Annotated in this window: 54 protein-coding genes and 1 riboswitch (2 of these 55 cut by a window edge); of the genes, 38 read left to right on the top strand and 16 right to left on the bottom strand. The window is 67.5% G+C overall.

Features of this window, described 5'->3' with window-relative positions:
- From ACLMAL_RS09110 to ACLMAL_RS09085, 6 genes are all read right to left on the bottom strand, one after another.
- On the bottom strand, positions 1-1,796 hold the 5' portion of the coding sequence (locus ACLMAL_RS09110; RefSeq protein WP_411998660.1) for a peptidoglycan D,D-transpeptidase FtsI family protein. Its footprint begins 10 nt before the window's first position; only the first 1,796 of its 1,806 coding nucleotides appear in the window; the start codon lies at positions 1,794-1,796; its stop codon lies off the left edge, out of view.
- 80 nt (positions 1,797-1,876) lie between these two features.
- Positions 1,877-2,755: a hypothetical protein gene (locus ACLMAL_RS09105; RefSeq protein WP_411998659.1), complete on the bottom strand. Its 879-nt coding sequence runs from the start codon at positions 2,753-2,755 to the stop codon at positions 1,877-1,879.
- Positions 2,752-3,729 (bottom strand): 16S rRNA (cytosine(1402)-N(4))-methyltransferase RsmH, encoded by a 978-nt coding sequence (gene rsmH / locus ACLMAL_RS09100; protein WP_411998658.1) that lies wholly within the window; start codon positions 3,727-3,729, stop codon positions 2,752-2,754. Before rsmH ends, ACLMAL_RS09105 begins: the two co-directional genes overlap by 4 nt.
- A 213-nt stretch (positions 3,730-3,942) precedes the next feature.
- Complete coding sequence (gene mraZ, locus ACLMAL_RS09095) at positions 3,943-4,374, bottom strand: division/cell wall cluster transcriptional repressor MraZ (RefSeq protein WP_328411392.1); 432 nt, start codon at positions 4,372-4,374, stop codon at positions 3,943-3,945.
- A 437-nt stretch (positions 4,375-4,811) separates the two neighbouring features.
- Positions 4,812-5,234 (bottom strand): DUF3040 domain-containing protein, encoded by a 423-nt coding sequence (locus tag ACLMAL_RS09090; protein WP_366529499.1) that lies wholly within the window; start codon positions 5,232-5,234, stop codon positions 4,812-4,814.
- A gap of 192 nt (positions 5,235-5,426) precedes the next feature.
- Complete coding sequence (locus ACLMAL_RS09085) at positions 5,427-5,867, bottom strand: SAV_6107 family HEPN domain-containing protein (RefSeq protein WP_406237850.1); 441 nt, start codon at positions 5,865-5,867, stop codon at positions 5,427-5,429.
- A gap of 159 nt (positions 5,868-6,026) precedes the next feature.
- Here ACLMAL_RS09085 and ACLMAL_RS09080 point away from each other — a divergent pair, with 159 nt between their 5' ends.
- The 5 genes from ACLMAL_RS09080 to ACLMAL_RS09060 all read left to right on the top strand — a co-directional run bounded on the left by ACLMAL_RS09080 (position 6,027) and on the right by ACLMAL_RS09060 (position 11,174).
- Positions 6,027-6,638, top strand: a complete 612-nt coding sequence (locus ACLMAL_RS09080; RefSeq protein ID WP_328411386.1) for a GNAT family N-acetyltransferase — start codon at positions 6,027-6,029, stop codon at positions 6,636-6,638.
- Positions 6,639-6,678: 40 nt separating this feature from the next.
- The gene (locus ACLMAL_RS09075; protein WP_411998657.1) at positions 6,679-8,247 is read left to right on the top strand and encodes a phytoene desaturase family protein; all 1,569 of its coding nucleotides are present in this window, start codon (positions 6,679-6,681) and stop codon (positions 8,245-8,247) included.
- A gap of 170 nt (positions 8,248-8,417) precedes the next feature.
- Entirely contained in the window at positions 8,418-9,191 is a 774-nt protein-coding gene (locus ACLMAL_RS09070) for a carotenoid biosynthesis protein (protein WP_411998714.1), read from the top strand.
- 26 nt (positions 9,192-9,217) lie between these two features.
- Positions 9,218-9,985 (top strand): LppM family (lipo)protein, encoded by a 768-nt coding sequence (locus ACLMAL_RS09065; protein WP_411998656.1) that lies wholly within the window; start codon positions 9,218-9,220, stop codon positions 9,983-9,985.
- 4 nt (positions 9,986-9,989) lie between these two features.
- Positions 9,990-11,174 (top strand): glycosyltransferase, encoded by a 1,185-nt coding sequence (locus ACLMAL_RS09060; RefSeq protein WP_411998655.1) that lies wholly within the window; start codon positions 9,990-9,992, stop codon positions 11,172-11,174.
- A 137-nt stretch (positions 11,175-11,311) separates the two neighbouring features.
- Here the strand turns inward: ACLMAL_RS09060 and ACLMAL_RS09055 are convergent, their stop codons facing one another.
- Positions 11,312-12,040: a hypothetical protein gene (locus ACLMAL_RS09055; RefSeq protein ID WP_411998654.1), complete on the bottom strand. Its 729-nt coding sequence runs from the start codon at positions 12,038-12,040 to the stop codon at positions 11,312-11,314.
- A gap of 283 nt (positions 12,041-12,323) precedes the next feature.
- Positions 12,324-12,417: riboswitch (SAM riboswitch) on the top strand.
- A 411-nt stretch (positions 12,418-12,828) separates the two neighbouring features.
- Here ACLMAL_RS09055 and ACLMAL_RS09050 point away from each other — a divergent pair.
- The 14 genes from ACLMAL_RS09050 (at position 12,829) to ACLMAL_RS08985 (ending at position 27,428) form a co-directional block, all read left to right on the top strand.
- Entirely contained in the window at positions 12,829-13,791 is a 963-nt protein-coding gene (locus ACLMAL_RS09050) for an amino acid ABC transporter permease (RefSeq protein WP_411998713.1), read from the top strand.
- A complete protein-coding gene (locus ACLMAL_RS09045; RefSeq protein ID WP_411998653.1) occupies positions 13,788-14,591 on the top strand; it encodes an amino acid ABC transporter ATP-binding protein in 804 nt (267 codons plus the stop codon). Before ACLMAL_RS09050 ends, ACLMAL_RS09045 begins: the two co-directional genes overlap by 4 nt.
- Positions 14,592-14,613: 22 nt before the next feature.
- Complete coding sequence (locus ACLMAL_RS09040; RefSeq protein WP_411998652.1) at positions 14,614-15,588, top strand: ABC transporter substrate-binding protein; 975 nt, start codon at positions 14,614-14,616, stop codon at positions 15,586-15,588.
- A gap of 7 nt (positions 15,589-15,595) precedes the next feature.
- Complete coding sequence (locus ACLMAL_RS09035; protein WP_411998651.1) at positions 15,596-16,159, top strand: GNAT family N-acetyltransferase; 564 nt, start codon at positions 15,596-15,598, stop codon at positions 16,157-16,159.
- Complete coding sequence (locus tag ACLMAL_RS09030) at positions 16,156-17,295, top strand: LLM class flavin-dependent oxidoreductase (protein WP_411998650.1); 1,140 nt, start codon at positions 16,156-16,158, stop codon at positions 17,293-17,295. Before ACLMAL_RS09035 ends, ACLMAL_RS09030 begins: the two co-directional genes overlap by 4 nt.
- Complete coding sequence (locus ACLMAL_RS09025; protein ID WP_411998649.1) at positions 17,292-18,911, top strand: ABC transporter substrate-binding protein; 1,620 nt, start codon at positions 17,292-17,294, stop codon at positions 18,909-18,911. The genes ACLMAL_RS09030 and ACLMAL_RS09025 overlap by 4 nt, the downstream gene beginning before the upstream one ends.
- Positions 18,912-18,913: 2 nt before the next feature.
- Positions 18,914-19,915, top strand: a complete 1,002-nt coding sequence (locus ACLMAL_RS09020) for an ABC transporter permease (RefSeq protein WP_411998648.1) — start codon at positions 18,914-18,916, stop codon at positions 19,913-19,915.
- Positions 19,908-20,150, top strand: coding sequence for a hypothetical protein (locus tag ACLMAL_RS09015; protein ID WP_411998647.1), 243 nt, complete (start codon positions 19,908-19,910; stop codon positions 20,148-20,150). The genes ACLMAL_RS09020 and ACLMAL_RS09015 overlap by 8 nt, the downstream gene beginning before the upstream one ends.
- Positions 20,143-21,015, top strand: a complete 873-nt coding sequence (locus ACLMAL_RS09010) for an ABC transporter permease (RefSeq protein WP_328411369.1) — start codon at positions 20,143-20,145, stop codon at positions 21,013-21,015. Before ACLMAL_RS09015 ends, ACLMAL_RS09010 begins: the two co-directional genes overlap by 8 nt.
- Entirely contained in the window at positions 21,012-22,799 is a 1,788-nt protein-coding gene (locus ACLMAL_RS09005; protein ID WP_411998646.1) for a dipeptide ABC transporter ATP-binding protein, read from the top strand. Before ACLMAL_RS09010 ends, ACLMAL_RS09005 begins: the two co-directional genes overlap by 4 nt.
- Positions 22,800-22,892: 93 nt before the next feature.
- Positions 22,893-24,101 carry an LLM class flavin-dependent oxidoreductase gene (locus tag ACLMAL_RS09000; protein ID WP_411998645.1) on the top strand — a complete coding sequence of 403 codons (1,209 nt, stop codon included), beginning with the start codon at positions 22,893-22,895 and terminating at the stop codon, positions 24,099-24,101.
- Positions 24,101-25,477: an NtaA/DmoA family FMN-dependent monooxygenase gene (locus ACLMAL_RS08995; protein ID WP_411998644.1), complete on the top strand. Its 1,377-nt coding sequence runs from the start codon at positions 24,101-24,103 to the stop codon at positions 25,475-25,477. The genes ACLMAL_RS09000 and ACLMAL_RS08995 overlap by 1 nt, the downstream gene beginning before the upstream one ends.
- On the top strand, positions 25,474-26,280 hold the full coding sequence (locus tag ACLMAL_RS08990) for a DUF1684 domain-containing protein (RefSeq protein ID WP_411998643.1): 807 nt from the start codon (positions 25,474-25,476) through the stop codon (positions 26,278-26,280). The genes ACLMAL_RS08995 and ACLMAL_RS08990 overlap by 4 nt, the downstream gene beginning before the upstream one ends.
- Positions 26,277-27,428 carry an LLM class flavin-dependent oxidoreductase gene (locus tag ACLMAL_RS08985; protein WP_411998642.1) on the top strand — a complete coding sequence of 384 codons (1,152 nt, stop codon included), beginning with the start codon at positions 26,277-26,279 and terminating at the stop codon, positions 27,426-27,428. The genes ACLMAL_RS08990 and ACLMAL_RS08985 overlap by 4 nt, the downstream gene beginning before the upstream one ends.
- Before the next feature lie 198 nt (positions 27,429-27,626).
- On the opposite strand, the gene ACLMAL_RS08980 is transcribed toward ACLMAL_RS08985, so the two are convergent.
- Positions 27,627-28,628 carry a methylenetetrahydrofolate reductase gene (locus ACLMAL_RS08980; protein ID WP_411998641.1) on the bottom strand — a complete coding sequence of 334 codons (1,002 nt, stop codon included), beginning with the start codon at positions 28,626-28,628 and terminating at the stop codon, positions 27,627-27,629.
- Between the two features lie 302 nt (positions 28,629-28,930).
- Here ACLMAL_RS08980 and ACLMAL_RS08975 point away from each other — a divergent pair, with 302 nt between their 5' ends.
- From ACLMAL_RS08975 to ACLMAL_RS08960, 4 genes are all read left to right on the top strand, one after another.
- Positions 28,931-30,010, top strand: coding sequence for a polyprenyl synthetase family protein (locus tag ACLMAL_RS08975; RefSeq protein ID WP_411998640.1), 1,080 nt, complete (start codon positions 28,931-28,933; stop codon positions 30,008-30,010).
- Complete coding sequence (crtI, locus tag ACLMAL_RS08970) at positions 30,007-31,590, top strand: phytoene desaturase family protein (protein WP_411998639.1); 1,584 nt, start codon at positions 30,007-30,009, stop codon at positions 31,588-31,590. The genes ACLMAL_RS08975 and crtI overlap by 4 nt, the downstream gene beginning before the upstream one ends.
- 65 nt (positions 31,591-31,655) lie before the next feature.
- On the top strand, positions 31,656-33,407 hold the full coding sequence (locus ACLMAL_RS08965; protein ID WP_411998638.1) for an alpha-(1->6)-mannopyranosyltransferase A: 1,752 nt from the start codon (positions 31,656-31,658) through the stop codon (positions 33,405-33,407).
- Positions 33,404-34,414 (top strand): phytoene/squalene synthase family protein, encoded by a 1,011-nt coding sequence (locus ACLMAL_RS08960; protein WP_411998637.1) that lies wholly within the window; start codon positions 33,404-33,406, stop codon positions 34,412-34,414. Before ACLMAL_RS08965 ends, ACLMAL_RS08960 begins: the two co-directional genes overlap by 4 nt.
- Before the next feature lie 39 nt (positions 34,415-34,453).
- Here the strand turns inward: ACLMAL_RS08960 and ACLMAL_RS08955 are convergent, their stop codons facing one another.
- The gene (locus ACLMAL_RS08955) at positions 34,454-34,822 is read right to left on the bottom strand and encodes an Rv2175c family DNA-binding protein (protein WP_411998636.1); all 369 of its coding nucleotides are present in this window, start codon (positions 34,820-34,822) and stop codon (positions 34,454-34,456) included.
- Between the two features lie 149 nt (positions 34,823-34,971).
- Here ACLMAL_RS08955 and pknB point away from each other — a divergent pair, with 149 nt between their 5' ends.
- Entirely contained in the window at positions 34,972-36,924 is a 1,953-nt protein-coding gene (gene pknB, locus ACLMAL_RS08950) for a Stk1 family PASTA domain-containing Ser/Thr kinase (RefSeq protein WP_411998635.1), read from the top strand.
- 59 nt (positions 36,925-36,983) lie between these two features.
- Here pknB and ACLMAL_RS08945 read toward each other — a convergent pair whose 3' ends face one another.
- Positions 36,984-38,369 carry a class II 3-deoxy-7-phosphoheptulonate synthase gene (locus ACLMAL_RS08945; protein WP_328411346.1) on the bottom strand — a complete coding sequence of 462 codons (1,386 nt, stop codon included), beginning with the start codon at positions 38,367-38,369 and terminating at the stop codon, positions 36,984-36,986.
- A 182-nt stretch (positions 38,370-38,551) separates the two neighbouring features.
- Here ACLMAL_RS08945 and ACLMAL_RS08940 point away from each other — a divergent pair, with 182 nt between their 5' ends.
- The gene (locus ACLMAL_RS08940) at positions 38,552-39,052 is read left to right on the top strand and encodes a polyadenylate-specific 3'-exoribonuclease AS (protein ID WP_328412872.1); all 501 of its coding nucleotides are present in this window, start codon (positions 38,552-38,554) and stop codon (positions 39,050-39,052) included.
- A 66-nt stretch (positions 39,053-39,118) separates the two neighbouring features.
- Here ACLMAL_RS08940 and ACLMAL_RS08935 read toward each other — a convergent pair whose 3' ends face one another.
- The 4 genes from ACLMAL_RS08935 to ACLMAL_RS08920 are packed head-to-tail and all read right to left on the bottom strand — an operon-like array spanning position 39,119 to position 43,526.
- Positions 39,119-40,756 carry a cytochrome b gene (locus ACLMAL_RS08935; RefSeq protein WP_411998634.1) on the bottom strand — a complete coding sequence of 546 codons (1,638 nt, stop codon included), beginning with the start codon at positions 40,754-40,756 and terminating at the stop codon, positions 39,119-39,121.
- Positions 40,753-41,970, bottom strand: coding sequence for a ubiquinol-cytochrome c reductase iron-sulfur subunit (locus tag ACLMAL_RS08930; protein ID WP_411998633.1), 1,218 nt, complete (start codon positions 41,968-41,970; stop codon positions 40,753-40,755). Before ACLMAL_RS08930 ends, ACLMAL_RS08935 begins: the two co-directional genes overlap by 4 nt.
- A gap of 20 nt (positions 41,971-41,990) precedes the next feature.
- Positions 41,991-42,854, bottom strand: coding sequence for a cytochrome c (locus tag ACLMAL_RS08925; protein WP_328411342.1), 864 nt, complete (start codon positions 42,852-42,854; stop codon positions 41,991-41,993).
- A gap of 60 nt (positions 42,855-42,914) precedes the next feature.
- Positions 42,915-43,526 (bottom strand): heme-copper oxidase subunit III, encoded by a 612-nt coding sequence (locus ACLMAL_RS08920; protein ID WP_328411340.1) that lies wholly within the window; start codon positions 43,524-43,526, stop codon positions 42,915-42,917.
- A 312-nt stretch (positions 43,527-43,838) separates the two neighbouring features.
- On the opposite strand from ACLMAL_RS08920, the gene ACLMAL_RS08915 reads away from it, so the two are divergent.
- The 3 genes from ACLMAL_RS08915 to ACLMAL_RS08905 all read left to right on the top strand — a co-directional run bounded on the left by ACLMAL_RS08915 (position 43,839) and on the right by ACLMAL_RS08905 (position 45,944).
- Positions 43,839-44,267 (top strand): hypothetical protein, encoded by a 429-nt coding sequence (locus tag ACLMAL_RS08915; RefSeq protein ID WP_411998632.1) that lies wholly within the window; start codon positions 43,839-43,841, stop codon positions 44,265-44,267.
- 152 nt (positions 44,268-44,419) lie between these two features.
- The gene (trpD, locus tag ACLMAL_RS08910; protein ID WP_411998631.1) at positions 44,420-45,481 is read left to right on the top strand and encodes an anthranilate phosphoribosyltransferase; all 1,062 of its coding nucleotides are present in this window, start codon (positions 44,420-44,422) and stop codon (positions 45,479-45,481) included.
- Positions 45,482-45,653: 172 nt separating this feature from the next.
- Positions 45,654-45,944 carry a hypothetical protein gene (locus tag ACLMAL_RS08905; RefSeq protein ID WP_411998630.1) on the top strand — a complete coding sequence of 97 codons (291 nt, stop codon included), beginning with the start codon at positions 45,654-45,656 and terminating at the stop codon, positions 45,942-45,944.
- 17 nt (positions 45,945-45,961) lie between these two features.
- Here ACLMAL_RS08905 and ACLMAL_RS08900 read toward each other — a convergent pair whose 3' ends face one another.
- On the bottom strand, positions 45,962-46,237 hold the full coding sequence (locus ACLMAL_RS08900) for an Lrp/AsnC ligand binding domain-containing protein (protein WP_328411334.1): 276 nt from the start codon (positions 46,235-46,237) through the stop codon (positions 45,962-45,964).
- 74 nt (positions 46,238-46,311) lie between these two features.
- Positions 46,312-48,324 carry a DEDD exonuclease domain-containing protein gene (locus tag ACLMAL_RS08895; protein ID WP_411998629.1) on the bottom strand — a complete coding sequence of 671 codons (2,013 nt, stop codon included), beginning with the start codon at positions 48,322-48,324 and terminating at the stop codon, positions 46,312-46,314.
- Positions 48,325-48,914: 590 nt separating this feature from the next.
- Between ACLMAL_RS08895 and ACLMAL_RS08890 the strand changes: the two genes are divergently transcribed.
- The 10 genes from ACLMAL_RS08890 to ACLMAL_RS08845 all read left to right on the top strand — a co-directional run.
- Positions 48,915-49,487, top strand: a complete 573-nt coding sequence (locus ACLMAL_RS08890) for a C40 family peptidase (protein ID WP_411998628.1) — start codon at positions 48,915-48,917, stop codon at positions 49,485-49,487.
- A gap of 253 nt (positions 49,488-49,740) precedes the next feature.
- On the top strand, positions 49,741-50,766 hold the full coding sequence (locus ACLMAL_RS08885; protein ID WP_411998627.1) for an NlpC/P60 family protein: 1,026 nt from the start codon (positions 49,741-49,743) through the stop codon (positions 50,764-50,766).
- Between the two features lie 6 nt (positions 50,767-50,772).
- Positions 50,773-51,789: a hypothetical protein gene (locus ACLMAL_RS08880; RefSeq protein ID WP_411998626.1), complete on the top strand. Its 1,017-nt coding sequence runs from the start codon at positions 50,773-50,775 to the stop codon at positions 51,787-51,789.
- A gap of 697 nt (positions 51,790-52,486) precedes the next feature.
- Positions 52,487-53,614, top strand: coding sequence for a glycosyltransferase family 4 protein (locus ACLMAL_RS08875; protein ID WP_411998625.1), 1,128 nt, complete (start codon positions 52,487-52,489; stop codon positions 53,612-53,614).
- Between the two features lie 103 nt (positions 53,615-53,717).
- Complete coding sequence (locus ACLMAL_RS08870) at positions 53,718-54,107, top strand: polyketide cyclase / dehydrase and lipid transport (protein WP_328411324.1); 390 nt, start codon at positions 53,718-53,720, stop codon at positions 54,105-54,107.
- An 84-nt stretch (positions 54,108-54,191) separates the two neighbouring features.
- Entirely contained in the window at positions 54,192-54,629 is a 438-nt protein-coding gene (locus ACLMAL_RS08865; protein ID WP_328411322.1) for an SRPBCC family protein, read from the top strand.
- 14 nt (positions 54,630-54,643) lie between these two features.
- Complete coding sequence (locus tag ACLMAL_RS08860; RefSeq protein ID WP_411998624.1) at positions 54,644-55,894, top strand: ArsA family ATPase; 1,251 nt, start codon at positions 54,644-54,646, stop codon at positions 55,892-55,894.
- Positions 55,891-56,451: a hypothetical protein gene (locus ACLMAL_RS08855; RefSeq protein ID WP_411998623.1), complete on the top strand. Its 561-nt coding sequence runs from the start codon at positions 55,891-55,893 to the stop codon at positions 56,449-56,451. The genes ACLMAL_RS08860 and ACLMAL_RS08855 overlap by 4 nt, the downstream gene beginning before the upstream one ends.
- A complete protein-coding gene (locus ACLMAL_RS08850) occupies positions 56,448-57,461 on the top strand; it encodes an ROK family glucokinase (protein ID WP_328411316.1) in 1,014 nt (337 codons plus the stop codon). The genes ACLMAL_RS08855 and ACLMAL_RS08850 overlap by 4 nt, the downstream gene beginning before the upstream one ends.
- Before the next feature lie 134 nt (positions 57,462-57,595).
- A protein-coding gene (locus ACLMAL_RS08845) for a lysophospholipid acyltransferase family protein (protein WP_328411314.1) crosses the window boundary here: on the top strand, positions 57,596-57,671 show its beginning. 647 nt of this gene lie beyond the right edge of the window; 76 of the gene's 723 nt are visible here — the first part of the coding sequence; it begins with the start codon at positions 57,596-57,598; the stop codon falls past the right edge of the window.

The following is a 57,671-nucleotide window of genomic DNA, read 5'->3' as shown; positions in this document are numbered from 1 at the left end:
TGCAGCACGAATCGCTTCGGCGGCTCCGACGGCGGAATGCGGTCGCGCTGGAGTGCCCAGGAGGCGATGTTGTGGAACAGGGGGGCAACAGAACCCCCGCCACTACCATCCGAGCTACGCATGGGCGCGTCGAGCATGAGGCCGACTACGTAGCGGGGGTTGTCGGCCGGCGCGATGCCCGCGAAAGTGATCCAGTAGCTGGAAGTGGAGTAGCACTTGCAGCTGGGGTCGATCGCCTGTGCGGTGCCCGTCTTACCGGCGATCTGGTAGCCCTCGATGGCTGCGGGTGCGCCCGTCCCGGTCTGATTTCCATCCACACGGTCGCGCTGAACAACCGACTGGAACATGGTCCGCAAGGTAGCGGCGGTTTGCGGACTCACGACGCGGACGCCGTCCGGCTGCGGTTCCTCGGTGCGAGTGCCGTCCGGCGCGATCTCGGCCTTCACGATGCGCGGCGGGATGCGGACACCGTCGTTGGCAATGGCCTGATACATGCCGGTCATCTGCAGCGTCGTCATCGAAAGGCCCTGTCCGATGGGCAGGTTGGCGAAGGTGGAACCGGACCACTGGTCACGGGCAGGCACGACGCCGGAGCTCTCGCCGGGCAACCCGACACCGGTGCGCTGCCCGAGCCCGAAACGTTTCAACATGTCGGCGTACCGTTCCTCGCCGATCCGCTGCGCCAGCATCAGCGTGCCCACGTTCGAGGATCGCCCGAAGATTCCAGTGGTGGTGTACGGCGCCACGCCGTGCACCCAAGCGTCATTGACAATGACTCCACCCATGGAGATCGAGCCCGGAACCTGATGCACCTCATCGGGATTCGTCAGCCCGTATTCGATCGCCGCGGCCGCGGTAACGATCTTGTTGACCGATCCCGGCTCATACACATCGGACACCGATGCGTTCTTCGTGGTGGCCGAGTTCCAGTTCTGTGGACCGAGTTCCGGATTAAAGGTGCTGTCGTTGGCCATGGCCATGACCTGGCCGCTCTTGGCGTCCAGCACCACCGCGGACGCGCCCTGGGCGCCGGATATTTCACGGGCCTGCTGGACCTGCTGCTGCACGTAGTACTGCAGATCCGAATCCAGGGTCAGTTCGACACCGTTGCCGTTGACCACGGGCTGCTTATCCCGCCAGCTACCAGGAATGACAGCGCCGTCGGAGCCGCGATCGTAGGTTTGCGAGCCGTCGGTACCCGCCAGCACCGAGTCCATCGACGACTCGAGGCCGATGAGGCCGTGCCCGTCCCAGCCGGTGGAGCCGATCACATTGGCGGCCAGCGAACCACCTGGATACTTCCGCAGTGGCTGCGCTTCGGCACCCACCTCCCGGTACTGCAACCTGATCTCGGAGGCGATCCGCGCATCGACGTCGCGAGCCAGGTACACGAATTCCTCGTCGCTGTTCAACTTGTTCAGCAAGGCCGTCTCCGACGGCGCCTGCTTGCCGAGCTTTTCGTGAATGGTCTTGGCGATGGCTTTGAGCCGTTCCTCCGGATCAGGAGCCTTATCGCTCTTCGAGCGTGCGGCCTCGAGGTCTTTACGAACCTGAACCGGTTGGAAAGTCAGCGCTTTGGCAGGGGTGGTGAAGGCGAGCAACTTGCCGTTGCGATCGGTGATCGGGCCTCGGGTGGCGTATTCGGGCTCGTGGGTGATGCGCTGACTGGCTGCCTGCGCGGACAAGCCGGGCGCGGAAATGCTCTGCACCCAGAGCAATTGGATAGCGACGACCGTCAGCGCAACCAGCATCACGATCCGGCCCACGCCGAGGCGTAGCCGCAATGGCCGCTCCATGGTCGCCGCGGTGGCGGTCCGCGGTCTCGGAGCACGTGATGGTTCAGGCCCGCGGCGCTGCGGCGCGGGCCTGGTCTGTGTCAACGGGTGCCTCCGTCGGAGGCGGGCTGATCCTGCGGCGCCGTGGCCTGGGGCTGGGCTCCGGCGGCCTGCGGTATTTCCGGCTGTGGCTGCGGCGATTCGAGCTGTGGCTGCGGCGACTCCGGCTGCGGCACATCGACAGGCGCCGCGGACGCGGGCGGAGTGGCCTGCTGTGCCGTCGGCGGCGCCGCGACGGGCACCTGGCTCGCGGCGGCAGGGCTCGTCGGTGTCGGGCTCGAACTGGAGGTATGCGCCTGGGCGCCATTGGCCTGCTCGGTATTCGGCTGCCCTGGCACGGTCGGCTGCCGGGGGGTCGAAACCGGCACCACTCGTTCGCCCTGTGCCAGCACATGTCCTGGCTGCGACGCGAGCGGCGCGGTATTCAACGGCGGCACCGGGGGCCCCTGCGCCGGAGTCGGTTTGCCGATCACCGTCACCGTACCGTCCGGGGCAACGACGATGCGGGCCGGATCCTTGGCGGGGATCATGCCGAACTCTCGGGCTCGTGCCGCCAGCGCGGGCGCCGAGTCGGCGGCCTCCACCTCACGCTGCAGTGCGGCCCGCTCTTCCGAGAGCTTCCTGTTGATCTGCCTGGCGTCGCCGAGCTGATAGCTGTCCTCGGCCGCCCTCGTGGTCAGCAGCAGCGTACCGGCGAGACCACAGCCCAGCAGCGCAATGATGGCCGCCACGAATGGGATTCGGGTCGCCATGGCAGACACCCGCCGAGTCGGCAGGTCGGGCGTGTCGGTGAGCTGTTCGGCGCGCAGTCGGCGGCGGGCATAAGCACGTTGCGCCGCACCGGATTTGACCCGCTCGGCGGCCTGAACCCGGCGGGCGACCCGGCCAGGTGCCTCGACGGCACGCGCCCGAACACTCATGAATTCCCCTCCTGGATTCTCTCCGCCGCACGCATCCGTACCGGCGCCGCGCGCGGGTTCTCCTCGATCTCCTGCTCGGTCGCCTTCTCGGCACCACGGGTCAACAGCTTGAATTCCGGTCCCATACCGGGCAATTCGACCGGTAGGTCGACCGGGCTGCGCGATGTCGTGCGCGGCGCGAGCTCCTGCTTGACGACCTTGTCCTCGAGCGACTGATAGGACATCACCACGATCCGTCCGCCGACCCGCAGCGAATCCAGTGCCGCGGGCAGCGCGGCCCGCAGCGAATCGAGCTCGTGGTTGACCTCCACCCGCAACGCCTGGAAGGTCCGTTTGGCGGGATGCCCGCCGGTCCGCCTCGTCGCGGCCGGGATCGAGGCGTAGAGCACCTCGACGAGTTCGGCGCTCGTAGTGAACGGCTTCTGCTGTCGCCGCCGCACCACCTCCGACGCTATGCGGCCCGCGAAGCGTTCCTCCCCATAGGTTTTCAGCACCCGAGCCAGGTCACCGTGGCTGTAGGTATTGAGCACGTCGGCCGCGGTGATACCAGTGGTCGGATCCATCCGCATGTCCAACGGCGCGTCGACGGAATAGGCGAAGCCGCGATCGGCCTCGTCCAGCTGCATCGAGGAAACGCCGAGGTCCATCAGGATCGCGCTCACCGAGCCGGTGCTCGCAAGTCCGGCCTCTTGCAGCGCGTCGGCGATACCGTCATATCGCGTGTGCACCAAGGTGATTCGGTCCTCGAACGGACGTAGTCGCTCAGCGGCCAGCGCCAGCGCCGAGGTGTCACGATCGAGCCCGACCAGCCGGATCTGCGGATAGGTTCGCAGGAAGTGCTCGGCATGTCCGCCGAGTCCGAGAGTGGCGTCTACATAGACGGCGCCCGGCTCACCCAGCGCCGGTCCGAGCAGTTCATCAGCTCGCCCGAGCAGAACCGGAACATGACGGGGACCGTGCTGTTCACGGTTCACCTCGACCTCCCGGGATTTGCCTCGCGTCGTCCTGCACTACTTGGAGCGCCTGGGCGGATAAAAGTCCGACCATCGTACGGGTCGCCTTGATAGACAGCTGCTTTCGAAAATACGAATGCCGCGTGGTCTCTGTCCGAAACACGGCACCTGGCGTCGGGGAAGTACGTCAGGGTCCACGTCCGGGCAGAGGCCGCGTGGCACTCGTTCGCTCGGTTAGAAGATTCCGCCCAGCGACTCGTCTCTCGCTTCCGCGTAGTCCTCCTCGTGCTCGGCGAGGTAGGAATCCCACGCCTGCTTATCCCATATCTCCAGGAAGTCGACCGATCCGATCACGACGCATTCCTTGTCCAGGTTTGCGTAACGACGATGGTCGGCCGACAACACAATCCGGCCTTGGGCATCCGGCCGTTGCTCATCGGTTCCGGCTGCCAGCGCGCGGACGAATGCGCGAGCCTGCGGGTTGCTCCGAGACGCCGCCGCGGCTCGACGAGCGAGCGCGGTGAACTCTTCCTTGGGATACACGGCAAGGCTGTGGTCCTGACCCTTCGTGACCATCAACCCTCCCGCCAGATCGTCTCGAAACTTTGCAGGCAACGTGAGTCGCCCCTTGTCGTCCAGCCGAGGTGTGTACGTACCGAGAAACAACTCGATACCTCCCGGATCAACCCCACCTGCGCGGGGAGCACGATCACCTCGGATGTATGACTTTCCTGTAGTGCGCGCTCCACATTACCCCACTTTCCCCCACTTTCAATCGAAACGCGGGGTGATCTGGCTCCCCGCGTCGGCGATTGCGCAGGTCATCCCAGCTATCACCGCGGTGGAGAACTTTTCGGGTGCTCGCCGACACGCACCGCCCAGCTGGGTGGGCGCCCGACAACAACCAGCAAACGCCCTGGTGTCACCCTATTCACCGGATGATCGGTGCGTGGTGGGGGATCTTCGTGGGGCGATGTGGGGGATCGGACGAAACCTGACCGGAGATCATCTGACCGTTCGGCGTTTCGCACACACGACGGCGACGCCGCACCGAATCGGTGCGGCGTCGCCGTCTGTGCTGTGAAATGTCGGCTAAGCCCGAGCTACTCCTGCTCGAACCGTCGCCGGAATCGATCCTCCATGCGCTCGGAGAAACCGCCGGACTTGCGCTGGCGCCCACGTCCGCTCGATCCGCCGCTCGCGCCACCGGATTGGGCTTCGCCCGACCGGTCGCCCTTGGCAATGCCCTTCGAACTGCCGAGCAGTAGCAGCACGCCTGCGGCGAACATGACAATGAATCCGATCAGGCTGATGATCGGAAAGTCGCCCAGCTTGACCGGAGCGGCAATGCCGGCGACGAGTAGAAACAGACCAAGGACGAACAAAGCTGCGGCCTGGAGTCTGCGACGACTCGAGGTCGAGCGAAGGCGTCCGCCGCGGACGGACGAGGCGAACTTCGGATCCTCAGCATAGAGAGCGCTCTCGATCTGTTCGAGCATGCGCTGCTCGTGCTCGGAGAGTGGCACGGTACCTCCCCCGGCACTAGGACTTGGCTGCCGCCTCCGGGTAGGCGACAGACAGCCGACCTTGGCGGCTATCTGCCACCAATGATACGAGTTCGATCAATGCCGTACCACCTAATGGGCCCAGCCAGCCGAGTCTGTCGCCAAATTGCGGCGGGCGCAGGGCAGACGCGACAGTCGGCGGCGCGCCGCCGACTATGCGGTCATGCCGTTGTTCCAGCCTGGCACCGGACGCAAACGAGCCCCCGCGTCGATGAGATCTTCTACATCGTGCAGGAATGCGCCTACCCGCGAATAGAACTCGTCGGCCTGCTGGTCGTCGACATCACGATCGAGTCCCGCCTCCAGCGCGGCGCGCGTCTCCGAGCGGGCACTGAAGTAGTCCGCCCACATGACGAATTCGGGGGCCGCGCGTTGCAGGAGCACCCAGGCGCTGCGTGACCGTGCCCGCGGCGCGGCGTCAGCACCCGTGAACGCGAGCACCGCGCCCGCGCCGCGCAATGCCGCGAGGTACGCGGTCCGGAATCGTTCTCGCGGATCCTCCTCGCCCGCCGCCTGCATCAGCAGGCCGTCGGCCTTCTTCAGCAGTTTTCCCGCCCGACCGGGTTGTCCCGCATGTTCGATCCGACCAGACATCAGCCGTCCCTCCACAATCGCGCACCTGGCCCATCGTGTGCACGGGAGCCGACTTCCCAGCACCGCGCGGATCGAACAGGTATTCGAACGTTTGAATTGAGATTGAATATAGAGACACCCACCGACAAACTTCCGCGCCAGCGCGGCCCGACGAGAGCCATGACTGCCGTCAAGCCCAACCACACCCCCGCACCCGTCGTCGTCGACCTCTCGGTCGCGGCCCTGCGCTCCCGGCTCCACGATGCGCTGGCCGTGTATGTCGCGGCGATGGATTACCCGCGCGGCACCGAGCAGCACCGCGCGCCGATGTGGACCGAGCACACCACCCGTCCCGGCTGGCAGGCGGTCGCCGCCGTCGTACCCGACGATTCCGGGCACATCGACCTACGATCGTCGCCGATCGTCGCGATCGCCTACGGCTACCGCGGCGCCGCACATCAGTGGTGGCACCAGCAGGTGCACAGCGGCATGCGACGCTCGGGCTGGCCGGAACACTCTGCGCGCGAACTACTCTCGGACTATTTCGAGCTCACCGAGCTACACGTGCACCCGACCGCGCAGGGCCGCGGCATCGGCGCGACCCTCCTCGCCCGGCTACTGCAGGACCGGCCCGAACGGGCGGTGCTGCTGTCCACCCCGGAGGTGGAGAAGGAGAGCAACCGGGCGTGGCGGCTGTATCGCAGACAGGGTTTCACCGATGTGGTCAGGAACTTCGTCTTCGCGGGCGACACCAGACCCTTTGCCATCCTCGGACGACGGCTGCCGCTGTGAGAATCCGCGGCGAGCGGCGGAGTACGCCGGTGAGGGTCACGTGACGGTTGTGGTGGTCGGGTCGGGCCACAACGCGCTCGTCGCGGCCTGCTACCTGGCGCGCGCCGGACACCGGGTCGAGGTGCTCGAGCGCGACGAGGTGCTCGGCGGCGCGGTGTCGACCGTCGAGCGCTTTCCTGGCCATCTGGTCGATCGCGGGTCCTCCGCGCACATCATGGTGCGCCACACCGGGATCATCGAGGAACTCGAGCTGGCCCGGTTCGGGCTGCGGTACATCGATTGCGACCCGTGGGGGTTCACACCGGCAGATCCGGGCGGCGGCGCACCGATTGTGTTCCATCGCGATCTCGATCGAACCTGTGCCTCGATCGCGACGGCCTGCGGTGCGCGCGACGCTGCCGCCTACCGACGTTTCGTGGAGGTCTGGGGGCCGCGCAGCGCACGGGTGATGCGCGCGTTCGGCGGCTCCCCCACGCCGGGCCGGTTACTGCGCTCGTTCTGGGGGCTCGACGCACGTGCCGGCGGCAGTGCGTTGTCGCGGGAGTTTCTACAGACCGGGGATGCCCTGCTGGACAGTTACTTCGACGACGAGCGGCTCAAAGCGTCGCTGGCCTGGTTCGGTGCGCAGTCGGGTCCGCCCATGTCGGAGCCGGGCACCGCGCCCATGGTCGGCTTCGCCGCGCTCATGCACACCGTGCCGCCCGGCCGCGCCGTCGGTGGCAGTGGTGCGCTGTCCGCCGCGCTCGTCGCGCGCTTGCGTGCCGACGGCGGCGACGTGTCTGCGGGCGATGCCGTCACCGCGCTGGAACGCGCGGGCGCCGGCTGGCGCGTGCGCACCGCATCCGGTCGAAACCTGCATGCGGACATCGTGATCGCGGGCGCCCATGTGCTGACCACCCTGGACCTGCTGCGCGAAGGCGGATACGACCCCGCCGTGCTCGAGGACTGGCAGCGCCGCATCCGGGTCGGGCCCGGCATCGGCATGGTGGTGCGGCTGGCGACTCGATCGCTGCCGAAATATCCCGGCAGCTCGACCGAAGAGTCCGCACACGGCCTGCAATTGCTGGTGTCCGATCGGCGACAGCTGCGGCGGGCGCACGGCGCCGCGCTGGCGGGCGACCTGCCACCGCGCCCTGTCGTGCTCGCGATGAGCTTCAGCGCACTCGACCCGACCATCGCCGCCCCCGGGGAACACCAGCTTTCGCTGTGGGCCCAATGGCACCCTTACCAACTTGCCGACGGCACCGACTGGTCCCAGCACGCCGACCACGAGGCCGACCGCATCATCGCCGAAGTCGATTCCTACGCACCGGGTTTCGCCGACTCGGTGCTGCGACGCCATGTGCAGACTCCGGTCGACCTCGAGCGCGAGATGGGCCTGCGCGGCGGCAATGTGATGCACATCGAAATGTCGCTGGATCAAATGATGCTGTGGCGACCACTGCCCGAGCTCTCGGGGCAAAGGGTGCCGGACGCGCCGGGGCTGTATCTGACCGGCGCATCGACCCATCCCGGCGGCGGTGTTTCCGGGGCGAGCGGGCGCAGCGCCGCGCAGCTGGTCCTGCGCGACCAGCGCCGGAATCGATTCCCTCGACTACGTAGACGATGACCGACCCCACTCGGCAGAATGCGGCGCGTCGACCAGTGGCCGATCCAGGCGGTCCGGGCAGAGTGCGGCGTTATGCCGCGACGCTCCTGCGGCAACTCGCGACGACGGGATCCGCTGACGCGACCGCTGTTGCACCACGGCCGCGAGACCTGATACCCGCGCTCTCGGCGATGCTGTTGGTCCTCGCGCAGATCGCCTATCCGCTGACCTCGGGGGTCGGCCGCGATCAGGTGACCGTCGTGGTGGTGTTGCTTTCGGCGGCCACCGCGCTGGTCCATGCCGGGATGACTCGAGGACCGAGATATGCCGCCGGATTTCTGGTCATCGTGTCGGGGTCGGGGCTGGTTGCCGAGATCATCGGCACCGCAACGGGTTTCCCGTTCGGCTGTTACGACTACGCGGACGGCAGGCTCGGTCCTGCCGTGGCCGGGGTGCCGCTGGTGGTGGCGCTGGCGTGGACCGGCGGGCTGTATCCGGTCTGGGTGGTGGCCGGTTTCTTGACGCGCCGGGCGGTCGGCCGGATCGGGTTGACGGCTGTGGGTGCGGTGGGGTGGGACCTGTTTCTGGATCCACAGATGGTCGCCGATGGGCAGTGGAGCTGGTGCGATGGCGATTCGGGGCTGCCAGGGCTCGCCGGGATTCCGTATACCAATTATCTGGGCTGGTTCGCGGTGGCGCTGCTGATGGCCCTGGCGCTGACCGGTTGGGAACGCACCGCGCGCGACCTGCGGCCGTCGCGGTCGACCATCGCGGTCCCGGTCGTTGTTTTCCTGTGGACCTGGCTCGGGTCCGCACTCGCACACGCGGTGTTCTTGGGGCTGCCCACCTCGGCCTGTTACGGCGGGATCGGGCTCGGGATTCTCGGAGTACCGCTGGTAGTGCGGCTGCGTCGGTCCCGAGGGCGACACAACGGGGACGGTTCCGCCCGTCGCGTGGCCATCTGAACCGATGGCCTGGCACGATGTGACCCGTGCAGCCGAGTCCTCTCACCACGCCGCTAGATGCTCAGGTTCTACCGTCGCCGCGCTCGCCCCGCTTAGGGGTCAGGGTCGCGGCGGCAGTTCTGCTGGCGGCATTACTGGTGCCCGTGCTCGCCGGCTGCCTGCGCGTGCAGGTATCGATGGGCGTGTCGTCCAATGACCGGGTATCGGGACGGATCGTCGCCGCGGTCGTCCCGGTCGACCCCAACGACAAGGGCCCGCAGCTGAAGTCGCCCGACTCACTGGCGGCGAAGGTTCGGGTGGAGCCCTACAACCAGGACGGGTATGTAGGCAGCAAGGTGTTCTTCGAGGATCTTTCCTTCGGTGAGGTCTCCCAACTCGGCGGCCTGTCCGAACAGACACAGGGCATGTTCAACCTGCAGTTCCAGCGCACCGGCGACCTGGTCAGTCTCACCGGCAGGGTCGACCTGAAATCCGTTCCGCCGCACGGCTCGGACGTGCAGTTCACGGTGGCGTTCCCGTCGCGCGTCGCCAAGACCAACGGCAACCGCGAAGACGATTCCACCGTGTCGTGGAAACTGCCGCCCGGTGATGTGTCCACGTTGCGCGCCGAGGTCAGCTACGCCGACCCGAACACCCGCTCCTTCGCAGGATGGGCGGGCATCGTCGGCGGCATCACCCTTGCGGTCGCCGCGATCGTCGCCGCGATGGCCTTCATGAACCGCAACCCCGCGCCGCCCGGCGCGCCCGAGGGCTTCTCGTTCAGCAGCTTGTGGCAGCCGCGCCGGCGCCGCTGAGCCAGTGACCGAGCGCGTGACCCGACGGCCCGCCGACGCGGATCTCTGTCCATCGGCACTGGCGCTGACCCGTATCGGCACCGGTATTGCGCTGACCGGCAGTGCGATCGCGCTCTACAACCGGTTGACCGTGCCCAGACTGCCCGAGGTCGCCACCCCTGTCGTCGAACCGATCGCCGTCTGCGTTCCTGCGCGTAACGAGGCGGTGCGGCTACCCGCGCTGATCGGCGATCTGCGGGCGCAGGTCGGGGTCCCCCGATTGCGGGTGCTGATCCTCGATGACGCCTCCATCGATGACACCTATGCCGCGGCCATCGACGCGATAGCAGGCGACGAGCGATTCATGGTGTTGCGCAACGAGATCGAGCCCGGTCCGGGGTGGACGGGCAAGGCCGCGGCTTGCGCACGGTTGGCCGAGCTCGTCGACGCACCCACGGTGATCTTTCTCGATGCCGATGTCCGGCTGGCACCGCATGCGATCGCTTCGGCGTCAGCCGAATTCCACCGTCGCGGTGTCGCACTGCTGTCGCCGTGGCCGAGACAGCGAACCGGATCGGTGCCCGAGGCCGTGGTGCAACCGCTGCTGTGCTGGTCGTGGGCGTCCACGCTGCCGATTTCGATCGCCAACCGCAGCAGCAAACCGTCGACAGTGGTCGCCTGCGGGCAGTTCCTCGTCTTCGATACCGCCGCCTACCGCGCCGTCGGCGGCCATGGCGCGGTGGCGGCCAGTCCCACCGAGGACCTGGATATCGCTCGAGTCTTGCGCCGCAATGGCTTCCGCACCGCGCTGGTCGCCGCGGGACGCCAGGCGGAGACCAGAATGTACTGTGGCGCCGCTGAACTGGAAGCGGGCTACACCCGCTGGCTGTGGTCGGCCTACGGCGGCTCCGCAGCGGCCGGAGCGGCCGTCGGAGCGATTGCTGCGCTGGGCTATTGGATTCCGCCGCTGGCTGCCGTCGTGGGCAGCGGCGCGGTCCGTAAAGCCGGTCTGCTCGGCTACTTCGCCGCCGTGGCAGGACGTTTACTGTCCCGTTCCACCGAACTCCCTTGGCCTATCGCAGCAGCGGATACCCTTGCAGCCCTTGCTCATCCACTGTCCATCGGCGCATACCTGGGTCTATGGATAGAATCCCGCCGCGCTCATCGGCATGGCACGCTCCGTTGGAAAGACCGCGCGGTCACTGCCTGACCAGCCGCGCCCAGTGGATATTCTCCGAGGCTCCTGCATAGCCGGCCGCTGGAACCCACCGAGCCCAGAGAGTTGGCTGCCTCTCGGCTGCATCACTTCCACCCGGCCCGTCCGCCGAAAGGGTCGGGCCGGGCTGGCTATTTGACCGTGGTGATGCCGATGGTCGGGAGGAAGAAGCAGGTGTTGCCGTCGTTTTCGACGGTGCCGAAGACCGCGGCGAGCACCGTTCCCGAGCCTGTGTCCACGGGGACGGCGCGGATGCCGCCGGCCGGGAGGGTGGCGAAGAAGAAGTCCTGGATCGCCCGCTCGACGAGAGGGCGGACTTCCGCGGGGACCTGGTCCGGGACCATAGCCCGGAAAATGTCGGAGAGTGGGCCCATCGAAGTGAGGCCGCTGCGCCCGTTCTTCAGGTTCACCCAGGCGACACGCATGCCCGACTCGGTCGAGGTGTCGGGGGCGACACCATAGGGCACGAAAGTGAACATGACCTCGCCCTTTTCGACGGCGGTGAGGTCCAGGCCGGGGATCTTCATGGCGTTCTTGGGCCACGGGCCCGGGATGGCGCCCGCGACGGCGGGGACCAGGCCGAGAGTAGTGGCGTCGGAGCAGAATGCCGCGGCGGTCGGGTACAGGAACGGGTCCATGCCGAGGGCGCGCAGCGCCTCGACTGCCGACTGGTACGTGCCGGCCAGATCGTTGGGCGCGACCGTCTGGGCAAGACCGGGCTGCTCGGCGGACGCTGCCGGAGCAGCAGGGGCAGCGGGAGCAGGAGCAGCCGGGGCGCCGAAGGCGGTGGCGGCAAGGGCCAGCGCGGCAGCACTGGTCGCGATGGCGGTAAGCGTGGTCAGACGGCGCACAACGGTCACTGTGGACCCTCCTCAACGTCGGCACGATCGAGGTCAGGGTACTTCAGCAAACTCGTACAGCAGGAATTCTTCGAGATAGCAACTTTCCGGCGCGTCGCACACCCGTGATCTGCGCTTCGGGCCAGAACGTAGGCGCTACTCGCGACGACGGGCTCAATGATCGCGGGCACCGGACGCTCGGACAAGGGCTGCGCTCACGCTGATTCGTAACCTTGTTCTGGAGTGCCCTTACTTCGCATGCTATTTCGGCTAGACCTTCGACGGCCCGCGCTCGCCGCGGGTCGCACCATCCAGAGCGACCGAGAGACCTGGCTCGTCGACGTCGCAGCAACCCCCCGCTCGCCGGGTGCGGGTGCTTCCGCCGGGAACGATGGAGGAACCGAAATGATCACCGAGCAATGCGTCAACCGCTGGGCCCGTCGCCATGTCGACCAGTGCCACATCACCGCCGCGAGCTGTCGCGACTGACCGCACCGCCAGATTGAGCACCCGTCACTGGCCGGGTGATGTGACCGCCTGATGAGGGGCCGGTCTCGTTCGTTTCTTCGAAGGACCTCGATATGAGTGCGTCCATCGCATCCGGCGCAGCCGTCTTCGGCCCAGCCGCCGCCGTCGGCGGTGCACCCGGCTCCCCCGACGCGCCCGGCACAACGGCTGCACCCGGCGAGGCCGCCACCCCGGCCTCCGGCGAATCCGCCACTTCCGGCACCGTCGAGTCCCGTGGCATCGCCCATCCGCCCAACGCGGGTGCGACGACCTCCGCTGGACAATCCACCGCCGCCATCGGTGTGCCCGCAACCACCGCGACCGAGAACGTGGCAGCCGCACGCAGCACGCCCGCGCTGAAGGTTGCTCCGACGCGGCATCCGTGGCGGTGGGTGATCAGTGCGGTGGCGCTGGTGCTGCTTGCACAGTTCGTCCATGGTTTGGTGACCAATCCCGGCTGGGATTGGTCCACGTTCGCGAAGTACTTCACCGCGAAGTCGGTGCTGTCGGCGCTGCGGGTCACGCTGGAGCTCACGCTGTGGGGCACGGCGCTCGGGTTCCTGATCGGTACCGTGCTCGCGATCGCACGACTGTCGAACAATCCCGTGCTGCGGGTGATCTCGTGGGTCTATATCTGGGCGTTCCGATCGATTCCGTTGATCGTGCAGCTGCTGTTCTGGTTCAACCTCGCCTACCTGTACAACACCCTGTCCCTCGGAATCCCGTTCGGCCCTTCATTCCTGACCTTCGAGGTGAACGGCGTGATCAGCGGGTTCAGCGCGGCGGTGATCGGGTTGGCACTGCACCAGGCGGCGTACTCGGCCGAGATCATCCGCGCCGGTTTCATCTCGGTCGATCCCGGCCAGCTGGAAGCGGCGGCGGCGCTCGGTATTCCGCGGCTGCGCCAGTTCCGCACCATCGTCGTTCCCCAAGCGATGCGCTCCATCCTGCCGAACGCGACCAATGAGGTCATCAGCCTGTTCAAGGGCACCTCGATCGTGTCGGTGATGGCGATCGCCGAACTCTTCTACCAGGTCCAGGTGGTCTACGGCCGCAATGGCCGAGTGGTGCCGCTGCTGATGGTCGCCACGGTCTGGTACATCATCCTGACCACGATCCTGTCGGTGGCGCAGTTCTACATCGAACGTCACTACGCCAAGGGCGCGCAGCGCACACCGCCGCCGACACCGTGGCAGCGGGCCTGGCAGCGGCTGCGCGAGGTTGCCGACATCGGTTCGGCCGCACCGCGTGGAGCGACCCGATGAGCGCCGGGGCACTCGACACAGTGGAGCAGCGCACCGAAGCGGCTCCCGCCGTCGAGGTTCGTGGCGTGCGCAAATCGTACGGCGCACACGAGGTGCTTCGCGGCATCGATCTGACCGTCGCCAGGGGCGAAGTGGTCGCCGTGATCGGCCCCTCCGGTTCCGGCAAATCGACGCTGCTGCGGGTGATCAACCATCTGGAGCCGCTAGTGGCGGGCACCGTACACATCGACGGCGAGCTGATCGGATATCGGCAGCGCCGCAACACTCTGCACGCACTGTCCGACCGCGAGGTCCGCAAGCAGCGCTCGCACATCGGTTTCGTGTTCCAGCAATTCAATCTCTTCCCGCATCTGACAGTGCTCGACAACGTCACGCTCGCGCCGATTTCCGCGCAGGGCCGCCCGCGTCAGGAGGTCGAGCGCGAGGCGAAGGCGCTGCTGGACCGCGTCGGCATCGGCGAGCTCGCCGATGTCTACCCGCGGCGGCTGTCCGGCGGACAGCAGCAACGGGTGGCGATCGCACGGGCGTTGGCGCTGCGACCGCCGGTGATCCTCTTCGACGAACCCACCTCCGCGCTGGACCCCGAGCTGGTCGGCGAGGTTCTCGACGTGATCCGCGGACTTGCCGACGGCGGCACCGCGCTGGTCATCGTCACCCACGAGATCGGTTTCGCCCGCGAGGTAGCCGACACTGTCGTGTTCCTCGATGCGGGCGCGATCGTCGAGCAGGGCGCACCCGCCGCGGTTCTCGACAACCCCGAACATCCGCGCACCCGCGCATTTCTGTCCCGAGTCCGCTGAGCGCACGATGCGCGCTCCCCTGATGAACAGGTATTCGATGAAGTTCTCCGCCCTGGTCGGCGTCGCCGCCACGGTTGCAGTGCTGGTCTCCGGCTGCGGCACCGATCCCGACGAGGATACCGTCGTCGCGCCTGCGGGCACGGTCGCCTTCGACCTCTCCCCCGCCCAGTCGGGCCGGGTGCACACAGCCAAGGTCGACGCCATTGCCGCCGAGGTGCCCCGATCCATTCGCGACCGCGGCACCCTGGTGGTGACCGGCGCGTCCGGCACCGCACCTCCACTGCGCTTCTACGCCACCGACGACAAGACCGTGGTGGGTTCCGAGATCGACTTCGCCACCCTGATCGCCGACATCCTCGGACTGAAACTCGAAGCGACGGTGGCAGATTGGACACAGAACTTCGTCCGGGTGGATTCCGGCGAGGTGGACGCGTTCATCGGCAATGTCACCGTCACCGAGGAACGCAAAGAGAAGTACGACTTCGCCACCTACCGCACCGACAACGTCGCACTCGAGATCCCCAAGGACAGCACGCTCGACTACCGGGACCGTAAGAGCCTGGCAGGCAAGCGCATCGGCGTCGGCACCGGCACCAACCAGGAACAGCTGCTGGTGAAGTGGAACGAGCAGAACGCCGCCGACAAACTACCCGCCATCGACATCGCCTACTTCGACAAGACCAGCGACTACTATCTGGCGCTCGCCTCGCATCGCCTCGACGGCTACATCGGACCCAACCCCACCGCGATCTACCACGCGGCAACCGCGGATCAGACCAAGATTGTGGCCACCTTCTCCGGCGCGGGCGAGGCACTCCAGGGCGAGATCGGCGTGCTCACCAAGAAGGACAACGGGCTGATCGGCGCGGTGCACAAGGCCATCGACCACGCCATCCGGTCGGGCACCTACCAGCAGGTCATCGACCGGTGGGGGCTGAAGACCGAAACGGTGACCAGCTCGCGGATCAACCCGCCCGGCCTGCCGAAGAAGTCGTGACAGCCCGATGACACAGCGACTTTCCTCGAATCGGCGACTTTCCCCGGCAACACGACCCGAGCTGTGCGTGCACGCGGTCGCCCAGGACGATCCGTTGGCCACGCCCCTGCTCGCAGAGCTCGCCGTCGAATACAGCAGGCGCTACGGCCGGACCGTCGGTGCGGTGCACGACTCGCTGCGCGACTATCCGGCCGCGGAGTTCGCGGCGCCGGACGGTGCGCTGCTGGTCGTCACCCGCGACGGCGAACCCGTGGCAGGTGGCGCTTTCCGACGCTACGACGACGACACCGCCGAGCTGAAACGCATCTGGACCGCACGTGAGCACCGCAGGCAGGGACTCGGGCTCTTCGTGCTCGAACAGCTGGAGACCGAGATCGCACGGCGTAGCTACCGCCGCATCTACCTGACCACGGGTCCGCGCCAGCCCGAGGCCGTCGCCCTGTATCTGGCCCACGGTTACACCGCGCTCTACGACCCGGACATCCCGTCGGAAGAGATCGGCCCGCATCCCTTCGAGAAGTACCTGCCCGCCCCACATCCCGCCTCCGACCCGGTAGGAGCCCACGCATGAAGTTCCTGCTTTTCACCCTGGTCACCCGGGTTCCGGACCCGATAACCGGACGGCTGCCCGGCACCAGGGAGCGCCTGCGCAATGTCATCGAGCAGGCGGGCATCGCCGAAGAGCTCGGCTACGACGGGTTCGCCGTCGGTGAGCGGCACGAGGATCCGTTCCTGTCGGCCGCACCGCCGGTGATCCTGAGCCACATCGCCGCGGTCACCTCGCGCATCTCGTTGTTCACCGCGGTCACCACGCTGAGCCTGCTGGATCCGGTGCGCGCCTTCGAGGACTACTCGACGCTGGACAATCTCTCCGGCGGCAGACTCGAACTGATCATCGGCAAGGGCAACGGCAGTGCGCAGGCGGAGCTGTTCCACGTCACCACCGACGATCAGTGGGACCGCAATCGTGAAGGCTACGAGCTGTTCCGGGAGCTCTGGGCCAGCGACAGCGTGACATGGTCCGGCCGGTTCCGGCCCGAACTCCGCGCGGCCAAGGCGCTGCCACGGCCATGGCAGCCGCGCATCCGCATCTGGCACGGCAGCGCGACGAGTCGCGACTCGGTGGAACTGGCCGCGCGCCACGGTGATCCGCTGTTCTCGGCGAACGTCACCAATCCCATCGAGCCGTATGCCGAGCTGGTGCGCCACTACCGGGAGCGGTGGGAGTTCTACGGGCACGACCCCGCCGATGCCATGGTCGGCGCGGGTACCGCCGGATTCCACGTGGCCAGGACCTCGCAGGAGGCCGCGGAGGTGTTCCGGCCGATCTTCGAGGCGCGACTCGCGCTGGCCCGCAAGCTCGGGTTGCCGGTGGTGTTCGAGACCCTCGACGACTTCCTCGCCCGCAGCTCGGCGTTGGTCGGCAGCCCGGAGCAGGTGATCGACAAGGTCAGCCGTCAGCATGAGCACTTCGGCCACGAGGTGACCCACTTGGCCGCGGATCGCGACGGACGCACCGCAATTGCGCACCGCGACAGCCTCGAGTTGTTCCAGTCCGCAGTTGCCCCGGAACTGCGCAGGCGGATTCAGAGCAGGCCATTGGCCGTGCACTCGGCCACCGACCATCCCGTTCGACCCACCACCGACTACGACCTCGATTCCCAGGGCGACCTCGTCCGCACCGAAACATCTGGAGTACCACAGTGATCCGACCCCGCTATCGAATCGCGGCCGTGGCCGCAGCCGTCACTGCGGCCGCGAGCCTCGCCGCCTGCGGCAGTGATTCGGCAGGGACCGGCGCGGACGCGGGCCCGCCCAAGCCGGGTGGCACGCTGCGCTACGGCCTGTCGGTGGCGCCGACCTGCTCGGACCCCGCACAGTCGGGCACCAATCAGACGCTGTATGTCAGCCGTCAGATCGTGGATTCGCTGACCGATCAGGATCCGAAGACCGGTGAACTGAAGCCCTGGCTTGCGCAGAGCTGGGAGGTCACCCCCGACGCGAAGGTCTTCACCTTCCACCTCTTCGACGGCGTCACCTTCAGCGACGGCACGCCGCTGACCGCGGAATCGGTGCAGAAGACCTTCGACTCGGTCCTCGAGCTGGGCGCGGCGAAGGCGCCGCTCGGCGCGAGCTATCTCACCAACTATGTTGCGACCACTCCGGTGGACAAGCTGACCGCCCGCGTGGAGTTCAGCAAACCGAATGCCCAATTCCTGCAGGCCACCTCGACCGCGCAGCTCGGCATCCTCGCCGACGTCACCACCGCGAAACCCGCCGAACAACGCTGCGCGGGCGACAACGTCGGCAGCGGCCCGTTCACCTACGCGAACTACCGGCAGGATGCCTCGGCGACGCTGGCCAAACGCGCCGGATACCACTGGGGTTCGGCGGTGTTCGCGCACCGCGGCGAGGCCTACCTCGACAAGATCGAGTTCACCGTCGTCCCCGAGTCCGGAGTCCGCACCGGAAGTCTCGGCTCCAATCAACTCGATGCCATCAGCGACGCCCTGCCGCAGGACGCACCCCAGATCGAGGCGACCGGCGGGCGGGTGCTGAGCACCGCGAACCCGGGCGTGCCGTTCGGCTTCCAGCCCAATGTCACCCGCGGGCCACTGCGCGATCCCGCGGTCCGCCAGGCGCTGCTGCCTGCCATCGACCGCAAGCAGCTCATCGACACCGTGCTCGGCCCGCAATTCAAGACCGCGACGAGCTCGCTGGCCAGCACCACGCCGGGCTATCAGGATCTGTCGGCCACACTGCCCTTCGACCAAGCCAAGGCACGCAGCATCCTCGAGCAGGCGGGCTGGACACCGGGCGGCGACGGCATTCGCGTGAAGAACGGTGAGCGGCTGACCTTCTCGGTCCTGTTCAGCCAGGTGTTCGCGGGCAATCAGGCGATCCTCGAACTGGTGCAGCAACAGCTGCGCCAGATCGGCGTCGAACTGCGGCTGGATCTGGTTGCGGTCGCGGAGTACACCGCGCGGCAGAACGCCAAGGACTACGACAGTGTCTATTACAACAGCACCCGCGCCGACGGCGACATCCTGCGCACCGCATTCAGCGTGGACAGTCGCAATCTCAATGTGCGCGAGCGTATCCCGACGCTGGACGACGCACTCGACGGACAGTTGAGCACCGGCGACGCCGCCGCACGCAACGCCCTCATCCGCACCGCGCAGCAGGCGGTACTGGATTCGGGTCTGTGGATTCCGACGGTCGAACTGTCGCAGGCCATCGGTGCCGGCGGCAACGTGCAGGATCTGAAGTTCGAGGCCTCGGCGCGACTGCAGTTCTTCGACACCTGGCTGAGTGGGCGGTAGCGATGGCGCGCTACGTGACGCTGCGAGCACTGCAGGCGGTGGGAGTGCTGTGGGCGGCCTTCAGCATCTCGTTCGTGGTGCTCTACCTCCTGCCCGCCGACCCGGTGTCCATCGCCGCCGACGCGGGCGGTTCGGGCACGGCGGTGGACAAGGCCGCGGTCGCGGAACTGCAGGCCAGATATGGGCTGGATCGCCCATTGCGGGAGCAGTACTGGACGGCGCTGACGCACGCGGTGCGCGGCGACCTCGGCCATTCCATCTCGACCGGCCAACCGGTCACCGACGCGATCGGCGACGCGCTGCCCTCGACGCTCGGATTGGCATCGCTGGCATTGCTTTTCGCGACCGTCGGCGGTGTGTCGGTGGCCTTCGCCGCGACGTACTCGCGGCGCCGCTGGCTGCGCAACGCGCTGCGGTCGCTGCCCTCGCTCGGCGTTTCGGTGCCGACCTTCTGGACCGGACTGCTTCTGCTGCAACTGTTCTCGTTCCAGTTCCGGCTTGTGCCGGCATTCGGTGGCCACGGCTTCGCAGGAACCATTCTGCCCGCCATTACCCTCGCCATCCCGATCGGCGCGGTGATCGCCCAGGTGCTCGCGACCGGACTGGAATCGACGTGGCGGCAGCCGTTCGTCGATGTGGCCGTGGCCAAGGGCGGTTCGCGCTGGTGGGTGCAGCGCAAGCACGTGCTGCGCTCGGCGGCGCTGCCCACCTTCACCATCGCGGGTGTGCTGGTCGGCAACATGCTGGCCGGATCGGTGGTGGTGGAGACCGTGTTCGCCCGCACCGGCGTCGGACGTCTCACCCAGACGTCCGTGCTCGCTCAGGACATTCCGGTCGTGCAAGGCATCGTGCTGCTGACCTCGGCTGTCTTCGTCACGGTCAATCTCGCGGTGGACCTGCTCTATCCGCTGCTGGATCCGCGCATCGCGGGGCGCACCCGTCGTGCGCCGAACCGGACCACCGCCGACATCACCACCGGCGAGGAGGTGGGTGCCCGTGCCTGATCTACCCGCGGCATCGCTGCCGAAACGACTGGGGCTCTCGTGGCGCCGCACTACCCCATCGACGCCGGCTCCACACACCTTTCCGGCCGACCGCAGATCAGCGCAGTGGCGCGATGCACCCGTCGTGCGTGACAACACTGTGCTGGCTCTGCTGCCGGAATGGCCTTCCCTCGGCTTCGCCTTCGCGCCGTGGCTGCGCATCGACAACATTGCGGAGGTGAACGTCCATGGTTGACGTACTCGACGAGCGGCGCAGCGTGGCAGCGCCGTGGTTGCGGCGGCCAGTATTGCGAGGGAAGACCTTGCGTGGCAATGCGGCGCAGATCATCGCCGTCCTGGTCGTGCTGATCGCGCTGGGGTGGGCGTTATCGCCGTCGGTGTTCGCCAGTGGCGATCCGCTGACCGGCGTGCCCGCCGAGAAGTTCCGTGGGCCGAGCGCTCAGCACTGGTTCGGCACCGACAATCTCGGCCGCGATCTCTACACACGGATGGTGCACGGTGCGGGACTTTCGCTGACCGCAACGCTTTCGGCGGTGGCGATCGCGCTGGTCGCCGGGTCGGTGCTCGGCTTGCTGTCCGGGTCGATCGGCGGCGTTGTCGACACCCTCATCATGCGATTCGTCGACGTGCTGCTGTCGATTCCCGCGCTGCTGCTTTCGCTGGCGCTGGTCACCGCGCTCGGGTTCGGCACCCGCAATGTGGCTATTGCCGTGGGTGTTTCGCTGGTCGCCAACTTCGCCAGGGTGATGCGCTCGGAAGTGCTGCGGGTACGTCAAGCACCGTTCGTGGAGGCGGCGCACGCCTCCGGCGTCCGCTGGTACAGCGTGCTCGCCCGGCACGTGCTGCCCAACGCCTACCAGCCGGTGCTCGCTCTTGCCGCCGTCGAGTTCGGCATGGCGGTGCTCTCGGTCTCGGCGTTGAGCTTCCTCGGCTACGGCGCGAAACCGCCTACTCCCGAATGGGGCTCACTGATCTCCGAGGGCCGCAACTACCTCGCCACCGCCTGGTGGATGACCACACTGCCCGGCCTGGTGATCATCGCGGTCGTCCTGGCCGCCCAGCGCCTCGGCCGCACCGTCAGCGGGAGTGAGCACGCATGAGCGACAACGATTTCCGCAGCGTCCATCCGGCCGATCACCACGCGGTACAAACGAGCGAAGGTGACGGGCCGGCTGGCGGCCGGCCGCTGGTGACGGTCGCCGAAGCGCCGGTAGGTACCAGCGCCGACCCGGTCGCCCCCGGCCCGATCGGGGTCGAATCATCGGCACCTGATGCCGCACTCCTTCGCATCGACGGTCTCCATGTTCGCTACCGTTCCGACTCCGGTCCCGTCACCGCGTTGGCCGGTGCCTCGCTCACCGTGGCACGTGGTGAGGTTGTCGCCTTGGTCGGTGAATCCGGTTCCGGTAAGTCGACGCTGGCGCAGGCAGTGATCGGGTTACTCGGGCCGAATGCCGAGATCAACGGCGGGACGGTCACTTTCGACGGGGAGATCGTGGACACCGGGTCCGAACGGGCGGTGCGGCGACTGCGCGGGGCTCGGATCGGATTCGTCCCGCAGGATCCCGGGCTGTCGTTGAATCCGGTACAGCGGGTGGGCGATCAGGTCGCCGAGGCGTTGATCGTGCACGGTCTGGCCGACCGGCGCGATGCCGAGCGGCGGGCCGTGGAGTTGCTCACCGAGGCCGGGCTCGATCGGCCGGAACTGCGGGCCACGCAGTATCCGCACGAGTTGTCCGGCGGACAGCGACAGCGGGTGCTGATCGCGGCGGCGCTGATCTGCGGGCCGGAGCTGGTGATCGCCGACGAGCCGACCAGTGCGCTGGATGCGACGGTGGCGCGCCGGGTGCTCGATGGGCTTGCCGCGCAGATCGCTGCTCGTGGCACGGCCGTCCTGCTGATCACCCACGATCTCGCGGTGGCCGCCGAGCGGGCCGATCGCCTGGTGGTGCTGAACGGCGGCGAGATCGTCGAAACCGGTCCCACCGCAGCCGTGCTCGCCGAACCGCGACACCCCTACACGAGGCGCCTGCTCGCGGCATCGCCGAGCCTGGCTCCGTTCGGCGGGTTCCGGCCGCGCCGCCACCCCGAAGAAAAGCCGCTGCTCTCGGTCCGCGAGGCGCACAAGCGCTTCCGTGCGCACTCCGGCGGATCGGTGACCGCGGTCGCCGGCGTCGGCTTCGACCTCGGACGGGGCGAAACGCTGTCGCTCGTCGGCGAATCCGGCTCCGGCAAGTCCACCACCGCACGCATCGCGCTACGGCTCTGCGAACCCGACAGCGGTGCGGTCACCTTCGACGGACGCGAGCTGACAAAGGTCCAGGGACCCGAGCTGCGGGCGCTGCGCCGGCGCTTCCAGGTGGTGTACCAGAACCCCTACGCCTCCCTCGACCCACGCTGGCGCGTCGGGTCGATCATCGAGGAACCGTTGCGCGCGTATGGAGTCGGCGACCGCAAGGCCCGGCAGACGCGGGTGCGGGAACTACTCGAACAGGTTGCGCTGCCGGAGCAGTTCAGCCGGCGGCGACCCGCCGAACTGTCCGGCGGGCAGCGGCAGCGGGTCGCCATCGCGCGAGCGCTCGCGCTGCACCCCGACCTGCTCGTACTCGACGAACCGGTCTCCGCGCTCGATGCTTCGGTGCAGGCCCAGATCCTGGAACTGCTCGAGCGCCTCCAGGCCGAACTGCGATTGAGCTACCTGTTCATCTCGCACGACCTGGCAGTGGTGCGCCGGATCAGCGACCGGGTCGCGGTGATGCGCAACGGACGCATCGTCGAAACCGGCCACACCGCCGACATTTTCGACAACCCCCAGCACGAGTACACCCGGGAACTGTTGTCGGCCATCCCCGCCCACGCCGCCGTCACGAAAGGGCAGTTCTGATGCACATCCTCGCCGGACCCGGCCGCCACGGCGCACAGATCGCCACCGCAGCGGACTACCCGCCCCTCGAATCGACTGGAAAGGATCGTGCTGATGCCTGATTCGGATTTCTTCCTCGGTGTGGAGCTCACCGGAACCGGTGTGCATCCGGCGTCGTGGCGGCGCGACGATTCACGAGCCGAGGATCTGTTCACCGGCGGCTACTGGGTGGATACGGTCGCGGCCGCCGAAAGCGCCGGGGTGGACGCGGTTTTCGTGCCCGACTCGTTCGGCGTGCAGCAGGGCGGGGCCGGGGTCGCCAGGGGCGTGCTCGATGCGGTCGCGATCGCCGCCAGGGTCGCCGCGCGCACCCACGGCATCGGACTGATCGCACAGGCTGCGGTAACACACACCGAACCGTTCCATCTGTCCAAGGCGATCGCGAGCCTCGATTTCGCCTCGCTCGGCCGCGCAGGCTGGGAGGTCACCGTCTCCGAAGGCGCCGAGCAGGCACAGGTATTCGGCCGCAAGGACGCCCAGGCGGCCGCGGCGCTGTGGCATGAGGCGGACGAGGCGATCGACGTGGTCACGCGGCTGTGGGACAGCTGGGAGGACGACGCGGAGATCCGCGACGAGTCGACCGGCCGCTTCATCGACAGGGACAAGCTGCACTACATCGACTTTGTCGGCGAGAACTTTTCGGTCAAGGGCCCGTCGATCACCCCGCGTGCTCCGCAGGGTCTGCCGATCATCGCGATCCGCGCCGCCGACGCAGCGAGCACGGCGGTAGCGGTCCGCCACGCCGACCTGATCCGCGTCGCCGCCGCCGATCTCGACGCGGCGGCCGCACGACGCGCGGCGCTGCGTGCCGCGCTTGCGGCCGCGGGACGCGATCCGGAGAAGGTCCGAGTACTGCTGGATATCGACATCCACCTGGCCGACACGGTGGCTGCGGCGCACGACGAGGTGGCTCAGCTGGACCGCTGGGCCGACCCGATCGCCACGGCGGACACCAACGCACCGAACACGCTGCGCCACCTCGGCACTCCGGACACACTGCGCGAGCTCATCACCACCCTCCGCGCTTGCGCCACCGACGGCATCATCCTGCGCCCCCTCGCCGCACCTGCCGCCCTCCGCATCCTCGCCATAGCACCCCTGCTCGGGGTCCCCACCCATTCAGGGCACCCAGCAGGCGTGCGAATCCCGACAACAGGTGCGGACAGCAGCAGCCCAGGAATGCTGCGGTCACGCCTCGGGTTGGCGCGGCCGGCCAGCCGCTACGCGCAAACCTCCACCGCTACTTCGGAAGGGACGCTGTGATGAGTGGGAAACCTCGCAAGGCGGTTCATCTTGCCGCGCACTTTCCGGGGGTGAACAACACCACCGTGTGGAGTGATCCGGCATCGAAGAGTCAGATCGATTTCGAGTCGTTCGTGCATCTGGCCCAGACCGCCGAGCGCGGGTTGTTCGACTTCTTCTTTCTTGCCGAGGGGCTGCGGCTGCGCGAACATCTCGGACGGATCCACGATCTCGATGTCGTGGGCAGACCGGATACGTTCACCGTGCTGAATGCACTGGCCGCGGTCACCGACAAGCTCGGGCTGGCGGGCACAATCAACAGCACCTACAACGAGCCCTTCGAGTTGGCCAAGCAGTTCGCGTCGTTGGATCATCTCTCGGGTGGTCGGGCGGCATGGAATGTCGTCACCTCGTCGGATGCCTTCACCGGCGAAAATTTCCGGCGCGGCGGCTATCTCGAGCACAGTCAGCGCTACCGGCGGGCCGCCGAGGTTATCGAAGTCAGCCGCGCGCTGTGGGACAGCTGGCCGGGCGATTCGCTGGTGGTAGATCGCGAGGCGGGCGTTTTCGCCCGCGATGTTCCCGAAATCAGCTATCGCAATACACAATTCGATATCTCGGGCCGGTTCGTGCTGCCACCGAGTCCGCAGGGACACCCCGTGTTGCTGCAGGCAGGCGATTCCGACGAGGGCCGGGAGTTCGGTGCGGCCAGCGCCGACGCCATCTTCACCGGGCACGGCTCGCTGGCAGCCGGGCAGCAGTTCTATGCGGATGTAAAGGGCCGCTTGGCGAAATACGGCCGCACCCCCGACGAGCTGAAGATTCTGCCCGCCGCGACCTTCGTGCTCGGCGACACCGCCGAGGACGCGCAGGAACGGGCCAGGCACATCCGACTCCAGCAGGTCGGCCCGCAGACCGCCATCGCCTTCCTCGAACAGGTGTGGGGCCGTGACCTTTCCGGCTACGACCCGGACGGGCCGCTGCCCGATGTCGAACCATCCGGCGACGCCACCATCACCCGCGGCCGGGTACGCCACGCGAAGGACCCACGCGCCGTGGCCGAGGGATGGCGCGCGAAGGCCGAGGCGGAGCAGCTCAGCATCCGCGAGCTGATCATCGAGGTCACCGCGCGCCAGCAGTTCGTCGGCACGCCGGCCGCGGTCGCCGAACAGATCGACACCTATGTACAGGCCGACGCCGCGGACGGCTTCATCCTCGTCCCGCATCTCACCCCCGCGGGGCTCGATGAATTCGTCGAGCGCGTGGTACCGGAGCTGCAGGAACGCGGCAGTTTCCGCACCGAGTACACCGGCGCCACTCTGCGCGACCATCTCGGCCTGCCCCACCCGCACCAGAACCACCGCAGCACCGCACACGAAGGAGCCCGAGCGTCATGACCACCAGCACCACAACACTTTTCGAGACCGAGTGGGCTTCCTGGCAGCACGCCAGAGAGGATCAGCTGCGCGACCCGCTCGGCTTCCTGAGTCTGACCGGATTGCATTGGCTCACCGACCGACCCGAGCGCCTGCCCGGGGTGCCAGGAACCTGGTGGGTGACCGACGACAAAGTGTTCATCACCGCACAGCCCGCCGATCGGCTGGAGTTCGACGGCACCGGCATCGCGGGCGTGCAGATCCTCACCCCCGCCGAAGGTGCACCCGGACTCACTGTGCTGCACGAGGATCGAGTGCTGGAAGTGATTCGCCGCACCGGACAGTACGCGGTACGAGTACACGATCCGGCCGCGCCGACACTGCTGAGGTTCGACGGCATCCCGGCCTACGCACCCGATCCACACTGGGTGGTCGAGGGCCGATTCGTTCCGTTCGACGCACCGCAGACAGTGACCACCGGCGCCGTTGTCGACGGTCTCGAACATCACCACACTGCCGCGGGCACTATCGAATTCCGCATCGGCGAGGTGACCGAACGGGTCATCGCCTTCGGTGAGCCCGCGAACCTGCGGGTGCTGTTCACCGACGCCACCAGCGGTGTCACCACCTACCCCGCGGCCCGCTCGCTGGCCGTGGACGCACCCGACTCCGACGGCACCGTCCGGCTCGACTTCAACCGAGCGGCGAATCTGCCCTGCGCCTTCACCGATTTCGCGACGTGCCCGCTGGCGCCCGCGGAGAACCGGCTGCGCGTGGCCATCGAAGCGGGAGAGCAGAATCCGCGGCTCGGCAGGTCGGCATGAGTGTCCCACTGTCCATCCTCGACCTCGCGCCGATCAGCGCCGGGTCGACCGCGCAGCAGGCCATCCGCAACACCATCGATCTCGCGCAACACGCCGAAGACTGGGGCTATCACCGGTATTGGCTGGCCGAGCACCATTTCGTTTCGGTGGCCAGTTCCTCGTCGATCACGCTGATCGGTCTGGTCGCCGCGGCCACCTCGCGCATCCGGGTCGGCTCGGGCGCGGTGCAGGTGGGGCACCACACATCCGCGTCGATCGTCGAGGCGTTCGGCACCATCGATGCCCTGCACCCGGGTCGCCTCGATCTCGGCCTGGGCCGGTCCGGGCACCGCCGCGCCCAGTTCGGTGCACAACCAGAGCATCCGAAGAAGAGTCATCCGGTGCTCGACACGGTGACCGGGCGCACCGAGATCAGGGACGGTGTGGTGGTCCCGCCGCCGTTCGATCCCGGCCGGATCGCCGACCGGTCGAAGTTCATCGCTTCGATCGCCGCGCTGCAGCAGGAGGGCGCACAGCCGCTGGACTTCGCCGATCAGGTCGACGAGGTCCGTGCACTGCTCGACGGCACCTACACCAGCGCCGATGGTGTTGCGTTGCACGCGGTTCCCGGCGAGGGCGCGCAGGTGCAGTTGTGGCTGTTCGGCAGCTCGGCAGGCGAAAGTGCCGAACTCGCCGGGCAACTCGGTCTGCCGTTCGCCGCGGCTTACCACGTCGCACCGGGTACCGCGCTGGACGCGGTCGATGCCTATCGGGGGGCCTTCCGGCCGTCGGCCCAGCTGGCCGAGCCCTATGTGGTGATTTCGGCGGATGTGGTCGTCGCGCCGGACGATGCCACCGCACGACACAGGGCCTCCACCTACGGTCACTGGGTGCACAGCATCCGTAGCGGAGCGGGCGCCGCCCGCTATCTCGATCCGGACCAGGCCACTGCGCTGACGCCGGAGCAGCAGCGCCTGGTCGACGACCGCCTGGCCACCCAGTTCGTCGGCGCACCCGCCACCGTCACCGAACGGCTCGCCGCACTGCAACGCGTCACCGGCGCCGACGAACTCCTCGTCACCAGCATCGCCTACGACCACGAGGACCGCCTCGAATCCCATCGCCTGCTCGCTGAGGCATGGGGGCTGCGCGCAGCCCGCGCTGCCTGAACCGCAGCACCCGATCCGGCGGGCTCCACCGAGGAGGCCGCCGGATCGCCTGTCTGTCCTACTTCGGGCTCGAATCTCCCGGTGACCGTCGATCGGCTATCACAGGGAGCTGTTGCGCCGGTATTGCGTCACCGCAGCAGACACCCGGATGCGGCGCGGCCACTGGTGGACCCGACCGACTGATCCAGGCTCGACCGATCAGGCGCTGATCGGCGCGGCCGTCACCCCGTAGCCGAGGTTGGTGAGGACCTCGCTGGTCGCCTTCGCGAAGTTGAGGGTGATGAAGTGCAGGCAGGGGGCGCCTTCGTTGATGAGGCGCCGGCCCATTTCGGTGGCGATCTCGATGCCGACCTCACGGACCGCGGCCTGGTTGGCTTCCGGGTTGTCGCCCGCGGCCCGGTGCAGCCGCTCTTTAACCGCACTGGGCAGCGGGCGGCCGCACAGTTCCTCGGCGCGCGCGACGGTGCGCAGGGAGGTGATCGGCATCAGCTCGGGGATGATCGGCTTGGCAGCCTCGATCGGGTCGCACGCGGCCATCCGATCGCGCAGGCGCAGGTAGTGCTCGACGTCGAAGAACATCTGGGTGATCGAATACTCCGCGCCCGCACGCAGTTTCGCGGCCAGGTACCGGGTATCGGTATCCAGATCAGGCGAACGGTGATGGCCCTGGGGGAACGACGCGACGCCCACGTGGAAGTCGCCGAGGTCACGCACGATGCGCACCAGTTCCTCGGCATAGGCGACACCCTCGGGATGCTTGGTCCATTCGCCGAGCGGATCGCCCGGCGGGTCACCACGCAGCACCAGGATGTTGCGGATACCGGAATCGGCGTACGCGCCGACCAGCGAGCGCAGTTCGGCGAGGCTGTGCTCGACGGCGGTCAAGTGCGCCACCGGCAGCAACGTGGTCTCCTGCGCCAGGGCGCCGGTCACTCGCACGGTGCGGTCGCGGGTGGACCCGCCCGCGCCGTAGGTCATCGAGACGAAGGCCGGATGCATCCGCTCGAACTGTCGCACCGCACGCCACAGCCTGGCCTCGGCCGTGGCGTCGCGCGGCGGGTTGAATTCCACGGAGAACGGCACCGCAGTGCTCGAATGGGTCCGCAGGCTCTGCACAACCGAGGGTGTTCCAGAGACGTTCGGTGGCGTCGGGGACGGTCGGCCAGGGGTCGAGGGTCCCCGTACGTTGTCGAAAGTCACCGGTCCAGTGTAGTGGTGGGCAGTCGCAGCCTCGCCGGGTCGCCAGGGCTGCTGTTCCCTGCGGCCGCGTATTCTGCGACCAGGCGGCATGGTCGCCACCGCCGAGCAACACGCGCGACAGCCCGGCACCGAAAACTTGCTGCGTCCGGGACAGCACGCACCCGACGCCGTCCACGACCCGCACGACCTTGGAGGCTCCCCTGTCCGCCGGACCCGGTATCCAGACGCCTCGGGGCACGCCGTCGACCGATGCAGGCACGTCGACGGCGTCCAGCGACATCGCATCAACCGACTACGCAGCGTTGAAGGCCGGTACCCCCGCCTTCGTCCAGGCCGTCGAAGCGGCGCTCACCGACTTCTTCCGCACCCGCCGAGCCGCGGTCGAACCACTGGGGCCGGTATTCGTGCAGGCCGCCGAGACACTCGTGCTGTTCGTTCTGCGCGGCGGCAAACGGACCAGACCGGCATTCGCATGGACAGGTTGGCTCGGCGCGGGCGGCGACCCCACCGGACCCGACGCGGCGGCCGTGCTGAAAGCCTGTGCCGCACTGGAATTGGTGCAGGCGTGCGCGCTGATCCACGACGACATCATCGATTCCTCGCGCACCCGCCGCCGCTTCCCCACCGTGCACGTCGACTTCGAGCAGCGCCACCGCGACCGCGGCTGGGCAGGTGATTCCGAGCACTTCGGCACCAGCGTCGCCATTCTGATCGGTGACCTGGCGCTGGCCTGGGCCGACGATATGGTGCACGCCTCCGGGCTGGAGCCCGCCGCCATCGCCAGGTTCGCGCCGGTCTGGGCGCTGATGCGCACCGAGGTGCTCGGCGGGCAACTGCTCGATATCAACGGCGAGGCAGGCGGCGACGAATCGGTGGCCGCCGCACTCCGAATCAACCGATACAAGACGGCCGCCTACACCGTCGAACGTCCGCTGCACCTCGGCGCGGCCATCGCCGACGCCGAGCCGCGGCTGGTCGAGGACTACCGCACCTTCGGCACCGACATCGGCATCGCCTTCCAGCTGCGCGACGACCTGCTCGGCGTCTTCGGCGACCCCGCCGTCACCGGCAAGCCCTCCGGCGACGACCTGCGCGAGGGCAAACGCACGGTGCTGATCGCCGAGGCGCTACAGCGCGCCGACCGCACCGACCCGGACGCCGCCGCCCTGCTGCGCGCGAGCATCGGCACCGATCTCACCGCCGACGAGGTGGAACACCTGCGTGCCGTACTCACCGGGCTCGGCGCGGTCGACGAGGTGGAACGCCGCATCACCGACCTCACCGAACAGGGCCTGGCCGCCATCGAATCCAGCTCCGCCACCCAGGCGGCCAAGCAGCAGCTGCGCGCGATGGCACTGGCAGCGACGAGGCGTGCGGCGTGAAAGTCGTTGCAGGACCGACCGATCGGGTCGTCGTCGTGGGCGCAGGTCTTTCCGGGCTCGCCGCGGCGTTGTATCTGACCGGCGCAGGCCGGACCGTGACGCTACTGGAGCGCGCCGACCACCCGGGCGGTCGCGTCGGGCTGTACCGCGGACCGGATTACGAGATCGACTCGGGCGCGACTGTGCTGACGCTGCCGGAGCTGATCACCGACGCCCTTGCCGCCGTGGGGCGGACCCCGGAATCCTGCACGCCGCCACTGCGCGTCCACCGGCTCGCGCCGAGCTATCACGCCCGATTCGCCGACGGCGCCACCATCCGAGTGTTCGCCGACCCAGAGGCGATGGCCGAGGAAGTGACCCGGGTCTGCGGGCCGGAGGAGGCGCGCGGCTATCGGCGACTGCGCGCCTGGCTGGCGAAGATCTATGAGGCCGAGTTCGGCGAGTTCATGGACACGAACTTCGACTCGCCGCTGGACATGGTCCGCAAGCCCGAGAAGCGGCGTGCGCTCGCCGCGCTGGTGCGGCTCGGCGGGTTCGGCAGGCTCGGGCCGCGTGTCGGCCGGTTCCTGCGTGATCAGCGGCTGGCCCGCCTGTTCACCTTCCAGGCGCTCTATGCGGGCATGCCGCCCGCCGAAGCGCTTGCCGTGTACGGCGCGATCCCCCATATGGACACGTCATTGGGCGTCTACTTCCCCGAGGGCGGGATGCGCGCCATCGCCGCCGCCATGGCGGACGCCTTCACCGCCGCGGGCGGCTCCCTGGCACTGAGCACCGAGGTCACCGCGATCGACTACACAGGCAGGCGTGCACGGCGGGTCCGCACCGCCGACGGCCGGATCTTCGACTGCGACGCCCTGGTGCTCACCGCCGATCTCGGCGCCATCGAACGATTCGGGGTGCGCCGCCGCCGACCGCTGCGCGCCGCGCCGTCGGCCGTCGTCGCGCACGGCACCGTCCCCACGCAGGTCGCCGCCACCTGGCCGGTGCAGGCGCACCACACCATCGATTTCGGCGCGGCGTGGGATCGGACGTTCACCGAGATCGCGGCGGGACGCGGGAAGGGCAGGGTGATGAGCGATCCGTCGCTGCTGCTGACGCGGCCCGCGCTCACCGACCCCACCCTCTACATCGACAGGACCGACGGCCGCCACGAGCCGTTCTCGCTGCTCGCGCCGTGCCCGAATCTCGAATCGGCGCCGCTGGATTGGGACCGGCTAGGCCCGTTCTATCTGTGCGAGCTGCTGAACATCCTGGAATCACGCGGCTACCGCGGCATCGCCGAACACTTCACCGTCGATCATCTCGACACCCCGAGCACCTGGCGCGCACAAGGCATGCTGGCCGGTACCCCGTTCTCCGCGGCACACCTGTTCCGGCAGACCGGCCCCTTTCGTCCACGCAATTTTCCACGCACCAGCGACAATGTAGTTATCGCTGGTTGCGGCACCACCCCAGGTGTGGGAGTGCCCACTGCTCTGCTATCTGGAAAACTGGCAGCAAACCGCATAACCGGCGCTCCGAGCCCCGCTCGGGATGAAACCCCACGCACCACCGGGATAGTGTTCCCAGCGAACCACTAAACTCAACGCCGACCTAATTCGCTCGCGGTTGCGACCGCCGACCACTCCGGGGGAACCGACACCGTATGCCACCCCCCGAAGCCAGCGCCGCAGCCGACACCGAGGACTCGATCATCAACACCAACACGAGCCTCGCGGACCGCACCTCGAGCACACCGGATGTCCGGCTGAGCCGACGCGGCGCGTCCAGGACCGCCGCGCCCATCGTTGCGTCCGCGCACGGACTCCGATGGTGGGTGCGGACCTCGGCCGATTTCCTTCGCAGCCCCGAAGGGCATTCGGCGCTGCTCGGTTTCTTCGGCGCGGTGATGATCACCTTCGGTGGATTCGGCGCGGGCAGCGTCCGCAAACGCGATCCGCTACTCGAGGCGATGCACCTGTCCTGGCTGCGATTCGGCCACGGCTACGTGTTGTCCACCATCGTCATCTGGGTCGGCGTGCTGCTGATGATCACCGCGTGGGTTCGGCTCGGCCGCACCACCATCGGCTTCGGAGACCGGCCGGGGGCCGGCGTCACGCTCAACGAGCTACGCGCGATCGTCGGCATCTGGATCTTCCCACTGCTGTTCGCCGCACCGATGTTCAGCCGCGACGCCTACTCCTACCTGGCCCAGGGTGCGCTGCTGCGTGACGGGTTCGACCCCTACCAGGTGGGCCCGGTCGCCAATCCCGGTGTGCTGCTGGACAACGTGAGCCCGGTGTGGACCACCACGACCGCGCCCTACGGGCCGGTCTTCCTGCTACTCGGCCGCGCGATCACCGCCATCACCGGCGACAATGTGGTGGCAGGAACGATCGCGCTGCGGCTGGTCATGCTGCCCGGCCTCGCGCTGATGATGTGGGCGGTGCCGTATCTGACCAAACATCTCGGCGGTAAGCCGACGGTGGCGCTGTGGCTGGCCGTGCTCAATCCGCTGGTGCTGATCCACCTCATCGGCGGCGTGCACAACGAGATGCTGATGGTCGGCCTCATGTGCGCAGGCATCGCGCTGGTGCTGGAGCGCCACCATGTGGCAGGCATCGTGGTCGTGGCGGTCGGCGTTGCCATCAAGGCGACCGCTGGGATCGCGCTGCCGTTCCTGGTGTGGATCTGGATGTTGCACGAGAAGGAACGCCGGGCGCTGGAGCGAGCCGCGAATTCCCCCGGCGCCACTGCGCCGCTGGAAGGCGAGCCGGATGCGGCCAAGTCCAGCGCGGAAATGCCCCACCCCGCACAGATGTTTGCCAAGATCGCCGGACTCGGGCTCAGCGTGTTCGCGGTGGTCTTTGCGGTGGCCTCGGTGGCGGCCGGTGTCGGCATCGGCTGGCTGACCGCGCTGTCGGGTTCGAAGAAGATCATCAACTGGCTGTCGCTTCCGACGATCATGGCGCACGTCACCACCTGGGTCACCCCGTGGCGGACGGAATCGGTGCTCGGCGTGACCAGGACAATCTGTGCGGCGGCATTGGTCGCGGTGTTGGTGTGGACGTGGTGGCGGTTCCGCCACAGCGAACGCGAGGCCGTGCTCGGCATCCTCATTGCCTTCGTCGGAATCGTCATCCTCTCCCCCGCCGCGCTGCCCTGGTACTACTCCTGGCCGCTTGCGCTCGCCGCGGGCTTCGCGCTGTCGACCACCACCCTGATGGTGCTGGTCGGGCTCTGCACCTGGCTCATGCTGGTGTTCCAGCCCGACGGTTCGATCGGGCTGTACGACTTCCGGCACGTGGCCGCCGCGACCTTCGTCGCCGTAGTGGCGGCACTGTCGCTGCGGAAGGTGGACCCGTTGCGCTTGCGGGCCACCACGTCGGCGGATTCGCCGGCACCGTCCCGGCCGTGACCGGTTCCGCCGTGGCCGTAACGGGTTCCGTGATAGAACTCCCCGGCGCATACCGCGAATGCCGGCAGATCGCCGCGGCGCACGGCCGCACCTACTTCCTGGCGACCCGCCTGTTGTCGGCCGAGCGAAGACCCGCAGTGCACGCGCTCTACGCGTTCGCGAGGACAGTCGATGACATCGTCGACCACACGGACGCCATCGAAGGAACTCTCGACCCTGCGGCGATCGCCTATCGCGGCGAGGACTGCGCCGGACTGCTCGATCGGATCGAGAAGCAGCTGCGCCTTCGCCTGGAAGGCAACCCGCTGTCGGAGCAGATCGGCGAACAGCGGGACCGGGTCCTCCTCGCCCTCGCCGACACCATCGAACGTTACGACATTGCCCACCAGCACTTCTGGACGTTCATGGACGCGATGCGGATGGACATCGTCGGCACGCCGCAGTACCGCGACCGCTACGCGACGATGGCCGAGTTGCGCGAATACATGCGTGGGTCGGCGGCGGCGATCGGACTGCAGTTACTGCCGATACTCGGCACCGTCGTGCCGGTGTCCGAGGCCGAACCCGCGGCCGCCGCACTGGGCGAGGCGTTCCAGCTGACCAATTTCCTGCGCGACGTCGCCGAGGATCTCGATCGCAGGCGTGTGTACCTGCCCGCCGACGAACTCGCGGCGTTCGGGGTCGATTACGACCTGCTCGTCCACTGTCACCGCACCGGGCGCACCGATCAGCGGGTGCGCACGGCGCTCGCCCACCTGATCGCGATCAACCGCGACATCTATCGTGTCGCCGACCGAGGCATCGACCTGCTGGAACCGCGCGTCCGACCGGCCATTCGCACCGCGAGCACGCTGTATGCGGGAATTCTCGACCAGATCGAAAATGGCGACTACGCCATCTTCCGCAGACGCGCGGTAGTGCCACGCCGACATCGCCTGCGCGTCGCCGCGCTGGAATTCGGCGCCGCCGCGCTTCGCGGCCCGCACCGGCCGAACCCACGTCCCTGACCCGCATCGGCCTGCGACGCGGGTCGGGGACGGGTCGGGTCAGAAAGGATCGGCAGCGGCGCGGCGGATGACTTCTCGGGCCAGTGGGCCGTGCAGGGCATCGATCGGTCTACCCGGCAGGGTCTCGTCCTCGGTGAAGATCCACTCCAGGATCTCTTCGTCGGTGTACTTGGCATCCTTCATCACGGTGATCAGGCCGGGCAGCGGTTTGACCACCGCACCCGTATCGTCGAAGAACCGTTCGGGAACGCCCGCGACGCCGCCGCGGCGCACCGCGAGAAGTTGATGGTCGCGCAGCATCTGATGCACCCGGGTCACCACGAGCCCGAGCTTGCCGGCCACCTCGGGCAGCGGCAGCACGGCCACGGACTCGGGAAGGACATCATCGCTGCAGGGAAATGCACTCACCCGGCTAACGGTAGACGGTCCGCCGCCGCACGTCGTGAGACACCCGGGGCGCATTCGCCGATACCATCGTGGAGGCCGCACCGGGCGGCATGTCGCTTGTCGCGCTAACAGCGAGGGGTGAGAACTTTGTGAAAGCCGGAGGACATCACTTGATCGGGCAAATACTGGAAGGGCGCTACCGCATCGACGCGCCGATTGCTCGCGGCGGGATGTCGATGGTCTTCCGGGGTGTGGACACTCGCCTGGACCGCCCGGTCGCCATCAAGGTGATGGACCCGAAGTTCGCCGCCGATCCCCAGTTCCTTTCGCGGTTCGAATTCGAGGCGCGCGCGGTCGCCAAGCTCAAGCATCCATCGCTCGTCGCGGTGTACGACCAAGGCGTCGACGGCGAATATCCGTTCCTCATCATGGAATTGGTGGAGGGCGGCACGCTGCGCGAGCTGCTGCGCGAACGCGGCCCGATGCCGCCGCATGCGGCGCGGGCGGTCGCCGAGCCGGTGCTCGCCGCAATCGGCGTCGCGCATGCGGCGGGTCTGGTGCATCGCGATATCAAGCCGGAGAATGTGCTGATCTCGGATGCCGGCGAGGTGAAAATCGCCGATTTCGGTCTGGTCCGCGCGGTGGCCGCGGCCAACACCACTTCGGCGAGCGTGATCCTCGGCACGGCGGCCTACTTGTCGCCAGAACAGGTCACCAGCGGCACCGCCGATTCCCGCAGCGACGTCTACTCCTTCGGCGTGCTGATCTTCGAATTGCTGACCGGCCGGGTCCCGTTCACCGGTGACACCTCGCTGTCGGTGGCGTATCAGCGGATCGAGAACGACGTGCCGAGCCCGAGCCAGTTCATCGCGGGGGTGCCCCCGGAGTTCGACGACCTGATCGCGCGCGCGACCGCCCGTGAACCCGGGCACCGCTTCGCCGACGCGAACGAAATGGTCGCCGCTCTGCATCAGATTGCGGTCGCGCTGAGCCTGCCCTCGTATCGAGTGCCCGCCCCGCAGGAATCGGCCGAGCATCTCAGCGCCACCTACCGCATCGCCGCGCCGGATCAGCAGGCAGGCCAAGCCGCTGCCGGCCGCCAGGAACCGCATCCGCCGCAGCACACCAAGGTCGTCACCGCGCCACGGCCCAGGTACGCCGATTACGGCCCGCCGGACGACTACGAGCCGCAGCCCTCGCACCTGCCGCAGCCCTCGCCGTATCAGGAATTCGACTCCGAACGCTCCCGCTCGCGCCGCACGACGCTGTTGTGGGTGGCCGTGGTCGCCATCCTGACGCTGATCGTCGGTGTCGGCGGCTGGTGGCTCGGCGTCGGGCGTTTCTCCGCGGTCCCGCCGATCGCCGGGCTCGATCAAGAACGCGCAATCGCCACGCTGCAGAGCGCGGGCTTCTCCACCGAGATACGACAGAAGGCCTCGGACACCATCCCGGTCGGCGGCGTGGTCGGCAGCGATCCGCCCGCCGGGTCCAAGATCACCAAGAGCACGACGGTGGCGGTGCTGGTGTCCAGCGGGAAACCCCGAGCGCCGGATGTGAAGCCCGGCGATGTCGTCTCGAAGGTCAATCAGCTCATCCGCGACGCCGGGCTGCAACCGGTGGACTCCGGCGAAACCGGAAGTTCCGCACCGAAGGGCTCGTTGGCGAAGATCGATCCGGCGCCCGGCACCGTGCTTCCGATGAACGCCCAGGTGAAGGTGTATCGCAGCAACGGGTCGCAGCCGGTCAAAGTGCCCGACGTGCGCGGCCGCGCCACCGCGGACGCCACCAAGATGCTTACCGATGCCGGGATCACGGTGCGGGAGACCCGCATGCAGTACGACAAGAACGTCGAGGGCGACAAGGTGATCGGCACGGACCCGGCCGCGGGCACCACGGTCCAGTCCGGCGACAGTGTCGCACTGCTCGTCTCGAATGCCGTGAAGATACCGACGGTGGTCGGGCAAAACGTCGCCGACGCGCGCGCCAAGCTCCAAGGCCTGGGCCTGCAGGTGACGGTGCGCCAGCTTACGCCCTCGGACTCGTCGCTGGTGATCTCACAGAACCCCGGCGGGCTATCGAAGGTCGAGCCGGGCACCACGGTCACGCTGGTCGCACTCCCCTGAACACACCGAACGTCACATCGGGCGTGCGCCCGATGTGACGTTCGGTCGTGCCGAGAAGATCAGCGCAGCATTTCCGCGACCAGGAACGCCAACTCCAGCGACTGCTGGGTGTTCAGGCGCGGATCGCACGCGGTTTCGTAGCGTCCGGACAGATCCAGATCGGAGATGTCCTGGGCGCCCCCGAGGCATTCGGTGACGTCCTCACCGGTGAGTTCGATGTGCAGGCCGCCCGGGTGGGTGCCCAGCGCGTGATGCACCTCGAAGAAGCCCTGCACCTCGTCGATGATCCGGTCGAAGTGGCGGGTCTTGTAGCCGGTGGACGCCTCATGGGTGTTGCCGTGCATGGGATCGCACTGCCAGATGACCTGGTGGCCGGTGGCCTGCACCTTCTCGATGATCGGCGGCAGCACATCGCGAACCTTGCCGTTGCCCATGCGCGAGACGATAGTGAGCCGGCCGGGCTCGTTATTCGGGTCGAGCCGCTCGACGTACTCCACGGCCTGGTCAGGGGTGGTGGTCGGACCGATCTTCAGGCCGATCGGATTGGCGATCAGTTCCGCGAGGGCAATGTGCGCGCCGTCGAGCTGACGGGTGCGCTCGCCGATCCACAGGAAATGCGCCGACAGGTCGTAGAGCACCGGTTCGCCCGCCGGATTCTCGCCGAGGCGCAGCATAGCGCGCTCGTAATCGAGCACGAGGGCCTCGTGGCTGGCGTAGATGCGGGCGGACTGCAGGCTCGGGTCCTTCACCCGGCATGCGGTCATGAACGCGAGACCGCGGTCGATCTCCTCGGCCAGCGCCTCGTAGCGCGCGCCCGCGGGCGACTGGGCCACGAAGTCGCGGTTCCAATCGTGCACCTTGTGCAGGTCTGCCATGCCCGCGCCGGTCAGCGCGCGCACCAGGTTCATCGCCGCGCTCGCGTTGGCGTAGGCGCGGACCAGTCGCGACGGGTCGTGCGCGCGCACGGCCGCGTCGGGGGCCAGCGAGTTCACCATGTCGCCGCGGTAGGACTTGAGGCCGAGCGAATCCGTATCGGAGGAGCGCGGTTTCGCGTACTGGCCCGCGATGCGCGCGACCTTGACCACCGGCAGACTCGCACCGTAGGTGAGCACGACCGCCATCTGCAGCAGGGTGCGGATGTTGCCGCGGATGTGCGGCTCGGTGTTGTCGGCGAAGGTCTCCGCGCAGTCACCGCCCTGCATGAGGAACGCCTCACCACGCGCGACCTCGGCGAGCTGCACACGCAGCTCCTCCACCTCGGCGGGCACGCAGATCGGCGGCACACTCTCCAGTACCGTCCGCATGTTGGCGGCCTGCTCGGGATCCCACGACGGCTGCTGCAGCGCAGGCCTGGCGAGCGCGTCGTCCAGCCGTCGCCGCAGCTCTGCGGGCAGCGGCGGCAGTTCCGGCAGGCGATCGATGGGTACGTCGACGGTCCAGTTCACCAGTTCAGAATACGGACCGCATGGTCGGACAGATACCCGGAGGTGGGGGGAAGCTGACATACCGAAGGTGTCGAGAATCTCCACCCGAGAACCCCTGGAGCGATCGGCGGGCTACCGGCATAGGGTTGCGGGGTCCGGCACCTCTACAACCGCTTCGACTACCGAGGAGAAGACCGATCTCTCTGCGATATTTTTACGATTGCGAATTCATCGAGGACGGCTCCACGATCGACCTCGTTTCCATCGGCGTCGTCTGCGAGGACGGCCGCGAATATTACGCGGTCTCCACCGAGTTCGATCCTGACCGGGCCGGCCCCTGGGTGCGCAAATATGTGCTGCCGCAGTTGCCCGCACCGTCCTCGCCGCGCTGGCGCAGCCGCGAGCAGATCCGCGACGACCTCTACAAGTTCCTGGTTCCCCGCTCCACGGTGCAGCCCGAACTGTGGGCCTGGGTCGGCGCCTACGATCACGTGGCGCTGTGCCAACTGTGGGGCTCGATGGTCGACCTGCCGAGCACACTGCCCCGTTACACCAATGAACTACGCCAGCACTGGGACGCGCACGGCCGCCCCGAACTGCCCCCCGTGCCGGCGGACGCCCACGACGCGCTGGCCGACGCCCGCCATAATCTCGCGAAGTTCGAGGCGATCGAAGTCGCCCGCCGCGCCGCCGCTCGCTCGTAATCCCGTCATACGAAACACGAAGGCCCCGAGTCGGATTCGACTCGGGGCCTTCGCTAACGCCAGCGATCAGTGGCTGTTGTTGCCGCCGTGACCGTTGTCCTTCTGCTGTGCCTTTTGCAGCACGGCGAGCTGCTTGTGCTCCTCCGCGTGCTCGATCTCGAAGGCCTGCTCACTTTCCTGCCACGGGTCGGGCCGCAGGAAGCTGCCGGTGCCCGGCTTGCCCGCCGAACCCAGCTTGTTCATCTTCTTGGGCACGTGGGCGCCCTGGTACTCCAGCGGGATCGGGTGGCCGTGGTCGTCGACCGGGCCGAGCGGCTGGTGCACCTCGATGTACTCACCATGCGGCAGCCGCTTGATCACGCCGGTCTCGATGCCGTGCTCCAGCACCGCCCGGTCGCTGCGCTGCAGGCCGAGGCAGAACCGGTAGGCGACGAAGTACGCGACCGGCGGCGCGACCAGCAGGCCGATGCGGCCCATCCAGGTGGTCGCATTCAGCGAGATGTCGAACTTCAGCGCCAGGATATCGTTGACGCACGACAGCGTCAGCACGACATAGAACGCGATCGACATCGCACCGATGGCGGTGCGGACGGGCACGTCCCGCGGCCGCTGCAGCAGGTTGTGGCCGACGGTGTCGCCGGTGAGGCGCTTCTCGATCCACGGGTAGACGATCAGCACCGTGAACACCAGACCCATGATCAGCGCGACCCAGAACACAGCCGGGATCGTGTAGCGACCCAGGTAGAGCTCCCACGGCGGCATGAGACGGGCGAGGCCGTCGGTCCACATCATGTAGAAGTCCGGCTGCGAACCCGCGGAGACCTGCGACGGGTTGTAGGGCCCCAGGTTCCAGATCGGGTTGATCTGCAGCAGACCGCCCATGATTCCGACGATGCCGAGGGTGAAGGCGAAGAACGCACCCTGGTCCGCGGCGAACACCGGCACGATGCGCGCGCCGACCACGTTGTTCTCGGTGCGGCCGGGGCCGGGGAACTGGGTGTGCTTCTGGTACCAGACCAGGGCGACGTGCGCAGCGATCAGCGCGAGGATGATGCCGGGGAACAGCAGCACGTGCGCGATGTACAGACGCGGGATGATGATGTCGCCCGGGAAGTCGCCACCGAAGATCAGCCAGTGCATCCAGGTGCCGATGATCGGGATGCTCATCGTGATACCGCCGAACGCGGCCCGCAGGCCGGTGCCCGACAGCAGGTCGTCGGGCAGCGAATAACCGAAGAAGCCCTCGAACATCGCCAGGATCAGCAGCAGGCATCCGATAACCCAGTTCGCCTCGCGCGGCTTGCGGAACGCGCCGGTGAAGAAGATGCGGAAAAGATGCACGATGATCGACGCCGCGAACAGCAGCGCGGCCCAGTGGTGGACCTGGCGGACGAACAGGCCGCCGCGCACCTCGAAGGAGATGTTCAACGCGGTCTCGTAGGCCCGCGACATGGTCACGCCGCGTAGCGGCTGGTAGGCGCCGTTGTAGACGACCTCGGTCATCGATGGGTCGAAGAACAGGGTCAGGTAGACGCCCGACAGCAGCAGGATGATGAAGCTGTAGAGGGCGATCTCACCGAGCAGGAACGACCAGTGCGTCGGAAAGACCTTGTTGATCGACCGCTTCATGAACGCTGCGGCCTGATACCGCTCGTCTGCGGCGTTCGCTTGGGCTGCGGCCTTACGACCGAGTGCTGAGGTCATGAACGACGCTCCCAGTAAGCCGGGCCGAGCGGCTCGATGAAGTCGCCATTGGCGACCAAGTAGCCCTCGGAATTGACGGTGATCGGCAGCTGCGGCAGTGCGCGAGCGGCGGGACCGAAGACCGGCTTACCCCATTCGGTCGCCAAGAACTGCGACTGATGGCAGGGGCACAGGATCTTGTTGGTCTGCGACTCGAACAGCGAGGTGGGGCAGCCGAGGTGGGTGCAGATCTTCGAATAGGCGAAGTAGTCGCCGAAGTTGAAGCTCTCCTGGCCCTTGCGCTTGATGGCCTTCTGCGCGTCTTCGGTGCGCAGCCGGATCATCATGACGGCGTTACGGATTCCGCGCAGCGACTGCAGCGTCGCGTGCTCGTCGCCGCGCCACTTTTCCTTCCACGGGAAGACCGTCTCCATGGCGCCCGCGTCCATGTCCTCCGGACGCACGAGCACGATGTCCTCCGGGCGACCGGTGTCGCGGCGGATGTAGATGGTCTCGCCGGGGAAATCCGGAGTCCAGCCCGAGACCCACAGCGGCGACTTGTCGCCCTTGGCCCACGGGTTCTTGATCATGCCGCCGACGAAGACGAGCAGCGCGCCGATACCGAGCACACCGACGCCTGCACCCGCCGTGCGGGTGATCATCTTGCGGCGACCCAGCGTCGAGGTATCCAGTGCGTCGCTGAGCTCAGCGACCAGGGTGCGGCGCTCGACCTCGGGCGACCTGCCGTCGTGACGGTCCTGGATGGACAGCTCGGCGGGGATGAACTTCTTGCGGATCAGCACCACCGCGACACCGATGACCAGCACCGAGATACCGAAGCTCAGGCCGACCAGCGGCGTGAACAGCGAAAAGGCGGCGTTGCCTTCCTCGTCCTTGCCCTTGTACTCCCAAGGCCAGAACAGGAACACACCGACGAGCACCGCGGCGGCCAGGCCGGACACCGCGAACCAGAACGACACCTGCCGCTCAGCCCGCTTCTCGGCGCGGGTACCCGGAATCGGGAACCGCTCGCGCCGGTAGGCGACGTCGACGCCGTCACGCGCGGTGCCGAGCTTGACCAGCTCGTCGCGCGACATCGTGTCGAGCTCTTCCTCGGTGGGGTCCAGGTTCACAGTGCTGTGATCGGACGTTGCCCCGGCTTGCTTGGTCACAGCGGGGGTCGCCTCATCTTTCAACAGCTCGATGCTGTCGTCGCCCTCATCCGGCCGACCCATGTCGTTTGGCTCCTTATCCGTCATGACCTTGATCCGATCCACATCGCGGCGCCGACGACGAGCACGATGCCGACCACCCAGATGGCCAGAGCCTCGGTCGCGGGACCGAAGCCGCCGAGACCGTACCCGCCCGGGTCGCGCTCTTCGGTGGCGTTCTTGACGTAGGCGACGATGTCGCGCTTCTCTTCCGGGCTCAGCTGCCGGTCGGAGAACTTCGGCATGTTCTGCGGGCCGGTAAGCATCGCGTCGTAGATCTGCTGCTCGCTGGCAGGCTCCAGCGGCGGCGCGAACTTACCGGAGGACAATGCGCCGCCCCTGCCGGTGAAGTTGTGGCAGGACGCGCAGTTCATCCGGAACAGCTCGCTACCGCGGGCGATGTCCGGGCCGCGCAGCGATTCCTGGGCGATCTCACCGTTCGCTTCGCGCACCACGCTCGGTCCGCCGCCATTGGCCGCCACGTACGCCATCAACGCATCGGTCTGGTGCTCGTCGAACTTCGGTGGCTTGCGCTGCGCCTGGGCCTCATTGCGCGCCATCGGCATCCGGCCGGAGGACACCTGGAAGTAGACAGCGGCTTCGCCGACGCCGATGAGGCTCGGGCCGCGGTCGACCACACCCTGCAGGTTCGCACCGTGGCAGGTGATGCACGAGGTTTCATACAGCTGCTTGCCGTCGCGGATCAGCGCGGACTGGTCCTCGTGCGCGGTCGCCACCTGCGGATCCGGCGTGAAAACCGAGGCGAGGAAGCCAGCTCCGACCAGACCCACCAGCAGTGCGAGCCCACCCGCGATACGGCGGCGGGCGCGGCGCTGCTTACGCGTCTTGCTGGCCTGGCCGCTATCGGGGCCCACGGGCTCTGGCGCTGACGGGGGAGATGAACTCATCTGTGTCCCTTTGGAGTAGACGGAACCGACTTGTACAAGATTGCGGGTTGCGTGCCCGGCTCAGCGGACGAAGTAGATCGTGGCGAACAGCCCGATCCAGACGATGTCGACGAAGTGCCAGTAGTACGAAACGACGATCGCGGCGGTGGCCTGCGCCGGGGTGAACTTACTGACCTTGGTGCGGATCAGCAGGAACACGAACGCGATCAGACCGCCGATGACGTGCAGGCCGTGGAAGCCGGTGGTGATGTAGAACACCGAGCCGTAGGCACTGCTCGAGATCGAGGTGCCCTCCTTGACGAGGTTCGTGTACTCGTAGCCCTGGCCGAGCACGAAGAGGGCGCCCATGATCAGGGTGATCACATACCAGCGGCGCAGGCCGAACACGTCGCCCTTTTCCGCCGCGAACACACCCATCTGGCAGGTGAACGAGGAAGCGACCAGCACGGTCGTGACCGGCACTGCGAGCTTCAGATTCAGCTCGGTCGGCTCCGGCGGCCAGACACCGTGGGCCTGGGCGCGCGCGACGAAATACATCGCGAAGAGCCCGGCGAAGAACATCAGCTCGCTAGACAGCCAGATGATGGTACCGACGCTCACCATGTTTGGCCGGTTCAGCGAATGCACACGCTGAGTAATGGCCGATCCTGGGGTCCCTACTGCGGTCGTCACGGGGGTAAGTATGACTCGTCGTAGTACGACACAAGTACCCGGGTACGAAACTTGTCCGTCCGTGTCGGAAAACGCACGGACAGACAGGCTCTCGTGTTCGATTCGACGTGCCTCGACGCGGCGTGTCGGCAGCGCCCGCGGCCCGGCGTCCGAACAGCCGAAACTCGAGCTTCGCCGCATCCGCTGCGGCCGCTGGGACGTGCGGGCGGCCGCGGACGGCGCTGGTCGGGATCGCACCGAGGTGGCCGGGCGTGTTGGGTGCTGCCAGTCTGGCAGGCGACGGTAAGTAGAAGCTGAGACGAGGAGGCGGATGTGACCCCACGGTGGTGGCGACGACTGCGCGGCCAGGTCGGGTCTGCGGCCCTGGACCCGGATGCTGCCGATCTGGTGGTTGTCGCGAGGAGTTTCGACGACGCCGAGGCCTGTTCGGCCGTGCTGGAGCGGGCCACGGCGTGGCAGCCCGACGCGCCTGCGGTGTTGCGCCACCACCTACGTGTCCCCGCCGAGCAGGTCGAGCGAGTGTGCGCCATCGCAGCCCAGGACGCGTACGCGCCTGCTGGGCAGTCCGAGGCCGCAGGTTCGGATGACCTGGCACCGGTGATCCTGCAACGGGTGCAACTGCTCGATGCGCTGCATTGCTCGCAGGAACGCTCGCGCATGGCGGGGCTCGCGCAGCGGCACGACGGCACGGCCGACGGATGGGACGCGCTGCAACCAGGTCACACAACCGAGCAGCAGTAATAAGGTCTGGCCCACTAAGCTGCATCGCAACAAACTGGTGTGCGAACCAGTGTGACGGGAGAAGTGGACATGAGGGCGCGCAGCGAGCGAACGATCGGCGCGGCCGTGCATCGCACGGTCATGCCGCAGTCGAGCCTCGGCGAGGCGGAGGCATGACGGTACGCAGCTGGCCCCAGGTACTCGGGACCCTCGCCGACGGTGGCGACCTGGCCGCAGACGACACGGCGTGGGTGATCAACGAGATCTTCACCGACAATGCGACGCAGGCGCAGATCGCCGCCTTCGGTGTGGCCATGAAGATCAAGGGACCGACACCCGCCGAACTGTCGGGCATGGCCTCCGGGATGCTCGCGCACGCACGCCTGGTCCAGGTGGACGGCGATGCCGTCGACATCGTCGGCACAGGCGGTGATCGGTCCGGCTCGGTGAACATCTCCACGATGTCCGCGGTCGTGGTGGCCTCGGCCGGTGTGCCGGTGGTCAAGCACGGCAATCGGGCGGCGTCTTCCAAGAGCGGCGGCGCCGATGTGTTGGAAGCGCTGGGTGTGAAGCTGGCCCTCGGACCGGCGGCGGTCGCCCGGTGCGTGCGGGAGGTCGGCATCGGTTTCTGTTTCGCACCACTGTTCCACCCCGCACTGCGCTTCGCGGGACCCGCGCGGAAAGAAATAGGCATCCCCACCGTTTTCAACGTGCTCGGCCCGCTCACCAACCCGGCGCAACCGCGGGCCGGATTGGTCGGCTGTGCCTTCACGGATCTGCTGCCGGTCATCGCGGGCGTGTTCGCCGAGCGCGGCGCCAGCGCGCTGGTAGTGCGCGGAAACGACGGTTTGGACGAGATCACCACCTCTGACACCACCGCCGCCTGGATCGTCTCGGGTGGACGACTGCGGGAGACGACGATCGACCCGGCCCGTCTCGGTATCGCCCGAGTGGATCTCGACGCGCTGCGCGGTGGGGATGCCGAGGTCAACGCGGGCATTGCCCGCGATGTGTTCGCGGGCTCCCCCGGCGCGGTCCGCGACGCTGTCCTGGTGAACTCCGCCGCGGCGATCGTCGCCTACGACCTGTCCCAGGGCGTCGGTGATCCCGATGCCGATGTGCACGACGCGCTTGCCGCCGGTCTCGAACGGGCCGCAGCCGCGATCGACACGGGCAAGTCCCGCGCGCTGCTCGACCGGTGGTCGAAACTGACCAACACTCTCGGAGACAGCTGAATGAGCCGCACCGTTTGTCCGGATTCGCATCATAGTGACAACTATGTTTCGCGCCGCATGTCGTCAGTCTCGTTGTGTCATCGGCAGTTACAGTGACGGCGCAAATCGGCGCCTCGCCCCACGTTCGGCCTCGGGCGTGCGCCGCCCGGCTCGACTTGCAAGGAGCACACACATGAAGCGGGGCGTTTACGCGGTACCCGGCGTACTGGCGGTGGCCGCGACGATCGCGGCCGCACCGGCCGCCTTCGCGGCACAGGGCACCCTGGTCGTCAACAACACCGTGTATCGCGAGCCGTCGGGCTGCATGCAGATCAACACCGGGGTTGCGCCGCTGGCACTCGAGAACCACACCGACAACAGAGTGACGATCTTCAGCGGTTCCGGCTGCCGTGGCGATGTGACGGCAACCCTCACGCCGGGTGAATCCCGCGCGTCCAACGGGTCCTCACTCCAGATCGGCTGACCCGCTCCACCTGCGGCTCACTCCCCCAGCGAGAAACCGGCCTCCACGTCCGCGCTCGAATACGACTTGAACGCGATGTGGGTGATGGTGCGCGCGACACCGGGGGTCTTGTCGATACGGTCGGTTACCACCTCGGCGATCTGCTGGTGATCGCGCACCCGCACGATCGCGATCAGATCGACATCGCCGGCACAGGAGTAGACCTCGGCGACGCCCTCGGTGTCGGCGAGCGCCTGCGCGGTTTCCGGGATGCGGGCATTCTCGGCGTTGATCATGACGATCGCGGTAATCATGGGTGTCAGCCTAGTGTCCATAGCCGGACCCAGTCCGTAATCTGCGCCGGGCCGAGCGCAGGCAAGGCAGCCGCCTAATGTGCACAGCCGGACGCAGTCCGTCCATAGTCTGCGCCGGGGCGAGCGCAGGCGAGGCAGCCGCCTGAGCGCTCGACATATTCCGCTTCGGGGAGTTGGGCACGTACCGCGGCATCCGCTAATTCCACCCATCCCATCCAGCGACCTGCCCCGTAGGCAGGCTCGTGATAGCCGTCGGTGGTGCGCACGATCCGGGCCCCCGGACGCGCCAGCCAGCGCGCGACGAGTGCTACTTCTTCCGGCGACGCTCCGCGCAGCGGAGGCATAGTCGACGCGGCATTCCGACGTAGCGCCGCAACACGGCGCGACCGCGAACCTCCAGAGCTCGCATCGACCACCGCGTCGGCCATGTCGCTTCCCCCGACAACATCGCCTCCGCCAACAACATCGGCATCGGCATCGGCATCGGCATCGGCATCGGCATCGGCATCGGCAGACCGGAGCGCACCGGAGCCCGGGTCGCCACCGGTGGGGATGACGGTTTCCGATGCCGCAACGATGTGTTCGACCACCGGCATCGGCGACACACCCCGCGCCGCGTTGCCCGCGCCCGCGAGGCGGCCGTAGCGGATCACCGAGAATTCCCATCCGCCTGTGCCATTCGGGTGCGCGACGATCAGCTCGGCGATCCTGGCGACGGCGGCCAGGCGTTGGGTGCGGCGCAGCGCGCGCACGACCGCGACCACGCGATCGCGCAGCCGGGCGGCTGCTTCGAAATGTTCGGCACGCGAATGGGTTTCGATGCGGTCGAGCATGGTGCGTAGTGGCGCGTCGGAGGTACCCGCGAACAGTGCGCGGACAGCCGCAGACGCCGGCGCGTATTCCTCTCTATTAATAGGGAGACCGGTGACAGTCGCGGCCGGGCAGCCGCCGACCATCGCATGCAGGCAATCGTGCAGGCCCGCAACCGATAACCGAGTGGTGCAGGTGCGCAGCCCGGTGTACTCGGCGACGGTGACCGCCACCTCGGTGGCATCCATCCGAGAGTTGAAGGGGCCCAGCGCATCCCGGTTCGGCGTTCGGACGATCGCGAAGCGCGGGAAGGGTTCGTCGGTCAGCGTGATCCACCAGGCGCGCTTGGGAAATTTCGAGCGCCGATTGTAGGGCGGAGCGTGCGCGACGAGCAGTCGCAGCTCACGCACCCCCGCTTCCAGCGCGTGCGCGCACACCACGTGATCGACGCGGGTGGCCAGCGACACCATTTCCTTCATCCGCCCCCTTGTTTCGGAACCGGTGAAGTAGTTGCGAACTCGGCGGCGCAGGTTCACCGCGGTGCCGATGTAGAGCACCTCGTCGGAAGGGCCGCGGAAGAGATAGACGCCGGGACTGGCGGGCAGGTCGGTGGCGAACACGCGCTTGGCGCGCTGCCTGGAGGTCACCCCCGGCAGATAGTCGAGCAGTTCGGTGAGGCTGTGCACCCCTTGATTGCCGACGCGTGCGATCAGTGCGTGCAGGACGTCCACGGTGGCCCGCGCGTCGTCGAGGGCACGGTGCGTCGGCTGCGTGGTCGCACCGAGCAGCGGAGCGAGCAGGCCGAGCCGGACCGACGGTGCTTCGTCGCGGGTGAGCACTCGCCTGGCCAGCTTCACCGTGCACAGCACCGGCGCCGAGGGCCACGCGGTTTCGCTGCGGGCCGCCGCGGCGCGCAGGAAAGCCATATCGAACCGCGCATTGTGTGCCACGAGGACAGCGCCCGCCGCGAACTCCAGGAAACCCGGCAGCACCGCCTCGATCCGCGGCGCTTCGTAGACCATGGCGGTGGTGATCCCGGTGATCTGCACGATCGCGGGCGGGATGTCCTGCCCGGGGTTGACCAGGGTGGCGAACTCGCCGAGTACCTCTCCGCCGCGTACCTTGACCGCGCCGATCTCGGTGATCGCGTCGCCCTCCGGACTGGTGCCGGTGGTCTCCAGGTCGACGACCACGAAGGTGGTGTCATAGAGCGGCGTATCGAGCTCATCGAAGGCCAGTTGCTTCGCGGCGGCCGGGCGCGGCACGGGGTCGGGCACGGCCTGGAGCGTATGGGGTGGGTCCGACAGGAACGCGCGCGAGATCGCACGCGAAATGTCCGTATTTATCCGCGAGGATTTCGTTCCGATACCCGCTAAATGATCTTCAATTCACAAAAGTGACCCAGATCACATTGTTATCAGAAAGGCATCAATCGGCCGAGTGGGCCCCGGGGCGCCGCACAGGTGCCATCGGCACGCTAGAGCGTGTCGCACCGGGGCGACCCGCCCATCCGGTATCGAATCGCCACCACTCCCACCATGACCGCGTCGACCTCGGGAAATGCCACAGGATCGGACCCATCGACTGACCCAGACGGCGCTTCCGACGCGCCGGGTAACGACTCGGCCGCCACTCGATAACGGCCGGTCGTTATCGTTTCGTGATTGTTGTGACTTATCTCGCATTTCATGCTTCGCATTTTTGTTGAGCACCGGCATTTCGGATGCGCTCGGCTTTACAAACCACCGTGATGGGTTCGTAACCTTTTTGAGACCTCACGGAGTTCCATCGCGCTGCAGGGCCGGTGAAACGAAGTCCGCCGCACCACCGGGTACGGCGTCGTGGGGCAGATTCGGAGTACCGCATCATGGCGATCAACACCGTCAAGCGACAGGCGCAGCGTGCCGTTGCCGCCGGAGCCGTCGGCGCTGCCACCATCGGCGCGTTCCTTCTTCCGGCCGCCCCGGCCGCGGCTCAGCCGGTGACCATCCCCGGCATCGGAACCTTCGAGGTTCCCAACGAGATCCCGATCCCGGCCGACATCCCCGGCATCCAGCTGGGCAACCCTCCCGCGCTGCCCTTCATGGCGCCCATCAAGACCCTCGGCGAGGTCGCGCTCGACGCTGCGATGACCAAGCTCGGCGCGCCCTACGTCTACGGTGCCGCGGGCCCGAACGCCTTCGACTGCTCCGGCCTTGTCAAGTGGGCTTACCAGCAGGCCGGCGTGGAGCTGCCCCGCACCAGCGGCGCCCAGCTCGCCGCGGGCGCCGCGATCTCGACCGACGATCTGCAGCCGGGCGACCTGGTGTCGTTCTACGGCGGCGGACACTCCGGTCTGTACGCGGGCGACGGCAACGTGATCCATGCGTCGACCTCCGGCACCCCGGTGATGCTCGCCCCGATCTCGTCGATGCCGATCGCAGGCGCTCGCCGCTTCTGACCCGCTCCCCCGCCCCTACGACACGGTGGGCCCACGGGATGGCTTACGTGATCATTTCGTGCCCTACTGGACACAGCCGTACGCCATTCCGTAACCTAAATGAGACCTTCCGGAGCCTCGCGGAACAGACCGACCGTTCTCGCAGCTCACGAAGCCGATGCGGCTCATCGAGGGAATGCGTCCGAGCACTTGACGAGAGAACGGGGCACGGCAGGCTGTGGCACATCACCGGAGACAAAGCACGAAACGTCTGGTGGGAGGGGCGCTCGCGGCCGGAGTCCTGGCCGCATCGCTCTACGGTGGCAGTCCAGCCGGAGCCGATCCGGCCACCCTGCCGACCACGGCCAGCGAGGCCGTACAGCGGATGATCGATCTGTCGAGGCAGTCCGAGCAGCTCAATCAGCAAGCGCTGAACGTGCAGGCCGACCTCGACGCCAAACTGGCCGTCCAGCGCGACGCCGACGCCAAACTGTCCGCGAGCACCGAGGTCGCCGACAATGCGCGCAACGAGGTGCGCAAGTTCCAGCCGATGGTCGACCGCACGGTGATCGCCGCATATCAGGGCGCGCGGACCAACCGCCTGTTCGCCGTGCTGGCAAGCAACTCGCCACAGCAACTGCTCGATCAGATGTCCACACTGGATGTGTTGTCGGCCAAGACCTCTGATCAACTGAACCTCTACAAGTCGGCAACCGCCGCCGCCACGGCGGCGGAAACCGCCGCCCGCACCGCCGACGACGATGCTCGCGCCGCCGCGACCAAAGCGGATCAGGTGCGTGCCGAGCTGGAACGCAAGCGCGCCGACCTGTCCGGTGCGATCGCGCAGGTGGTCTCAGCGTGGGGCACGCTGTCGGCCAGGGACAAGACCGCGCTGGCGGGCTCGCCCTTCCCGCCCGGCTTCGACCGCGACTCGCTGCTGAGCGGCCTCGTGCCAGGTAGCGGAACCAGCGCTCTGGCCGCGGGACTCACCCGCATCGGCGACCCGTATGTCTGGGGTGCGACCGGTCCGAGCCAGTTCGACTGCTCCGGGCTGGTGCAGTGGGCGTTCAAACAGGTCGGCAAGAACGTGCCGCGGACCAGTTCGCAGCAAGCCGGCTACGGCACCCCGGTGGACAAGGACGATCTGCAACCCGGCGACGTCGTGTTCTTCTATTCCGACATCTCTCATGTCGGCATCTACGCGGGCAACGGACTCATGTTGCACGCTTCCACTTTCGGTGTCCCGGTGGCCGTGGCACCCATGGGCTCGACGCCGTACCACTCCGCTCGGCGATACTGAGTCGCTATGAGCGAGCGCAGCAGTGTCGGGCAGGTCCGCGCGTGGCTATCGGCCCGGCGGCGATTCCAGTTCGTGCTCACCGTCGCGATGGTGATGCTGCTGACCGCCACGTGTGTCGGGTTGCTCATGGTGCCGAACCCGGTGCTGCCGAAACTACGGGCCGCCCAGCAGGCCAGGGCCGAGAGCCTCGGGCAGGTCGCGGCCGCCGATGACGATCCGCGGCTGGCTCAGGTGCGTCGCACCGTGGAACCCTTCGGCCAACTCGTCACGCGCGTGGTGCCCACCGGAGCCGGGCAGGAGTCGCTCGTCGTCGGCCATCCGGCCCAGCGGATCGAAATAGACGTCCTCGCACGCGAACTCGGCGCGGCGACCACCGCCGTGACCGACCTGTGGGGACCTGACTGGGCGCAGTCGGCGCTGGTGGTCGTCGCGTCCGCGCCCGCCGAGTTCGCCACGTTGCTGCGCGCCACCACCGACCTGCCCGAGGACGTCGCCGCCGCCTCCATCGCCGATCCGTTCACCCCAGGCACCCGACCCACAGCCCAGCGCGTGGTTTTCAGCCCCGACGCAGGCCGCCGCCTCTCCCCCGACGGGCTGCGCACGCTGCTGCGCCACGAACTCACTCACGTCGCCACCCGCGCCGAGACCGTCGACGGTGCTCCCTCCTGGATGCTGGAGGGCTTCGCCGAATACGTCGCCCACCGCGGCCAAGACCACCACTTCGGCGATATCGCCCCCACCGTCACCACACGAGCCCGCGCCGGCCAACTCCCCACCGACCTCCCCGCGGCAGCCGTATTCACCGGCACACCGGCCGTCCTCGCCTACGAGCAAGCCTGGACGATCTGTGCCTTCATCGCCGACAAATACGACGAACCCCACCTGGTAGACCTCTACCGCCGCATCGCCGCGAGCAAACAGGACCCCGCCTCCGAGGACCGAATCCTGCAGGAAGTCCTGCACACCACTCGAGCAGACTTCGTCGCCGATTGGCGCGCCTGGCTCAGCCCTCGCGCCGCCTGAGGTTTACGAACCCGCACTGATAGCGCACCCGACGGAACTGCAACGCCACCGACACACCTCCAGACAGAACAAGCCCTGCCAGCGATTTCGCAATCAGCTGCCCACAACCGAAGCGCACCCCAGTAACGCCGTAAGCACCGAAACCAGCCGCACGGCGAGCCTTACAACCAACCGTCCGCAGCAAGCTTGTTGCCGAGCCGCATCGAACCTGGCCGCGACCAGCGACACCGGCGCCCCTCACCTCCCGAGCGCAGCGAGACCGAACACCAGCGTTCGCGCCCGATCCCACCCCCACAACAGCCGCAGCGCACCCACCAAACTCGCAAGATCGCCATCGACGCCCCCACTCGACACGATGACACCTCCCGAGCACAGCCACACCGAACACCAGCGTTCGCGCCCGATCCCACCCCCACAACAGCCGCAGCGCACCCACCGAAGTCGCAAGCTCAGCTACCAACGCCCCCACTCGGCACGATGACACCTTCCGAGCGAAGCGAGACCGAGCACTAGAGTTCGCGGCCCGTCTCGCTTCCGAGCCGTCGAAGCGCATGCGCCGCAGGCGCGAGTCTCGACGGCTCGGAAGCGAGACCAAGGGGGCCGCGAACACGCCGCGGCGTAGCCGCGGCCAATCCAACACAGCCGCGAACACGCAGCGCCGCAGGCGCTGCAAATCAAACACAGTAGGTTGGTGCGCATGGCCCGAACTCTGCTGGTTACCAATGATTTCCCGCCTCGGCCAGGCGGTATCCAGTCGTATCTGCAAGCGTTGGCCGGTGAGCTGCCGCCGGATGATCTGGTTGTCTATGCGCCGAGGTGGCGTGGGGACAGTCATCTGAAATTCGATGCCAAGCAGAAGTTTCAGGTGGTTCGTCATCCGACCACGTTGATGTTGCCGACGCCGCTGGTGATGCGGCGGGCGGCACGGTTATTGCGTAGTGAGAACTGTGACACCGTCTGGTTCGGTGCGGCGGCGCCGTTGGCATTGATGTCGCCGATGCTGCGGCGGGCGGGGGCCGAGCGCATTCTGGCGAGTACGCATGGACATGAGGTCGGCTGGTCGATGTTGCCCGGCGCCAGGCAGGCGTTGCGGCAGATCGGCGAGCACACCGATGTCGTCACGTATGTCAGTCGGTATACGCGTGGCCGGTTCGCGTCCGCATTCGGCGCGAATGCGGCGTTGGAGTATCTGCCGCCGGGGGTCGACACCGAGGTGTTCCGGCCGGATCCGGCGGCGCGGGCGGAGCTGCGCGATCGTTATGGGCTCGATGATCGGCCGACCATTCTGTGTCTGTCTCGGCTGGTGCCCCGTAAGGGCCAGGATGCGCTGATCGTCGCCATGCGCGAGATCCGCGAGCGCATCCCCGGCGCAGTGTTGGTGATCGCGGGCGGCGGGCCGTATGAGGAGAAGCTGCACGGGCTCGCGGCGGCGCTCGGTGTCGGCGACGACGTGGTGTTCACCGGGCGAGTGCCGTCGTCGGAGCTGGCCGCACATCACACGCTCGCGGATGTCTTTGCGATGCCGTGCCGCACGCGCGGTGCCGGCCTCGATGTCGAGGGGCTCGGCATCGTGTATTTGGAGGCGTCGGCCGCGGGTGTTCCGGTGGTGGCGGGTCGCTCGGGTGGCGCGCCGGAGACGGTGTTGGAGGGCAAGACCGGCCGGGTGGTGGACGGCCGCAAGACCTCGGAGATCGTCGAGGCCATTGTCGGCATCCTGTCCGATCGCGACGCCGCCGCCAAGATGGGCGCCGAGGGCCGGGCCTGGGTGGAGCAGCAGTGGCGATGGGACAGTCTCGGCGCTCGATTGCGCCACTTGTTGCGGTGAACACCGCCCAACGGGACGGTATACCGCCGGTGGCTGCCTGCCACGACGAGAGCCGAGCGGAGCGGAGCATCGTCCTGGCAGGCCATCCATTACGCTCAGCGAGGTGAGCAGCATCCAGGTCGCAGATATGACCTTCGTCGCCGCAGACGGGTCCGCGGTCGCCGACGTCGTGGCGGCACCGAACAATTGGCGCCGCTGGTGGCCCGACCTCACCCTGGAGGTCCGAGAGGACCGGGGCGACAAGGGAATCCGCTGGTCGGTGACCGGCGGGCTGACCGGAACCATGGAGGTATGGCTGGAGCCCTCGCTCGACGGGGTGATCCTGCACTACTTCCTGCATGCCGAGCCCTGGTCGGCGAACCGGATGTCGCCACGTCAGCTGCTCGCCGCCAATCGGGCACGCCGGGTGGCCGGCAAGAACATGTCTTTCGAGGTGAAGGCGCGACTGGAGGCAGGCCGCCCGGCCGGCATCGCGCCCGCGAACGCAGACTGACGCGCACACCCGCTCACCACATCAACTAGGCCACAGCACAATAGAAGGCACAACACCGTAGCTGGAAAGGAACCGTTGTCCGCCATGGCCGACAGGACCCAGAGGTCGATCATCATCGAGGCACCATCGCAGCGGGTGATGTCCGTCATCGCCGATCTGGAGTCCTACCCGGAGTGGGTTTCGGCAGCCAAGTCCGTCGAAGTATTGGACAAGAGTGCCGACGGCCGGGTGCGCACCGCGCGGTTCGTGCTCGATGCCGGCGTCGTCAAGGACACCTACGTGCTGTCCTATACCTGGCGTCCCGATGACAAGGCCGTCAGCTGGACCCTCGTCAGCGGTGACCTGCAGAAGGCACAGGACGGGACTTACGAACTCATCGACCAGCCCGATGGCACCACGCAGGTGACCTACGAGCTGACCGTCGACCTGAACATCCCGATGATCGGCATGTTCAAGCGCAAGGCCGAGAAGGTGATCACCGATACCGCGCTGAAGGAACTGAAGAAACGGGTCGAAGGCTGATCGCGCACAGTATCGTGCGCCGCACCCGGGTCGAGCTGTTCATCGGCAAAGGCGGAGTCGGTAAGACGACATTGGCGTGCGCGACCGCAATGTCGTACGCGCGGGCCGGTTCCCAGGTGCTGGTGGCCTCCCTCGACCAGGCGCATTCGCTGGGCGACGCGCTCGGATTCCGATTCCCGCACGATGCCGGCACGGTGACCGGGATCGCGAACGTTATGCCCGGCCTCGACGTGATCGAGGTGGATTCCCTTGCGCTGCTGGAGGATCGGTTCCACGAGGTAGTGCGGATACTGGCGTCGGACTCCAGGCACGAGCACGGTATCGATGTCGCGGCGCTCGATCCCGCCGAGCTGACGGGGCTACCCGGCGTGCAGGAATTGTTGATGCTGGTGGAGATCACCCAGTTCGCGAACGAGGACGACTGGGATGTGATCGTGGTGGACTGCCCGCCCTCGGCGGACATGCTGCGCATCATGACCGCGCCCGATACGCTGCTCGGCTACGTGGAACGGATCTGGCCGCCACACGCGCGCGCGATGAGCACGATCGGTACCGATCTGCGCCGCGCGGTGCTGGCGGCGACCGTCGAGAAGATCGTCGCCGCGGTCACCGAGGTGCGTGATCTGCTCGCCGACCACGGCCGCACCGGGGCCAGGCTGATCACTGTCGCCGAACAGGTGGCGGTTGCCGAATCCGAGCGGGTTCGCTCAGCCGCCGCCCTGCTCGGCCTGCGACTGGACGCTGTCGTAGTGAACAAAGTGCTGCCGCCCGCGCCCGCGGAGCCGGCCGAGGCGGCGCATCCCGCGGTGCACTGGTATCTGAACCGACGCAGCGAACAACTGGACGTCATCGCACGGTTACAGCGCGATCTCCCGGGCATCCCGGTAGTGATCGCCCAGCACAGCGGCCCCGAACCGGTCGGGCTCGCTTCGCTGGCGGCGCTGTCGTATGCGGTGGACGCGGACTCGGCGCTGCGCGACAATCCCGCAGAGGTTCGCACAAGTTCCGGGGATCCAGTGGTTCGATGGGAATCGGGCACCGGACTGCATTCGGTGTACGCGTTGCGAATGCACCTGCCCGTCGTCGATTCGGCGACGCTGCGACTGGGACGAGTGGAGGACGATTTGATCGTGGGAGCGGACGGGACCCGCCGACGCGTGCGCCTGGCACCGGTGTTGCGGCGGTGCACGGTCGACGCAGCCGAACTCGACGGGGGCTATCTGGTCGTCCGTTTTCGTCCCGACCCGGAGGCCTGGCCGACATGAGCGGCAGTGATGACGCGGGCGACGAACGACAGCACGGTATGGATGGCGGCGGCGCCCAAGCAGATTCCGGCCGCGGCCGGCGTCCCGGATCGGGCATTTTCGACGACGTCGATGGGCTCGGCGAGTTCGCGGCGGAACTGAAATTGCTGGCCGAGGTCGTCTTGGAGCGAGTCGAACCGATGTTGCGGCACGCCGCTGTCGAGGGCCAGACCGAATGGTCGAGTTGCAGTTGGTGCCCGGTCTGCGCGGCCGCGGCGCTGGTGCGCGGTGAGCACCATGACGTGCTCGCCGCGGTCGCAGATCACGGCACCGCGATCGTCACGGTGCTGCGCGAGGCGTTGGCCGGAGTGCCCGTAGAGCCGGTGTGGCAACCCGACGACGTTGCGCCGACAGCCCCATCGGACGATAACTCTGTGTCCCACAATCACACACCACGAGACGACTCGATGCCGAACGACGACAGCACAGCAGCGCACCCGCGCGACGGTCATACCGCGCAGCGCGCCGGCCGAACGCGTTCCCGGTACGTCGGCATTCCCGTGACGATCAAGGCATGACGCGCCAGATGGCGGGCGCGCGTCCGCTGACGGTCGGTATCGACGTCGGCGGCACCAACATTCGCGCCTCGGTGGTCGATGGCGACGGCGAGATGCTCGACACCGTGCAGGCGCCGACACCGCATTCGGCACGCGCTCTGGAAGACGCATTGGACCGGGTGGTCCGCGAACTGTGCCGTCGGCACCCGATCGGCGCGGTGGGGCTGGCCGTGGCCGGGTTCATCACCGCCGACCGTTCGACCGTGCGGTTCGCACCGCACCTGCCGTGGAAGGACACCCCGGTCGCGCGGCGGCTGAGCGAGCGTCTCGAGCTTCCGGTGATCCTGGAACACGACGCCAATGCGGCGGCGTGGGCCGAATACCGATTCGGTGCGGCGGCGGGCGGGCACAACGTCGTGCTCGTCGCGATCGGCACCGGCATCGGTGCGGCGCTGCTCATCGACGGCGAACTGTATCGGGGCACCCACGGTGTCGCGCCGGAGCTGGGGCATCTGCAGGTGGTGCCGGACGGGCGAGCCTGCCCGTGCGGGAAGCGCGGTTGCTGGGAAAGGTATTGCAGCGGAACAGCGCTGGCCGACACCGCGATCGAGATGCTGGCCACCGACCCGGTGCATTCGACGGTGCTGGCCAGGGATATCTTCCGCGATCCCGGCTCGTTGACCGGACGTCGGGTCGCCGGGGCCGCACAGGACGGCGACCCGCTCGCGGTGCAGGTCATGGCGGACTTCGCACGCTGGCTCGGACTCGGTCTCGCCTTCGTCAGCGACATTTTCGACCCGGATCTCGTCGTCATCGCGGGCGGAGTGAGCAGTTCGGCGCCGCTGTTCCTCGACGAGGCGCGCGAGGAATACGCCCGCGCGATCACCGGCGCAGGCCACCGCCCGCTGGCCAGAATCCGCACCACACAACTGGGTGAGGCCGCGGGCATGATCGGCGCCGCCGAACTCGCGCGGGCCACTCTGGCCGACACCGGCCGCGGCCGATCGCGAGTCGCTCGTACCAGCCACTGAGAACAGACCAATCAGCCACTGAGAACATGTGGTGAGATACGCCGCTCGGCTTGGATGTGATCTGTAACCAGCGGTAAAGTCGGCAATTGAAGCAGGTGTGCCCGCAACGATCCCGGTTTCGGGGGAAGGACGTCATGTTCTACTGGCTGCTGAAGTATGTGCTGCTGGGACCGTTCATGCATCTCTACAACAGGCCCACGGTCGAGGGTG

This window comes from Nocardia sp. CWNU-33 (assembly GCF_046764895.1).
In the GTDB taxonomy this organism is placed as follows: domain Bacteria; phylum Actinomycetota; class Actinomycetes; order Mycobacteriales; family Mycobacteriaceae; genus Nocardia.
The sequence above is the reverse complement of the archived record's forward strand: the minus strand, read 5'-3'. Positions and strand labels throughout refer to the sequence as shown.

Bases quoted from the DNA above. Each gene is read 5' to 3' on its own strand.
- ACLMAL_RS09105 (WP_411998659.1), bottom strand. From the start codon at position 2,755: ATGAGTGTTCGGGCGCGTGCCGTCGAGGCACCTGGCCGGGTCGCCCGC.
- ACLMAL_RS09085 (WP_406237850.1), bottom strand. From the start codon at position 5,867: ATGTCTGGTCGGATCGAACATGCGGGACAACCCGGTCGGGCGGGAAAA.
- ACLMAL_RS09080 (WP_328411386.1), top strand. From the start codon at position 6,027: ATGACTGCCGTCAAGCCCAACCACACCCCCGCACCCGTCGTCGTCGAC.
- ACLMAL_RS09070 (WP_411998714.1), top strand. From the start codon at position 8,418: ATGCTGTTGGTCCTCGCGCAGATCGCCTATCCGCTGACCTCGGGGGTC.
- ACLMAL_RS09045 (WP_411998653.1), top strand. From the start codon at position 13,788: ATGAGCGCCGGGGCACTCGACACAGTGGAGCAGCGCACCGAAGCGGCT.
- ACLMAL_RS09040 (WP_411998652.1), top strand. From the start codon at position 14,614: ATGAACAGGTATTCGATGAAGTTCTCCGCCCTGGTCGGCGTCGCCGCC.
- ACLMAL_RS09035 (WP_411998651.1), top strand. From the start codon at position 15,596: ATGACACAGCGACTTTCCTCGAATCGGCGACTTTCCCCGGCAACACGA.
- ACLMAL_RS09030 (WP_411998650.1), top strand. From the start codon at position 16,156: ATGAAGTTCCTGCTTTTCACCCTGGTCACCCGGGTTCCGGACCCGATA.
- ACLMAL_RS09020 (WP_411998648.1), top strand. From the start codon at position 18,914: ATGGCGCGCTACGTGACGCTGCGAGCACTGCAGGCGGTGGGAGTGCTG.
- ACLMAL_RS09010 (WP_328411369.1), top strand. From the start codon at position 20,143: ATGGTTGACGTACTCGACGAGCGGCGCAGCGTGGCAGCGCCGTGGTTG.
- ACLMAL_RS09005 (WP_411998646.1), top strand. From the start codon at position 21,012: ATGAGCGACAACGATTTCCGCAGCGTCCATCCGGCCGATCACCACGCG.
- ACLMAL_RS09000 (WP_411998645.1), top strand. From the start codon at position 22,893: ATGCCTGATTCGGATTTCTTCCTCGGTGTGGAGCTCACCGGAACCGGT.
- ACLMAL_RS08995 (WP_411998644.1), top strand. From the start codon at position 24,101: ATGAGTGGGAAACCTCGCAAGGCGGTTCATCTTGCCGCGCACTTTCCG.
- ACLMAL_RS08990 (WP_411998643.1), top strand. From the start codon at position 25,474: ATGACCACCAGCACCACAACACTTTTCGAGACCGAGTGGGCTTCCTGG.
- ACLMAL_RS08985 (WP_411998642.1), top strand. From the start codon at position 26,277: ATGAGTGTCCCACTGTCCATCCTCGACCTCGCGCCGATCAGCGCCGGG.
- ACLMAL_RS08965 (WP_411998638.1), top strand. From the start codon at position 31,656: ATGCCACCCCCCGAAGCCAGCGCCGCAGCCGACACCGAGGACTCGATC.
- ACLMAL_RS08935 (WP_411998634.1), bottom strand. From the start codon at position 40,756: ATGACCTCAGCACTCGGTCGTAAGGCCGCAGCCCAAGCGAACGCCGCA.
- ACLMAL_RS08930 (WP_411998633.1), bottom strand. From the start codon at position 41,970: ATGGGTCGGCCGGATGAGGGCGACGACAGCATCGAGCTGTTGAAAGAT.
- ACLMAL_RS08925 (WP_328411342.1), bottom strand. From the start codon at position 42,854: ATGAGTTCATCTCCCCCGTCAGCGCCAGAGCCCGTGGGCCCCGATAGC.
- trpD (WP_411998631.1), top strand. From the start codon at position 44,420: ATGACGGTACGCAGCTGGCCCCAGGTACTCGGGACCCTCGCCGACGGT.
- ACLMAL_RS08905 (WP_411998630.1), top strand. From the start codon at position 45,654: ATGAAGCGGGGCGTTTACGCGGTACCCGGCGTACTGGCGGTGGCCGCG.
- ACLMAL_RS08900 (WP_328411334.1), bottom strand. From the start codon at position 46,237: ATGATTACCGCGATCGTCATGATCAACGCCGAGAATGCCCGCATCCCG.
- ACLMAL_RS08890 (WP_411998628.1), top strand. From the start codon at position 48,915: ATGGCGATCAACACCGTCAAGCGACAGGCGCAGCGTGCCGTTGCCGCC.
- ACLMAL_RS08880 (WP_411998626.1), top strand. From the start codon at position 50,773: ATGAGCGAGCGCAGCAGTGTCGGGCAGGTCCGCGCGTGGCTATCGGCC.
- ACLMAL_RS08875 (WP_411998625.1), top strand. From the start codon at position 52,487: ATGGCCCGAACTCTGCTGGTTACCAATGATTTCCCGCCTCGGCCAGGC.
- ACLMAL_RS08865 (WP_328411322.1), top strand. From the start codon at position 54,192: ATGGCCGACAGGACCCAGAGGTCGATCATCATCGAGGCACCATCGCAG.
- ACLMAL_RS08855 (WP_411998623.1), top strand. From the start codon at position 55,891: ATGAGCGGCAGTGATGACGCGGGCGACGAACGACAGCACGGTATGGAT.
- ACLMAL_RS08850 (WP_328411316.1), top strand. From the start codon at position 56,448: ATGACGCGCCAGATGGCGGGCGCGCGTCCGCTGACGGTCGGTATCGAC.